Genomic DNA, 57,671 nt, shown 5'->3' with positions numbered 1-57,671 from the left:
AGACGGGTTGCCGACTGGCAAGCCAATTTTGAAAAGCGTTAGGGGGTGGAATTGATGAAATTCTGGCTGTGATTGAGCTGCTTGCTTCAGAAGAGAAGCTATATTTGTTACTGAAAGATGCACTGACCGTCGCGGCAAACATAACGAAGTAGGCGGTGCCGCCAGCCATGACTGAGGTGCCAAAACTGGCTTCTCTGCTGGTTGAGGACGATAGGGATACTTTTAGGTCGATGGTGGCTTCAGTGAAGTGATAAAACACGGGGGCAAATCCAAGGCTAATTAGCGATTGTTTTTCACCATCCCCCACATCGACTCCATGCCCTTCCGCATCACCGAGTTGCATCGCCATATTTATAGAGTTGATATCGAGCTCACGTTGCGCTGAGGCAATAGCGGTACCCAACTGATTAAGAAGTCCTGGCAGTGGAGATTGTTCTAAACTTGCCATCACTTTGCTATGTGACATTTTAGTGCTCCAGGTTAGCCGTCGGTGTCTGTATCGCCATTGTCGGTCGGTGTGTCGTTATCCGTAGGCGTATCACTATCAGCTGGGTTAACCGGAATAGGGTCAACTAATGGCGCGGGGTTAGGATCGGATGAGATGCGCCCACCGCCGTTGGCCGCGTGTGTTTTTATGGCATCTAAAAATGCTTGCGGTGGTGGAACTGAGCGCATAGTGGTTTTTATACGGGAGACGGCCTCCATATCAAATTCATATTTGTGATGTAGGTCGAATGAGATGCTGCCAGCAAATGCGACAGGGAAGCTTGAATTTTCTGGTGTTCCGGCTTCTAGTTCACCGCCAATATCTATGCCTGATTCAACACGTACGGAAATGGTTACTTTGAATTCCATCTCTGTTTCGGTGAAATGATAAAATTGCGGGATAAAGCCTAGTTCAAGTAGGCTCCTATCTCGTGGTACGCCTTGCGCATCGTTGAAGGTTACTTGTGTCTCACTAAGTAGGGTAGCTGCGCGCACGGAGGTCGCATCGAGTTCATATTGTGCGGAGGCGATTGCTTTCGCTGTGTTTTCGATAAGCTTAGGGATCGGCACATCCATGAGTGCCTGTCCCGGTGTCATTCCGGCGACTTCGTTATCAAAATTCATCATACTCTCCCTTTGTTGATTAGCTTGGGCTAATCGGTTGACCTATGCACAGATCTATTGCGTTTATTACTGCACTTATGCAGTAAGAGAATTCCTTTCTACAGCAATGTATAAATTTGTATTGGCGCTCAGTTTTAAGCTAAGCCAAAGGCTTTAGCGCCTTCTCGAACAAGTCGGTCTGATAGATGAAATAACCCTAAGCCTTGTTGTTCTTGAGTTAAGCGGCCTGATGAGGCGCTGCTATACCTATTTATACGGTTTAATATGGGTTGCAATGTTGCTTGTTGTTGGGCGGTGCAGAGTGAAATGAGGTGTTTGTTCTGAGCGCTAAGTTGATCGCGCATATCAAGTTTGACTAACAAGCAGAGTTTCCTCATTTCCAGTGTAATCTGATCTTTTTTGGCTTCTGTAGATAAACTATCTTCAGCTTCAGCATATTGTTGAAGGCAGTGTTCGCAAATATCGAGTGCTGTATTGAGCTGGCCACATAATTCTAAGCATTCCATGCTTAATTCGGCTAAATAGCGTTGTAATATCAGTTGAATATTTTGCCGCATCGCTGCTTGGCTTAGCACGTGGATAGCTTGAACTGCGGGTTCATATTGTCGCCGTTTTAGAAGGGAAGCGATCTCCTCTAAGGCGCCGCCAAAACTGATTTGTTCAGCATCCATGACTTTATTGACCTTTAGATTCGGTTGTTGGAATTAAGCGTGCCATTAGTCCCGCTTTCTTTGCTTCGTGTGTAATCCACTGTGCTTGATGGATATTAGCGGCTAAAGGGATTGTGCTTGTGCCCTCTTTAGGTACTGGTAGCAGTATTGTTCTTCCCATAATGCTGTTAAGCAAATTGCTTAGAGCTTGTTGGGTGTTTGAGGTGAGATTTTTGAATTCGATATTATATTTCTCTCCCGCCACTGATATTGCGCTACCTTGGCAGCCCAGTTCGTACATTGCCGCGAGATGGGTTTGGGCGTTCTCAAGCGGAATAGAACGTTCTAATACAATAGGTAGGGAGTCGATTAGTTTTCTATGAATCTTTTCTGGAATTGAGAACTGTTCAGTTAACCAATTTGAAAAAGAGTCGAAATCTAGTTCTGAAGACACGCTATCAAGGGTGAGATTAAACCTAAAATAATCATGGTTCTGGATAATTACAGGGAGATGAAGTGATGTAGCTTTTTGCCAGATATCTTGTGCTGAGCTGTAGCTTAAGTTGTTAGCTGACCACTGTTTACAGGTGACTTCATTAGAATTGGGTTTAAGGCCTAGGCTGATATATTGGCTTCGGATTGACTCATTATAACTAGGCATAAAGGCCATTACAGTATAAAGCGCCGTTGCAGGTGCTGAGGCCACTAACTCTATACCCGGTTTACTAAAGCGTCGGATAAGGTCTGCGGCAACCGTTTTGGATAGACGTCCCAAAAGTATTGCCGGAACTTGGGTCAGGCTTTTGACAATTTCTTCGCCGGTTTGTCCTGTAAATGCTGCAATTTCAGCAGCAAACTCGGCGGCGTGATCAAACTTTTTGATGTGAGCCGCTAGTTCATACTGTGTTGTATCGGTATTTATAACGACATCATTGCCGACAATTTCGCAAGGTAGTTTGAAGTCGCTGAGCGCAGCTTTTAGTTGTGATGCTCGTTCTTGGCTGAGATTAGATTGGAGTATAGAGGGCGAGGTAAGTATTCGTTGAATACACTCTTGTTTAGAAAGACCGAAATGTTGATGAGCTGCACTAATGGTCAATGCATTAGCGTCACCTATGCTGTTAACTTGTAACTGATATCCCTGTGACTGCACGTTATTCTCCCTGAATGCCCTGCTGCATAAAACACACTGTGATGTGCTTTGTGGAGTAAACTATTGCACTAGAAATGATCAAAATCAAGAGATGTAAACGTATATTTTAAACGCTTGTTTGTCTGAGTATAAAATAGGGGATTAAGAGAAATAAGCTGAGTGCTTAATAAGTGGTTGATTCTATGAATGGTTGTCGATTTTTACGTTGCAGTGCAGCGTGATTGAAGTTCATTGAATTGAGCGATGACATGAGAAAACGTATACACGGGAGGAGGGCGGCACTTAGGCAAGTACCGCTGCTCAATTTATCTAGCCGCCATTAAACGCTGTTTTTGTAGTGCCCAGTCTTTATCTTTATCAGCAGCACGCTTGTCATGCTGTTTTTTACCTTTGGCTAAGGCTATTTCACATTTAATGTGATTACCTTTCCAATAGAGCGCAAGTGGGACGCAGGTAAGACCCTTGGCATTGATCGCGCTAATGATTTTAACTAGCTCTCGATGATTTAAGAGTAGTTTTCTTTGACGTGTAGGGTCCGCGACCACGTGGGTGCAGGCTGTCTTTAATGGTGTGAAATGGGCGCCAACAAGCCACGCTTCTCCCTTATGAATATTCACATAAGATTCAACGAGCTGTGCGCGACCTTCGCGTAAACTTTTTACTTCCCATCCAGTCAGCACTAAACCCGCCTCGAATTTATCCTCAATAAGGAACTCGTGACGTGCTTTTTTGTTTTGACAGATGGTGTTGCCTGATGGGGCTTTTTTCTTTTTAGCCATGGCGGGCGATTATATAGTGCAGATCAAAGCAAAGAAAGCAGTTCTAATAATATTTACCGTTGTGTTAAATGGCGTTGCTGTACTTTATTTAATGGATGGCAAGTGATTATTTTTCGTTGTGCTTTTGAGGTATAGATGAAAGAATTTCGCTATCTGTTGATCATAAGAAGAAATAGAGAGCTATCAGCTTATGCAAGACAAAACATCTATTCATGGTGCTTGGACATCTCGTTGGATCTTTATATTAGCGGCTACGGGATCAGCTGTAGGCTTAGGTAATATTTGGAAGTTTCCCTATATCACGGGTGAAAACGGGGGTGGGGCGTTTGTTTTAGTTTACCTCTGTTGCATTCTTCTGGTGGGGGTTCCCATCATGATGGCCGAAGTGCTTATCGGACGTCGGGGGCGTCAAAGTCCTATTAATGCGATGAAAAGTGTGGCGCTTGAAGCTGGACGTCCTCAGTACTGGTCGCTTGTCGGTTGGACGGGTGTACTTGCGGGTTTTATGATTTTTTCTTTCTACTCTGTTGTCGCGGGTTGGGTGTTGTTTTATATCGCGGGGATGGGGGTTGGGGACTTTATCGCTATAGGGAGTGCGGATGCAGGCTCTGTATTTAATGACCTGTTAGGCGATCCTCAGACGTTGATTATCTGGCACTCGATTTTTGTCATGATGGTGATGTTAGTTATTGTCGGCGGCGTTAAAAAGGGGTTGGAAAATGCGGTTAAATTTCTTATGCCCGCATTGTTTTTCTTATTGCTTGTTATGTTGGGTTACTCTTCGCAAACGGAAGGATTTGCGGCGGGTTGGGACTTTTTGTTTCATTATGACCCATCTGAATTAAGTTGGGATTCTGTGCTGGTGGCGTTAGGGCACTCCTTTTTTACCTTATCTTTAGGTATGGGAGCGATCATGGCCTATGGGTCATATATGCCGAAGAAAACTTCTATTGGTGGTGCGGTTATCTGGATCGCGATCATGGATACTTTGGTTGCTTTGATCGCGGGATTGGTTATTTTTCCTATCGTTTTTTCTAATGGTATGGATCCAGGGGCTGGGCCCGGTTTGATGTTTGTGACTCTGCCTGTTGCGTTTGGTCAGATGCCCGGCGGTCAGATTTTTGGTTTTGTGTTCTTCTTGCTGGTGGGTATCGCTGCTTGGACCTCTGCGATCTCTCTAATGGAGCCTGCGGCGGCTTGGTTAGTTGAAAAGTTTAATTGGCATCGCATTCCCGCATGTATTGTTTTGGGTTTGATTGTTTGGGGCATGGGGATTGCTGCTTTAGGTTCATTCAACTTTATCTCTGATGTGAAATTGCTTGGATTTAATGTATTCGATTTCCTCGATTTCATGACAGCCAATATAATGTTGCCACTGGGTGGCTTGTTTATTGCTATTTTTGCCGGCTGGATTATCACGCGGAATATAGTGGCCAATGAGTTGGCAATCTCTTCCCCTCTGCTGTTTAATGCGTGGTATATTGCGTTGCGTTTTATTGCGCCTATAGGCGTGTCAGTGATTTTTGTTCTCAATTTAATTGAGAAACTTAAGTAGGGACATTTTGTTGGTATGGCTCAGGTAGATCGCAGTGCATTGGTGTTGCACACTGCAGAACAGATGTTTGATCTTATTAATGATGTAGAGCGTTATCCTGAGTTTTTGCCTTGGTGCTCTAAAACTGAAGTTGTCAGTCGCTCGGATGAGGAGTTGATCGCAACTCTGTATTTGTCTAAAGCAGGGCTCAAATACAGCTTTACGACACGTAATGAATTAAAACGCCCTAACCAAATGACGCTTGAATTAGTAGAAGGCCCTTTTTCCTCTTTAGTTGGTATTTGGGATTTTAAAATTCTCAGTGATGAGGCATGCAAAGTAAGCCTTAATCTTCAGTTTGAATTTTCTGGTAAAATTGCATCCCTTGCGATGAGCAAAGTATTTAATCAAGTAGCGACGACTTTAGTTGATGCTTTCGTAAGCCGCGCTGATGAAATTTACGATTAAGAGCACGATATGATTGTAGAAGTTGCGTTTGCATTACCCACAGAACAGAAAATCATTTCATTAAATGTGCCGGATGAATGTACAGCTTATGAAGCCGTGATTAAATCTGGTATCGTCGAGATTTTTCCGGAAATTGATCCAGAAACGGCGCCTATGGGTATTTTTTCCAAAGCGATTAAAGATCCTAAGGAAACTGTTTTGCGTGAAGGTCAGAGAGTAGAGATCTATCGACCTTTGATCGCAGATCCTAAAGAGGTTAGGGCAAAACGCGCAGCTAAAATGAAAGCAAAAAAAGAAGCTGAAGCTGCTGCGCGCTAGCGGGTTTAATTTTCGCTTTTACCACCGCCTGGGCGGAAGTCACCATTCAGGCCGGAGAGCTTGCCATCTTTAAAGTAGAGGGATATACGCTCGCGAATATAGCCTTCATCGTTTTCTGATCCGCTTTTCTTGCTATATAGATAATCCCAGCGGCCTTCATGGAAGGTATCGGTCATTAGTGGGCTGCCCATAATGAAACGGACTTGGTTTTCAGTCATTCCTGGGCGTAATTGGTCAACCATCTCTTGGTTAACAACATTGCCTTGTGGAATATCAATTTTATAAACCCCAGGAAAACCGGAACAGCCAGACAGTGCTATAGTGAGCACTGCGATAATAAGTAGTTTTTGCATCTGTTTTTGCTTCCACAATTGTGCGTAAATGCGGATAATAAAGATTCGTACGCATTTGAACAAGTTATTAAGCTTGTTATGCTTACTTGTTAACACCAAATAGCCTAGAGAATTATTATGTCACTTGAAAATCAGGAACTTCGAAAAGCGGGCCTTAAAGTTACCCTGCCTCGTGTAAAAATTTATCAAATACTGGAACAAGCCGGTGAAGGTGATCATTTCAGTGCTGAAGATATTTATAAGTTGCTGATGGAAAAGGGTGAGGATGTAGGCTTAGCAACAGTTTATAGAGTATTAACTCAGTTTGAAGCTGCAGGTTTAGTGACACGTCATCACTTTGAAGGTGGGCACTCTGTTTTTGAATTGGCGCGTGATGAAGCACATGATCATATTGTTTGTGTTAAAAGCGGTATGGTAAGAGAGTTCAATGATCCGCGTTTGAATGTTCTATTAAACGAAATTGCTGAGTCTATGGGGTTTGTTGTTACGGATAGAACACTTTACCTATACGGTATCCATAAAGATTCTATAGGTAAAAAGTAAGCGTTAATTCTCAGCTACGGTGAATCCTAAAAGACCAGCTATTAAGCTGGTCTTTTAGTGTTTGTTATAACCATTTTATTTTTAAGGTTAATGCTGTAGATCTAACATCTCCTTAGCATGCTCAATGGAACGTTCGGTAATGGATATGCCGCCAAGCATGCGAGCGACCTCTTCTATCCGTCTTTCTTCTGTTAATTGATCTATCTGGGTATGGGTCTGCTGCTTGTCGCTACGTTTGCTGACAAATAGGTGTTGATGCCCTTGTGATGCAACTTGTGGTTGGTGGGTGACACAAAGAATCTGTGCGCTTTGGCCTAATGTTCTTAATAGTTTACCGACAACCTCAGCTATAGCTCCACCTATACCTACATCAACCTCATCAAAAATAAGTGTGGGGGTCGTAGATGTTTGTGCTGTGATCACTTGAATAGCAAGACTGATACGGGACAGTTCACCGCCGGACGCTATTTTGTTGAGAGGTTTTGCTGGCTGCCCTTGGTTGGTCACGATTAAAAACTCAATATCCTCTAATCCATTAGCGGTTGGTTTTTCTAAAGTGGATGGTTGTACAGTTAATGACGCTGCCGGCATGCCTAAGCTATGTAGCTGCTGATCGACAAGTTTACTTAATTGTTTAGCGCCTTTGTTTCGTTTTTCGCTGAGTTTTTTTGCGAGTTCGATGATCTTTGAATATGCACTCTCAACGGACGCTTCTAGCTGTTCAAGTTCTTCATCGGTACGACTAAGAGAGTTGAACTCCTGTTGAAGTTCTTTGTGCAGTGTTGTGATCTCGTCTGGTTTGATACGGTGTTTGCGTGCAATTTCAAAAATGGTTGATAAGCGTTCTTCAACCTCTTGCTGGCGTGTTGGGTTTATCTCCACTCTGTCTAGGTAGTGACGAATTTCGGCACTTGCTTCTTCCACTTGGATTAAGGCTGAATCCAGCATTTCGGCGGCTTGGCGAACCGAGGGGGATTCGGACTCAATATTAGTGAGAAGCTGACGACAGTGGTTTAGTGATTGCACGCAGTTACTATTTTCGTTGTCACTGGCGAGTCCTATAAACTCATGGCCAGTGCTCAGTATCTCGCCAGCGTTGGACAAGGTTTTTTGTTCTTGTTCAAGTTGCTTTAATTCGTTTTCTTGTAGAGCGAGTTGATCAAGCTCTTCAATTTGATAGCTCAACAATTGAATGCGGGACGTTTGCTCAGCGCTCTGTTCTGATAAGCGGGTCAGCTCTGTATTCAGTTTTGACCAGTGTTGGAATGCATGGCGTGTCTGCTCGGCCAGCTTATTGAGTCCCGCAAAGTCATCCAGTAGTGTGCGGTGATAATCTCTTTTTAATAAGCGTTGATGTTCATGTTGGCCATGAATAGCGATTAGGTGTTCGCCTAAGGCTTTGACCATGTTGGCTGGTGATGGGCGACCATTGATATAGCAGCGAGAGCGGCCATCTTTAGTGATCACGCGCCTTAAAATGCACTCTCCGCAGTTATCTAGATCATTATCTTGTAGCCACTGTTCTACGCTAGGTATCTCAGCAATATTGAAACTTGCTGTAATATCCGCTTTTTCAGCGCCTAGCCTTACAGTGCCTGCTTCGGCACGGTTACCCAAAGTGAGGCCTAATGCGTCCAGCATAATGGACTTGCCTGCCCCTGTTTCACCGCTTACGACAGTCATGCCTTGATTGAGTTCTAGATCAAGGCTTTCAACAATTGCAAAGTCACGAATAGTCAGTTGATTCAGCATAATAAATTACATGTGTTTTTATACAGTACTTTTATATAAGCTTTTTTGTGTGCTGATGCAATATTTATCTGAATTTACCTGAAAAAAAGTGCCTTCAAGTGTTGAAAGGTGTCTCTTTGGCCCCATATATGCTGCAAATGAAATTAACACCTAGACTTTCCGTGACGTTAACGCGGAGCTGGCTGGAGAGTAGCAATGGCACATGAAGAACAGACACCACAAGATAAGCAGCAAACAGAATCTGTAAATGATGAGCAACTTGATGCTGCAGAAGCAGCAGCGGAAAAGCTTGTTGATGAAAATGAAGTAAGCGAAGAGCAAGATGCTGAGAAATTAGCACAGGAGTTGGCTGCTGCAGTAGCAGAAGTTGAATCCCTGAAAGATCAGATGCTTCGAATTCAAGCGGAAGCTCAGAATGTTCGTCGTCGCGCTGAGCAGGATGTCGAAAAGGCACATAAGTTTGGTGTAGAAAAGTTTGCCAATGAAATGCTTCCAATTGTTGATAGCTTAGAACGCGCAATTGAGGCTTTTGGCGATGATGAAGCGCTTCAGCCTGTGCGTGAAGGCGTTGAGATGACGATGAAGATGTTTTTGTCTGGGCTTGAGAAGTTCAAGATGGAACAGGTTAGCCCTTTAGGTGAAACGTTTGATCCTGCATTACACCAAGCGATGTCTATGGTTGATGCGCCTGATGCGGAGCCTAATAGCGTTATAGCTGTCATGCAGAAAGGCTACACATTACATGGCCGTTTGGTGCGTCCGGCGATGGTTGTGGTTGCAAAAGGATAAGTTTTTTTTCGCTTGTAACCCTTGAAACCTCATAAAACGTACTTATATAGATTGCATAGCATGAGAGATAGTTGAGAGCACGACAGTGTAGCTATCTTTTACAAGTTTTAAATACTGTCCGTCGTAATCGGGCAGCGCGAATTGGAGCAGATACAAATGGGTAAAATCATCGGTATTGACTTAGGAACCACAAACTCTTGTGTTTCTGTTTTAGATGGTGACACAACTAAAGTTATTGAAAACGCTGAAGGCGATCGTACTACGCCTTCTGTTATCGCTTATACAGATGACGGCGAGATTCTAGTAGGCCAGCCGGCTAAACGTCAGGCGGTTACTAACCCAAACAACACATTGTTTGCGATCAAGCGTTTAATCGGTCGTCGCTTTAAAGATGAAGTTGTACAGAAAGACATCAAGATGGTGCCGTACAAAATTATCGAAGCAGACAACGGCGATGCTTGGGTTGAAGTAAAAGGTGAAAAATTAGCTGCACCTCAGATCTCTGCTGAGATTCTGAAAAAGATGAAGAAAACAGCTGAAGATTACCTAGGTGAAGAAGTCACTGAAGCTGTAGTTACAGTACCTGCATACTTTAACGACGCTCAGCGTCAAGCAACAAAAGATGCAGGCCGTATTGCGGGCCTAGACGTTAAACGTATTATTAACGAGCCTACAGCCGCTGCACTGGCTTACGGCATGGATAAGTCTAAAGGCGATAAAACAATCGCGGTTTATGACTTAGGTGGTGGTACGTTTGATATCTCTATCATCGAAATTGCTGAAGTTGATGGCGAGCACCAGTTTGAAGTGCTATCTACTAATGGTGATACATTCCTTGGTGGTGAAGACTTTGACTCACGCTTGATTGAATTCTTAGCTGCGGAGTTTAAGAAAGATACAGGTATTGATCTGCACAACGATCCTCTTGCGCTACAGCGTCTTAAAGAGGGTGCTGAAAAAGCTAAAGTTGAGCTGTCATCTGCACAGAGCACTGATGTTAACCTGCCTTACATCACAGCCGATGCGTCAGGTCCTAAACATCTTAATGTTAAAATTAGCCGTTCAAAACTTGAATCTTTGGTTGAGGAACTTGTTGAACGTTCACTTGAGCCTTGCCGTCTAGCACTTAAAGATTCTGGCTTGAGCATGTCTGAAATCGACGAAGTTATCCTTGTTGGTGGTCAGACACGTATGCCAATGGTTCAGGCAAAAGTATCTGAGTTCTTCGGTAAAGAGCCACGTAAAGATGTTAACCCTGATGAAGCGGTAGCAATGGGTGCTGCGATTCAAGGTGCGGTACTTGCCGGCGATGTTAAAGACGTTCTACTTCTTGACGTAACGCCGCTAACGCTAGGTATCGAAACTATGGGTGGCGTTGCTACTCCAGTTATTGAGAAGAATACGACTATCCCTACGAAAAAGTCTCAGATCTTCTCAACTGCCGATGACAACCAGAACGCTGTGACAATTCACGTTGTTCAGGGTGAGCGTAAGCAAGCATCACAGAACAAATCACTAGGTCGTTTTGACTTGGCTGAGATTCCACCGGCACCACGCGGTGTTCCACAGATCGAAGTAACTTTCGATTTGGATGCAAACGGTATCTTGAATGTATCAGCTCAAGATAAAGCGACAGGTAAACAGCAATCTATCGTGATTAAATCATCTTCCGGTTTAAGTGATGATGAAATTGATCAGATGGTTAATGATGCTGAAGCACATGCTGAAGAAGATAAGAAGTTTGAAGAGCTAACTCAGGCTCGTAACCAAGGCGATGCCATGGTTCACTCCGCTAAGAAAACAATGGAAGAAGCGGGTGATAAAGCGACTGAGGAAGAGAAAGCGGCTGTTGAAGCAGCGACTGCTGAATTGGAAGAAGCTTTGAAAGCGGATGATAAAGACGCGATTGAAGCTAAAACAACAGCATTAACTGAAGCGATCTCTGTTGTTGCACAGAAAATGTATGCTGAAGCTGCACAGCAAGCTGAAGCTGCTCAAGGTGCAGCAGGAGAGGAACAGACCGGCGGTAACGATGATGCAGTAGATGCAGAATTTGAAGAAGTTAAAGACGACAAAAAATAAGTCGTATTAAACTGATTTAAATGATCTATCTAGCATTGGCTTTCCGGTTTTTATAGCCGGAAAGCAGTATTACTCGGCACCGCGGGCTTTATGCCCGCGTTGTCATATCCGGCATTAAGCCCTGACAAGTGTTGTGACCATGTCGAAACGAGATTATTACGAAGTATTAGGTGTTTCCCGAGATTCATCTGATCGGGATATCAAAAAAGCTTTTCGCCGCATGGCGATGAAGTATCATCCGGACCGTAATCCGGATGATAAAGAGTCTGAAGATAAGTTCAAAGAGGTGAACGAGGCCTACGAAGTACTTTCGGATGCCCAGAAAAAAGCAGCTTATGATCAATATGGTCATGCAGGTGTAGATCCCAACATGCGTGGTGGTCAAGGTGGCGGTTTCGAGGGTAACTTCTCAGATATCTTTGGGGATGTCTTTGGGGATATCTTTGGCGGCGGTGGTGGCCGTGGCGGTCGTAGCTCCGTGCAGCGTGGCGCTGATCTGCGTTACAACATGGAGATGACGCTAGAAGAGGCGGTTCGTGGTGTTGAAAAAAGCATCCAGATTCCTACGCTTGTAGCCTGTGAAACTTGTGATGGTACCGGTGCTAAGCCTGGGACCTCTGCTAAGGTCTGTGGTACCTGCGGCGGTCAAGGCCAAGTACGTATGCAGCAAGGCTTCTTCTCTGTACAGCAAACCTGTCCTACCTGTCACGGTGAAGGTAAAGTTATCTCTGATCCCTGTACTGATTGTCATGGACATGGACGCAAAGAGAAAACTAAAACCTTGTCCGTTAAAATTCCTGCTGGTGTTGATACGGGTGATCGTATTAGGCTGGCTGGTGAAGGTGAAGCGGGTACTCATGGCGGTCCAGCGGGTGATCTTTATGTGCAAGTGCATGTTAAAGAGCATCCAATCTTTGAACGTGACGGCAAACATCTCTACTGTGAAGTGCCAATCAGTTTTGTGGATGCTGCTTTAGGGGGTGAACTTGAAGTTCCAACCCTTGATGGTCGCGTGAAACTGAAAGTTCCTACTGAAACACAAACAGGTAAAATGTTCCGTTTACGTGGAAAAGGTATTGCCCCTGTTCGTGGTGGTTCTGTTGGCGATCTGCTGGTTAAAGTGGTTGTGGAAACACCCGTTAAACTAAGTAGCCGTCAAAAAGAGTTGTTACGTGAGTTCCAAGATGAAATGGAACAAGGTACGCGTAAACACAGTCCTAAAAAGCATGGCTTCTTTGATTCCGTGAAGAAATTCTTTGAAGACATGACCTAAAAAGTTGTCCTAAATATCTACGTTGGCAGAATCACCTTCTGCCAACGAAGATATTTACAAGATCATCGGAGATGGCATGAGCCTGAATCCAGAATGCCGAGATTGGCTTTGGCAAGAAATTACCGCAGAAGCTGAACAGGAAGTGATTGATGAGCCTGTTTTAGCGGGTTACTACCACGCCAATATATTGGGCCATCAAAGCTTATGCTCTGCACTTGCCTACCTATTAAGCCGAAAACTCTATGACGATGCCGTGCCTGCGGTAACTTTCCGTTTAGTTATAGAGGAGGTCTTTCGTGATGCGCCGGAAATTATCGCGGCTGTTTGTGCTGATATAGCGGCGGTACGTACACGTGACCCTGCTATCGATAAATATTCTACTGTTCTGCTTTACCTTAAAGGTTTTCACGCTATCGAAGCCTACCGTGTCGCCCATTATATGTGGAATCATGGACGTAAAAGCATGGCGATGTATATTCAAAGTCGTGTCAGTAGCGTGCTTCAGGTGGATATACACCCTGGTGCGATCATCGGCCAAGGGGTTATGTTTGACCATGCAACCGGTATAGTTGTGGGTGAAACCAGTGTGATCGAAAATGACGTATCTATTCTGCAGTCGGTTACTTTAGGCGGAACGGGTAAGGCGACAGGCGATAGACATCCGAAGATTCGAGAAGGTGTTATGATCGCGGCGGGTGCAAAAATCTTCGGCAATATTGAAATTGGTGCTGGGGCTAAAGTTGGTGGAGGAAGTGTAGTGCTGGATGATGTTGCGGCACATACAACAGTTGTGGGTGTACCTGCCCGTGCTGTAGGTCATCCATCTTGTGATAAGCCTGCATTGGATATGGATCAAAATATTCTGCATGACAAAGACTAATGGAAAAAACGCATGATTAAAGTGGCAGTGACTGGTGCAGCGGGTCGAATGGGTAAAGCTAATATTGAAGCTATCCAAATGACTGAAAATGTAGAATTAGGGGCCGCTATTGTTGAGCCTACAAGTACCTTGATTGGTGCTGACGCAGGTGAAATGGCCGGCGTTGGTAAGTTAGGTGTTGCTATTAAAGGATCTTTGGCTGAGGTTGTGGATGATTTTGATGTGCTTATCGATTTTACCGCTCCAGAAGTAACATTACAGAATGTGGCTTTTTGTGCTGAAAATGGTAAACAGATTGTTATCGGAACAACCGGCCTAAACGATGAGCAAAAAGCGGTATTGCAGGAGCGTTCGAGTGACGCTGCTATCGTTTTTGCGCCTAATATGAGTGTAGGTGTTAATTTATGCTTCAAGTTGTTGGAAGTTGCCGCTCAAGCATTAGGTAATGATGATTACGATATTGAAGTGATTGAAGCTCACCATCGTCATAAAGTTGATTCACCTTCAGGTACTGCGTTACGCATGGGTGAAGTCGTTGCTGATACTTTAGGTCGAGATCTAAAAGAGTGTGCAGTCTATGGCCGTGAAGGGATTACTGGCGCGCGACCACGTGGTGAGATAGGCTTTGAAACAATTCGCGCAGGCGATGTGGTGGGCGATCATACCGTAATGTTTGCTACTGAAGGTGAGCGTATAGAGATCACTCATAAAGCCAGTAACCGTCTAACCTTTGCGAAAGGTGCGGTACGCGCATGTAAATGGCTAGAAGGTAAAAAATCTGGCTTGTTTGATATGCAGGATATTTTAGGCCTGAAATAACCCAGGTTGATGATTGATAACGAAAACCGCTTTTTAAAGCGGTTTTTTTATGCCTGCTTGTTCAGGTTTTGTGAAATAGCTGGCGCTGCCTAAAGGTGTGCAAGATTTGCCTAATGAACCCTTCGATAATCCTCCCTTCCTATGAGCTTAGGGGCCGTAGGTGCTTAAGTCGCTATTACTGCTTGATTGTGGTCTGTAATGGGGTTTTATATGAATCTTGCTAAGATTTTAGTAAGCAGATTAACACTCTTCTACGAGGGTAAAATAAATGTGGAAATTAGCCAAATAACTTGGACGATCAATGCCGCAGATCAATTTGTTTGTTATCCATATAAAGCAGACTGGAGCCATGACTCTATCTCTGATCGGTTAGGTGATAGATTGCCTGAATTAGGCTTTGAACTTGAGTGGTTGTTGCTTACTTTATGGGTGGCAGATCCTTATAGGTGTGATATAAACAGGTAAAAGTACGTGTATAAATTGAGTTTTTTTGTACCTGAAGATCATTTAGAAAGTGTTAAATCGGCCATTTTTACTACAGGTGCGGGCCGTATTGGTAATTACGATCAATGTTGCTGGCAAGTGCTTGGTCGTGGGCAGTTTAGAGCCTTAGAAGGTAGCACCCCTTTTATAGGTAAGTACAACGAGTTAGAAACCGTTTCAGAATGGAAAGTTGAATTGGTTTGTGATGATGAGTTTATTAAGCAAGCAGTCATGGCTTTAAAGCAGGCGCATCCATATGAAGAGCCAGCCTATGAAGTTTGGAAATTAGAAACGTTTTAACTCATATTCGCACAATTATGATAGGGAGAAAGTTGTGACGCAGCTGCTGGTTAGGTATTCACGAATTCTTGAGATAGTGGGCGATATAGTCAAAGTTCATGTGCCACTGTCTGAGGAAGGTATTTCACCTATATGTTTTGGTGATCTGGCGTTAATCGAAAATGATGAGAATCGTGGTCAGCATGCCAGCTTGGCACAAGTAATTTTACTCGACAAAGATGCCGTCTCCCTTCAGGTGTTTAGTGGTACTAAAGGTCTCTCTACTCATTCTGTTATTCGCTTTTTAGGGCGATCAATGGAAGTTACATTCTCTCCTAATATTCTGGGTCGCGCCTTTTCTGGCACAGGGAGAACTATTGATACAGGCCCTGCATTAACAGAAGAACCTAAAATTGAAATCGATGGTCCGACAGTGAACCCCGCACGTCGTGTCTTAGCCTCTCATATGATTCGCACTGATGTGCCGATGATTGATGTTTTTAATTGCCTAGTTGAAAGCCAAAAAATCCCTATATTTTCAGTAGCGGGAGAGCCCTACAATCAGCTATTGGCTCAGATCGGTACGCATGCTGATGCTGATGTGGTTGTGTTTGGTGGGATAGGGTTAATCTTCGATGATTACTACTTTTTCCGTCAAGCCTTTGAAGAGGCGGGTGTTCATGCACGTACAGTTATGTTTGTACATCAAGGTTCAGATCCAACTGTTGAAGCGTTGCTTGTTCCCGATATGGCTTTGGCTGTAGCGGAACGATTTGCTGTAGAAGAGGGTAAACGTGTTCTTGTTTTACTAACTGATATGACAGCTTATGCGGATGCGTTGAAAGAGGTAGGCATCTCTATGGAACATGTGCCTTCTAACCGAGGCTATATAGGTGATCTTTACTCTCAGTTAGCCCGCCGTTATGAAAAGGCTTGTGATTATAAAGGCGCAGGTTCAGTGACCATCCTCTCAGTGACAACTATGCCTGGCGATGATGTTACACATCCTGTACCGGATAATACGGGTTATATTACAGAGGGGCAGTTTTACCTACACAATGGTGTGATTGATCCTTTTGGCTCTTTATCTCGCTTGAAACAGCATGTAATCGGTAAAGTTACGCGCGAAGACCATAGCCAAATTATGAACACTATGGTGCGTTTTTATGCAGAAGCGCAAGATGCCGTTCAGAAACAGGCTATGTCATTTGAACTGAGTGAATATGATGAGCGCCTTCTGAAATTTGGTGAACTCTTCCGTCAACGATTTATGGGTATAGACGTTACTTTGCCTTTAGAAGATGCGTTGGATCTGAGCTGGGAAACCTTAGCTGAATGCTTTCATGACCATGAGTTGTTAATGAAACAAGTGCTGATTGATAAGTATTTCCCGAAAAAAGCCGATGTTCAAAGTAGTGAAACTCTTTAACAGTAAGGTAGATAAATAGTGGCAAAGTTAGCGCTTAATAAAACCACGCTCAATAAAGAGGGGCGGCGCTTAAAGGCTTTTAAGCAGTTTGTACCTGCGTTGGATCTTAAGCGTAAACAGCTATTGTCGGCCCGCCAAGAAGCGGTTGCTGCCTTGGCAAATAATCAACAACAGTTGGCGTTATTGCAGCAGCAAGTGGTTGAACAGTTACCTATGTCTGCGGATTCAAAAATTGATTTAAACTCACTGATACAGGTTAAACAGCTGTCTATTAATTATGTGAATCTAGTCGGATTAGAGTTACCAAAACTGGCAGTGTTTGAAGTTGAAATAGCAAAATATTCTGTATTGTTGCTACCCCATTGGGTCGATGATTTCTTAAATTTACAGACCAAAGCCTTACGAACTGAGATCGAAGTTAAGATCTATCAACAACGGTTAGAGTTGCTGGAGCTAGGTTTACAAAAAACCACACAGCGGTTAAATCTGTTTGATAAGGTTCTGATTCCTGAAGCACAAAAAAATATACGCAAAATTAGAATAGCGCTTTCAGATGCCGAGCGTGCTGGTGTTGTGAGAGCAAAGATTGCCAAAAATAAACGCAGGAGGATGCAGTTGTGAGTATCCTAGCGTTAAAAAAAGCTACCTTAGTTGGGCTCACTGAAGATAAGGCGCAGGTTTTAGATCAGCTCCAATCTTTAGGTGTAATGCATATTATACCTTTACAGGAATTATCCTCTTCGGCCCCCTCTCGGCATACTGAAACAAACTTATTGAAGGTGAGCCCAGAGCAGCTATATGAAAGTTTACATTATCTTTTAAATTGTAAACAAAAGCGGAAACAGGTTGTTAGTGAACGTCATTTTGACCTGCTATCTGTAGTTCAAGGTGTCGAGAAAAACCGCCGCTTACGTCTCGATCTTGTAGAACGATATGACTTCTTACAAAAAAGAATTAAAGATTTAACGCCTTGGGGAAGCTTTGAGTTACCGGAAGAGAATGAACTTTATGGGCAGCGCTTTTGGTTCTATTTAGTACCCAATTTTCGTATGAAAGAGCTTCAGGATGTTGAGCTTCCTTGGCAGGTGGTTCATCGAGATAATCGCCACAGTTATATCGCCGTTATCTCTGAAAAAGAGCCAGGTATCAATGTATTGCCTGTTGTTCGAACCCACACGGGTGCCGTGCCGCTGGTTCATCTCAAGCGAGAATTAGAGGATATTGAGATTGAACTTGAAACCGTTGAAGCTGAGCGTGAAGGTTATACGCGGTGGATATATTTGTTGCAGCGCTCCATTGCTGGGACTGATGATGCTGCACAGTTAGCGGAAGTCTCTAATCAAACATTAGATAGAGATGAAATTTTCGCAATTCAAGGCTGGCTTGCTGATGAGCATTTAGCGCAACTCCAGTTATTAGCGCAAGAGCAGTGTTTAGCGCTTCAAGTTGAGTCACCTAAAGAGGATGAGCTTCCTCCTACCTTGCTTGATAACCCTAGGGTGATAGCGGGTGGTGAAGAGGTGGTCAACTTCTTCCAGATGCCTGGCTACCGTAGCTGGGATCCTTCTCGTGTTGTTTTCTTCTCATTCGTTTCATTTTTTGCATTGATAATGTCGGATGCAGGTTACTCCTTACTGCTGGCCGCGATTTTGCTTTTCTATTGGCAACGTATGGGCACGACTGAAAGTGGTATGCGCCTGCGCGCTATGGGCTGTGCTTTAGCTATTGCTGGATTTATATGGGGTGTGGTTGTTGGCAGTTATTTTGGTGCTCAAGCCCCATTTGAATGGCTCCAAGGGCTTAAAATGTTAGACCTTAACGACTTTGATAGCATGATGTTGCTCTCGATTACCGTCGGTGCTATCCATCTGATATTAGGCAATTTGATGATGGCTTGGGTACGTAGGAAGTCGCTACAAGCTTGGGCCGCAATAGGCTGGGCAATCAGTATAGCAGTGGCTTTAGCCGGTTGGATTCAGGGCTTTACTGTTCTGCACTGGTTGTTTTTTGCCGTAGGATTAATGCTTGTTCTATGTTTCTCTTCTGCACGTAGTGGCTGGAGTGGGATGAGGCTTGTTGATGGTTTGTTAGCTTTAACAGGTATCACCAAGCTATTTGGTGATGTTTTAAGTTATTTGCGCTTATTTGCATTAGGTTTAGCTAGTGCTTCTCTTGCTATGACTTTTAATAAATTGGCTGTTGATGTTGCGGCTGCTTTGCCTGCCATTGGTCTTCTTTTTAAAGTGCTCATCCTTTTGGTAGGGCATCTTTTGAACTTTTTACTGACTGTAATCAGTGGAGTTATCCACGGTTTACGCCTTAATTTGATTGAATTTTATAACTGGAGTTTGGCTGATGAGGGTTATGCCTTTCAGCCGTTCGCTAAACAGGAGGTTTCACCTTGGATAACCTAATCATTGCTTTGGGTTGGGCTGGTTTGTATGGGCCTATGGCGTTAGGGGCTATTGGTAGCATGATTGGTTGTGCTCTTGCTGGGCAGGCCGCATGTGGTGCTTTATTAGAGACAGAAACAGGCCATGGCCGGTATATAGGTATTGCTGCAATGCCTTCATCACAGTCAATTTATGGGATTGTGGTGATGTTTGCTTTGAACCGTGAGATTACTGTTGATAATGCGCCCGGTTTAGCGGCAATAGGTTTGCTTTGTGGCTTAGCATTATTGTTCAGTGCTGCTTGGCAGGGGCGTTGCTGTGCTTCTGCAATTAATGTTGCAAAAATTCGTCCTGAAATCTTTGGTATGTCGTTAGCGCCTGCTGCAATTGTAGAAGGGTTTGCTGTTTTTGCGTTTATTTTTGCATTAGTTATCAGTGCCGGTGTGCCAGCCTAGGTGGTCAATATGAATAACGAGCATAAAACGCAAGCCTCTTCGGGTGTAGAGGAGCTGATTGAAAAGCTACGTCAGCAAGGGGTACAAAAAGGTCAACATGAAGCCGAACGTTTAGTTGAAGAGGCTGAACATCGTGCGGACTGGCTGCTTGCACAAGCGAAGCAGGAAGCTGATCTTATTTTAAGTAAAGCCAAGAAAGAGGCCGCACAGCTTAAGCAAGCCGGTGAAGATGCATTACGTATTGCTGTGCGAGATATGCATCTTGAGGTGAGAGAAACTTTATCACACTCTTTTACTGATCAAGTTGAGCGGTTAGTCGATACTCAAATGGATAACCCTGCCTTTATGCGTAGCCTAATTTTAGAGCTGGTGGCTAAGGTTAGTACTGATCAAGGTATTACACAGGCGAAAACGATTGATGTTTTACTGCCTGAAGACTTTATCGGTTTAGATGAGCTACGTAGAAATCCTAAAGAGTATCGCGAAGGTAAACTTAGTCAGTTTGTCCAGTCCTTAGCGGCTGAGCAGATGCGGGCAGGGGTTAATTTTGAACTGCATGAAGGTAAGGGCATAAGGGTCTGCTTGAGTGGTCAAGAAGTAGAGATTGATTTAAGTAGTGAGGCGGTTGCTAAGCTTCTATTGAAACATCTACAGCCTCGATTTAGGGCGATCATTGAGGGAGTGATTCGATAGTGTCGGATTACTATACGCTGATGACGGCGCTACCATGGCTGCCGGAACTAGAGCAGTGTACTCAGCTGCCTATTTCGCGGATTGCTTTAGATCGTCGGTTGACCATGTTGTCAGACGAAGACAGTGCGCAGTTGGCTAAAATTGAAGCGCTATTTCATCCGATTATTGATCATTACCTTAGGTTGACGGATAAAGATCTGATTGCTCAGTGGAAGGCCGATATGAGCAAGGTCGAGTCCCCGGTTATGTTGGAGTTGATTAACTACCAGATGGAGCTAAAAACTTTGCTGGCTGCTTTGAGATGTCGGGCCGCAGGTTTGGATGACCCTTCACAGTTTCATGGTGTCGGACGTTGGGTTCAATTGATCAAGAAGCATTGGTTTGAGCCGGGTTTTGGGTTGGATCGTGTATGCCCTCAGCTATTGCAGTTGCAGCGTTTAATGAGTAAAGAAAAGCCAATGCTGTTAGAGCAATATTATAATCAGCAACTATGGATGAGTTTACGTCAGACAGAGCATAGCCATCATTTTAGCTTTGAGGCGCTCGCCTGCTTTGTTTTGCGCTGGGCAATTGCCGAACGTTGTTTACGATATGACGGTGATAAAGCCGTAGGCGCGTTTAATAATTCGCGAAGTGTGTTGTTAGAACTTTCTGGTTTGAATCAGCAGTTATTACAGGGGAATAATTAGTGAATCAGCATATTACAGCGCAGGTTGTGGCGGTAAGGGACGACATTGTTACAATTAAATTGCTTAGAGGTGACGATGGTGATTATTTCCCTATTTTAAAGAATGAAATGGTTCATATTTGCCCTACACGACTTGGTAAGGGAGGGCGGCAAGAAGCGTTGCAGGCTGAGGTTCTCCGTGTACGTCATGGTGAGGCGGATGTGCAAGTTTTTGAGAATACCCGCGGGGTTGCTGTAGGTGATGATGTCACCCAAAGTGGGCATATGCTGTCAGTTACTTTAGGGCCCGGGCTGCTTGGGCAAGTTTATGATGGTTTGCAAAATCCTCTTGAGAAGATAGCCTCGAAGCATGGTTTCTTCCTACCGCGAGGTTTGGAAGTTGATGGGATAGATCGACAACAGCATTGGGCTTTTCAGCCTTGCGTGAAGATTGGCGATAAAGTGGAAGCGGGTGATGTTATTGGTCATGTGCAAGAGGGGCGCTTCAAACATCACATCATGGCGCCTTTTGATCTACAAGATTGTGCTGAAGTGAGCTGGATCCAAGAGGGAACATTTACAGTCGATACGCCTGTTGCCCGTCTTCGCGTAACTGATGATGCAGAGGAGATGGAAGTCTCCATGCAGCAAAAATGGCCTGTTCGTGTACCGGTAAGCCAGCCATTGTTAAGAAGTGGTAAAAGTGTACGCCAATATCCTGATAAGCCGCTGTTAACATCAATACGATTAATCGATACTTTTTTCCCTATCGCCCGTGGCGGTACAGCATGTATTCCTGGCCCATTTGGTGCGGGTAAAACCGTACTACAAAGCCTTATTTCTCGTTTTTCTGATGTAGATATAGTGGTTATTGTTGCCTGTGGTGAGCGTGCGGGTGAGGTTGTTGAGACGATTACCGAGTTTCCAAATATGTCCGATCCTAAAGGTGGCTCACTTATGGATCGTACCGTTATTATTTGTAATACATCGTCAATGCCCGTAGCTGCACGAGAAGCATCAATTTATACAGGTATAACCATCAGCGAATACTATCGTCAGATGGGATATAACGTGCTTGTGATCGCCGACTCCACCTCTCGCTGGGCACAAGCTATGCGTGAAACCTCTGGTCGTTTAGAGGAGATTCCAGGTGAAGAGGCGTTCCCTGCGTATCTGGATTCTGCTATACGCGCACTTTATGAAAGAGCAGGTGTTATTCAGAATAATGCAGGTGATTTAGGAAGTCTGACTTTGATCGGTACGGTCTCTCCTGCGGGCGGTAACTTTGAGGAACCGGTTACTCAATCGACCTTAAGAACAGTTAAAGCATTTCTTGGCTTAAGTGCTGAACGTGCTTATAAACGTGCATATCCTGCGGTTGATCCTTTAATTTCGTGGTCTCGTTATTTAGATCAGATCTCTGTTTGGTATAAAGAGAATTTAGGTGAGGGCTGGGTTGATCAAGTCAAAGAGATGCAGCTTTTATTGAGGGAAGGAGAATCTGTTCAACAGATGATGCAAGTGACAGGGGAAGAAGGGGTAACGCTAGATGACTATGTTTTGTACCACAAGTCGATCTGCTTAGATCAAGTTTACCTTCAACAAGATGCATTTGATGATGTAGATATATCCGTGCCTTTGTTGAGACAAAAGGATACTTTTCAATTGCTACGTGCTTGTTTGTTCGCACCAGTAGTGTTTAAGGATAAAACGGAGGTCAGGGATCATTTTGTGAAACTGACAAGCTTGTTTAAGAACTTAAACTATAGCCGCTCTGGAAGCCCAGATTTTCGTCGGTATTATGAGGAGATTGAACGCTTTACAAAGCCCTAGTGGTTTTTGTTGATCTGAGTCAATAAATAAACCGACCATTCATCCTTAGTTTGAATAGCTTCTGGTAGAATCGGCCATTCGGGCCTGCATAAAGCAGATCTAAAACGCGTAGATGATGTGCGTTTCATAGGGTTGTGATCGTAGATACGAAACTAACTGCCTATATCGGATCGGTGTCTCAATAATTTATGCCTCAAAGTCAAATACATGCTTTTCCCCGATTCCTATTGCTTGGAACTGTAGCTATAGCTGTAGCTCTATTGGTGATTGTCGCCTCTCATTTTCTGATTAAAAATCACGAAGATAACAGGCAGCGTTTAGCTGCCCTTGAAGAGGAATTTCTACAAAAAGGCCAAGACCGTTTAGTGCTAGAGATTGACAGTGCGCAAGACTATATACGTTATGTGACGGCTCAAACTGAAAATGTGCTCAAAGAGCAAGCACGGGCTGAAGTATTAAAAGCTCACGCTATTGCGACTACGATTTATACGCGAGAAAGTAGTCGCAGACCTGAGGCTGAAGTTAAAACACTCATTAAAGAATCATTAAGGGGTATTCATTTCTTTAATGGCCGTGGCTATATATTTATCGATGATATGAATGGCATCTGTGTTTTGCTCCCACCTACACCTTCTGTGGAAGGAAGCTCCTTATATGATAATAAAGATGATACAGGGCATTTTATTATGCGTGGCCTGTTGGCCTCTGTTGATAATGAGGATGGGGAAGGTTTCTCCCGTTATCGCTGGTACCCACCGAATAAAGATACTATGAGTGAAAAGCTCGCCTTTGTTAAAAAGTTTGAGCCTTACCAATGGGTTATGGGCGCTGGAGATTACCTTTCACATATTGAAAATGACTTAAAGCAACAGGCCATAAAGCGTTTACAAGCGATTCAGTTTGGTAAGTATGGCTATATTTTGGTGGTCGATAATACCGGCACGGTTTTATCCACTTCTGGTATTAGCCCGCAGGCGACAAGCTCTTTAAATCAAGAAGCAAAAGAGTTAGAACGTCAGATTATCACTAAAGCTGTTAATTTAGCGAGACAGGGTGGAGGGTTTATTAATTACGATTGGTATTTGCCAACTGGCGAAGGTCCTTTCCCCAAAATATCGTTAGTACGAAAGATCACAGGGTTAAATTTAATTCTTATTGCAGGCTTTTACCCGAAAGAGGTTGAAGAGTTACTCCAGGAGCAGAAAGTATTGCTGGCTGAAACTCAGAAAGAGGACCGAGATCAACTGTATTTATTTCTTATATCGGTTGCCGTGATTGCGCTGACTCTGTCTTTTATCCTTTCTCAGTGGATGAAAAGAAAGTTCACGCAGTATCATCGTGATCTTGAGCAAAAGCAGAAAGAGCTTTACAACAATGCGGATCAATTAGAGTTAGCGTCACGGGTTTTTCATAATGCCAGTGAGGGCATTATGGTGACTAACGCCGACAATAGAATTATTGCAGTAAACGATGCATTCGCTGCGATCACAGGGTATAGCTCTGCTGATGTTATGAATAAAAATCCCAACTTTTTGCGCTCAGGACGGCATGATAAAGATTTTTATAGCAATATGTGGACTCAGCTTAAAGAGTATGGGCAGTGGAGTGGAGAGATTTGGAATCGTCGGAAAAATGGAGAAGTTTTCCCGCAATGGTTGGCAATTAGCACCTTTGTCGATGAGATGGATAATGTCCGTAACTATATAGCTTCGATCGCTGATTTGACGGAAAGAAAAGCTGTAGAGAAAAAGTTAGCGTACCTCTCTGATTATGACCCTTTGACAAACTTACCTAATCGGCGACTTGTTGGTCACAGAGTGGATCAAACGATCAGTGTTAGTAAGCAAAAAGGTGAGCAACACTTTGCGCTGCTTTATATAGATTTAGACCATTTTAAGAATATTAACGATAGTTTAGGGCATGGTTTTGGGGATGAAATCCTACAAAAAATAGCTAAACGTCTGAAGTCTTTACTCAGAGAAGGAGACACCGTAAGTCGTTTAAGTGGGGATGAATTTGTGATCCTTATGTCAGAGTTAGACCACTTAGAGTCAGCGGTTAGTCTATCGGAACGTATTTTACATGAAGTCTCTAGGCCATTAGAAAATGATAGTCATTTAACGGTCACGCCAAGCATAGGTATTTCTGTTTACCCTAATGATGGGTTAAGTTTCGATGAGCTATTAAGAAATGCTGATGCTGCTGTGCATTTTGCTAAAGCTCAAGGGCGCAATAACTATCAATTCTTTACTGCTGAGATGAATCATCAAGCATCTCAACGTTTGCATATTGAAACAGAGCTTCGTAAAGCGATAAAGAACAAAGAGTTTGAATTGTTTTACCAGCCTCAGTTGTGTTTGCAAGATAACCAGTTGGTTGGGTGTGAGGCTCTCATTCGTTGGCAGCACCCAATACAAGGATTGGTTTCACCGGATGCTTTTATTCCTCTATCAGAAGAGACTGGATTGATAATTCAGGTTGGCCGTTGGGTGCTAGAGCAAGCCTGTCTTCAAGCAGCCAAATGGTCAGAACAATATAATGCCAAGATCACGATGTCCGTAAATGTATCTGTACGGCAGTTTAGACCGGAACTGGTTGAGGAGGTCCGTAGTGCTTTACGTGAGTCAGGTCTGGCTGCAAATGCTCTTGTTATAGAAATTACAGAGAGCACATTGATGCAAAATGAAGAAGCGACTTTAGTGTTGCTTCAAGAGCTAAAGAATCTGGGTGTTCAACTGTCGTTAGATGATTTTGGTACGGGCTATTCAAGTATGGCCTACTTAAAGCGTTTTAATCTGGATCAGCTCAAAATCGATCGTGCATTTATTAGTGATCTTCCCCATGATAAAGATGATGCAGCTATCACATCGGCGATTATTGATGTGGCACATCATTTTGGTTTAGTTACCGTAGCAGAAGGTATTGAAACGATCGAACAGGTGAAGTTTCTGGCTGATGTCGGTTGTGTTGAGGGGCAAGGTTTCCTTTATGAAAAGCCGATTCCAGTTAAGGAGTTTGAACAGAAACACTTCTCTTAAAAAAATGTTTAGGGGCTATACCTTATATGGCAGAGCCGTCATTTTCAGACTGTGACTAATTGTCACATGTGGCATTGGGTCACATTTATAATTACTCCTCTTTAGTTAAAATCGCCGCAATTCAACTCTTGTGGCTATTTTTCTATGAGTAAATATCTACCCTCTTTACTTCTCTTTGTAACTACCTCGTCAGTCGCTAATATCTATTGGCAACCGGTAGAGCAAACTCACTCTTCAGGTCATGGCCGTCAAGCTAAGCAGTTTCAGCTGATGGGTGAGCAGCCTGAGTTTAGTTCTGTTATCGAATTTATTCATTCGGATTTAGTGTCCGCTCCCTTAGATAAAAAGAACAGTATCGTTACACTGAAACCGACTGGGAAAGATAGTTATCACGCGCTAGTGGCTCGCCAAAAGAGTGATAATTTTCAGAGCCTAGCGGTTCGATATATTTATAACAACGGCCGTCCAGTTAGTACATCTCCCTCTGATCTTCTCGCTGTTGAATTGGGTGGTTTGCAAATAATCCCCTCTCCCTTGCCAAGAGAGCATTGGCGCTATGAAAGCTTAAAGACGTATAACTTTAATGTGATTTTGGATGGAGCTCCTTTGGCTGATCACCCTTTGCTCGCTACCACCACCTTAGGCAGTAATAAAGTGGTACATACCGATGATGAAGGCCGTGTGCAGCTGTTTATACCGGAAGATTTTCCAGAAATAGTGCCGCTTAAACGTGCCACCCCCGCTGCTGAACTGCAATTGTTTAGTGCGGTGGAGAAAGATGGCGTTACTTATGAGGCAAGTTTAACTACCGCTTACCACGCTAGCGAAACAAGTTGGAAAAGTGTCAGTTTAGGTGCAGGTGTTGCCCTTGCTGGCATTGTTTTTGGTTTTGTTATTAATCGCCGTTTACCTGAGCATAGCAGGAGAAAAGTGAAGTGAATACGTTGAAAAACCTAACGGTACTGCGGCGTTTTGTGCAGTTATTTATGTTTATTTTCTTGGTTTATGGATCGACGGTTGTTGGTTTCTATGCGGCGGATAAGCTTTCCGGTGCTTTGCCATCATTAAGCTGCGCGTATGATTCTATGAACGCTGATTACTGTGCTCTTATTCCATTACAGCATCAATTTCATCATCGTTTGGGGCCTGCAGTTGATAGCGGTGATTATTTGAAATTGTTGCTACCGGTGGGTACAACGATCGTTACTTTTTTAATGATGTTTGTACTTCTTAATAAGGCCTTTTGTGGTTGGGTCTGCCCTTTGGGTTTTTTCCAAGAGGTGATGGGGCTTATTGGTCAAAAGCTGGGATTGCGCCAAGTGAAAAGTTTGTCCCACGGTGCTGTGGATAAAGTAAGGCCTATTAAGTGGCTTATGCTCGGTGGATTAGTGTTTGGCCTACCAGCATTGACCAGTTTAGGTTTTCTGAGTGATGAGTGGGGTGATCCCTTCTGCCAAATATGTCCTAGCCGTATTCTGACTACACTGTTTACAGGCAGTGATGAGCAGTTGTTTGTTGATACTTCGACTCCTAGCTATATGGTGCTGTCTATCTTAGGTGATTTTCTTTTTGGTTTGGTTATCGCTATGTCCATGACCTTGCGTCAGCCGTTTTGCCGTATCTGTCCTTTGTTGGCGATGCATGCAGTGTTTCGCAAGATAGGTTTTGTTCGTTTAGTTAAGAAGGGGTCTTCGCGCTGTGATAAGTGCGGCCTTTGCGCTGAAGCTTGCCCTATGGATATAAAAGAGCTCCAGACAGATCACAATGCAACAGATAAAGCTAAAGATGTCACCTTGCCTGACTGTACCTTATGCGGTCGTTGTGTCGAATTTTGTCCAGATAAAGATGTTCTGCAAATCCGTTACCTTAATATCCCGGTGTTTAGCGCTACTCCTCAGTATTTTAAGCGACGTAAAAAAGCCCAAACTCAATGGGAGAAAGTTAAGCTCATTGGTTTTGATCGCTCTTTGGCTAAGCCGGTGAAAGTGAAATGATGAGCGCAGACCTATTGCAGTTAGGGTTTGTTGCTGCGACTTTCTCCGCTTTTTTAATCGGCCTTAGCTTTGGTACAGGGCCATGTAATCTAAGCTGCTTACCTTATTTAGGCCCTGTTTTACTTGGGCCTGGCGCTCAGCGACCTTTTGTCGAGGTGGTACTGCCTTTCATGTCAGGTCGTCTTTTGGGTTATCTATGCATGGGAACAAGTGCTGCATTGCTTGGCGGTATTATAAAGAGCTACCTTGCACATCCCTTAGTGCCTATTTTTGCTGCAGTCGTTAGCTTGTGGTTAGCACTAAAAATGTGGCGACAGGCAGGTGAAAAAAAATGTTCAAGTGCCGGTGTTCATCAACCTACTGGGTCTAAAAGTGACAATCTTATCGCTTCTGATGCACAGCCGCTTGATGCACGTAACGCATGGCAGTTGAGTATGCTTGGTTTCTCGTTGGCGTTAAATCCTTGTATCCCTCTACTTGGCTTGCTTGCTGCTGCTGCGCAAAGTGCAGATCCTGTTTGGGGAGGCGCTATTTCTCTTAGCTTTGGTTTAGGCGCCATCGTGATTCCTAGTTTATTAGTCCGTTACGGGGTGGCGTTATTGGGTAAGGAGTTGAGAAATCAATTGGTTCAGTGGCAAGCAGGATTAACACGCACCGGCGCATTAATGTTGGTTCTAGTAGCGGTTAATACGGCATGGCGAGGTATTCCAGGATGATGTGGATAGATAAAGGCGGACCTATAGTATGGATTTTGGTTGCCTATTCCGTTATTGGGTTTTCTATTTTGGCAGGGCGTTATTTACAACTCCTATTTACACGACGGGTAAAGCTGGAACAGCCTATCTCACAGTGGAAGGAGAGCGCTGAAAAAAGAGTTGTTGTTACATTACAGCAGAAACAAAAACGGCATGCTCATGGGCCTGAGCTTCGAGCGGCCGCTACCCATCTGATTTATAAAGAGATCAAGGTGTTTGAAACGGGCCTTAAAACTGTGTCTATTCTAGCGAACACCGCACCTTTGTTGGGTTTGCTAGGTACTATTGCTGGCATGATAAAAGCGTTTCAAGTCATTGAAAATGCAGGTGGTAAGGTGGATGCGACCGCACTAGCAGGAGGCATATGGGAGGCGATGCTTACAACGGGTGTTGGGTTGGCTGTCGCCATTCCGCTATTAATCTTTCTGCACTTTCTTGAGTCCGCTCTGGCACGCTATCACTGGCGATTGCAAAAAGCGGCTGCGCTAGTATTGGATCATCATGATCTGGAGTCGTCGAGCGTTCCTGAGGTGGCTAAGGATGAGGGGGCTGTTAGTGCGATATAAGTCTCCTGTTCAACAGCATGGGATCCTAAATTTAACCCCATTAATAGATATAGTTTTTCTTTTACTGGTGTTTTTTATGCTGACCGCGCACTTTGTTGATGAAAAGCAGATTGCGTTACAACTACCTAGCGCGGAAAGTGCGATGGATACCCATGTTGAGGACATTGTTACCGTGAGTATTGATGCGGCGGGAATCTATTTTATTGATGGAGAAGCCTTACATGCTCATATGTTGCGCGAGCGTTTGAAGGTGGAACAGGGTAAAAACCCTGAGATAATCTTGCAGTTAAAGGCCGATCAAGAGGTGAGTTATAGCAAGCTTGTTCATGTATTAGATAGTGCACGCTTGGTGGGAATATCTAGCATAGATATAGTTACAGAGTCTCTTTAATGTCTGTCCCGATTAAACCTTATCACCGCCTTCTTTTTGTCGTAGGCGTTCTTTTTTCACTTGGTATTCATGGGGTTGTTGGCTATAAACTGCAGGATACCAAAGTGGAGCAAACGCAGGAGTTAATGCCAAGTTATGCTGCTGTTCGCATCAATGTTTCCAAACCTATACCCGCCCCCGTACCTAACACCTCTGCGTTAGAAAAATCGGTAGTTCCTGTTGCCGAATTGCCACCTAAAATTGAAAAGCCAAAGCCAAAGCCAAAGCCAAAGCCAAAGCCAAAGCCAAAGCCAAAGCCAAAGCCAGCCGAACCGTTAAAGTCTAAGGATAATCAGGCTGCTCAGCCTCAGCCTCAGCCTCAGCCTCAGCCTCAGCCTCAGCCTCAGCTTGAGTCCATAGTGCCAAATGATCTACCTATTATAAGTAAGGCTGAGCAGCGGGATCGTTTGCTTGCTGAGTTGGTTCGGCGCATAGACAAAAATAAACAGTACCCCAGTCGTGCACTTAAACGAGGGATTCAAGGGCGGGTGAGCTTCCGTTTAACCTTGAATAACGAGGGCTACCTGCAGAGTTTTGAGTGGATTGATGGAAACCGTTTGTTTTATAAAAGCACTTTAGCTTCGATCAAGCGATCTTTACCTATATCTATTCCTTCTGAGTTGTTAAATGGCGCTGCCTCGTTTAATTATGAGTTGGCGTTGCAGTATAAGATTCTCCGATAGCCTTGGCTGCGCTTTGTTTGTATCTTCCTTTTGAGATACTTGCTCCTTTCAGATTTATCCATCTAACAGATAGACGTTTTTATAGTTGAGCAGCTTCAGCTATTTCGGACTGTTTGTGCCTTATTTTAGTGATTACTTCTTTATTTAATCCCTCTTTTTATAAATTTACAGTTTATTTTTGATTTTTCATAAGTTAATTATGATTATTCGTATAATTACTTTTAATCATTATTCTTCTGTTTTTATTGAAATCTTTTCAAGTCAAAACAAACCTATAAAGTCCTTATATTTCAATGTCTTATGTTCTTTTGAAGAAGAGAGTATTGCTCTTCTTATTTTTTCTTTTTTTCTCTTATATTTCAATAGGTTACATGTCGATAATTATCTTAATTTATTTGTGATTTATCAATATAAAATATATAATTATCATTATAAATTAATGCTTATTCAAAAGGAGTAAATGAAAATGCAAGAAAAGGAAGTGAGGCTTTTATTTAAGGCGGGTGTGTTTGATTCATGCCAAGCAATGCCTATCTCTATGGCACGGGGATGGACGCTTAAATTTGTTACTAAACAGGAGGAAGTTTTTACACTTGAGCTTCAACGTTCTAAAAAAGAGCGAGAATTTAAAAGCTTAGATGGGGCGGCAGCCGTCGCTAAGCGAATTGGGTTTGAATGGCTGAAAGTTCAAATCGGTGATTTGGAATGGCAGGAAAAAGTTAAATAGATCGGTGTGTTTTTTGTAATAAAATTAAGGATCGGTGCTATTCACATCACTCTTATTAAGTGAGGTCGGAATATTGTTGCTCGCTTGGCTCTGATTTGAGTTAGACCGAGATTGTTTCTGAAAAGGGCTATAAAAAAAGCCATCTGTTACGATGACTTTTTGGTGGGGGTTTAAAGGTACGATTTAGAATTGATAACGATAACTCAGCATGGCTGATCGAGGCGCTCCAGGTGAAAAGGTTTTTTCACCACTAGTATCTTTTAGTGCTTCCACAGCGTAACGCTTATCAAATAGGTTTTGGATGTTTAGGCTGATATCGTGAGGACTTTTTGTGTAGCCAATATTAACGCTGGTGACAAAATCATAGCCGCCATATTTTTCGCTATTTGCGTTATCTAGATAATATTCGCCCCAGCTGTCGGCTTGTAAGCGTGCTTTTATGCCAGATGGGTGGGTATAGTTTGCATTGATGCTGTAGTAGTGTTTTGGCACAAAGGGTAGCTGATTACCTGAGCGGTCAAAGTTATCAGGAACGCCCATACTATAAACAATTTCAGAAAAGTCGTTATAGGTGTAGTCGCTATAGGCGTAATTGAATCCGAGTGATAACTCCCCGGGGAGTTGTTTCTCTAATACATTTAATGCACCGCTAAACTCTATGCCCTTTTTATCTGTGCTACCTGCATTTTGGTAGATGCTTTCGCCGTTCGTGCGGACGTTAATAATCTCATCTTCTACTTCGCTGATATAGGCATTTAAGTCAAACTGCCATCTGGAGGCGCGACCTTTTAAGCCCACTTCAAAACTGCGGCTCGTTGAGTTTTTAAGATCGGAATTGCTTTCGAGCTCGCTTGCAAACGGCACTTGCTCGCCTTGCGCCAAGTTACCGAACAGGGTGAGGTTGTTGTTGAGTTTATAACTAACACCAACGCGTGGTGAGAACAGATCAAAGCTATGTTGCATTTCACTGTTGCCGCCACTACCAGGAATTGTTAGATAACCGCCCATGCCATAGTTATATGAGGTATCGCTATTCCATGTTTCTTGTTCGACTTTGATATGATCAAACCTGAAACCTGCATCAATTAGTAATCTGTCGTTGGGGCGTAGGTTTTCCTGCAAAAAGAATCCGTAAACGGTATTTATTTCATTTTGTTCTTCTAGTAATTCACCCTTTCTATCAGATAGAGTGCTGACTAAGGTGGGGCCTGCTGTAACTATATCGGCGTAAGCATATTTTTGTGCGCCTATATTACGGTCTTGGCGATATGTAATACCGCCGACTAAATTGTCTTTACCTAGCAGATTATGAGCATAAGCAAGTTCTAAATCGGTCCCCCAGATATCAACTCCCGGCGTATCATTAATAATGCCCGTGACGGGATGGAAATGACTCCAGTGGTTATAGTAAACGCGTGGTTTCAATGTGATGGCGCCCAAATCTACATTTAGGCGGCTGTTGAAAAAGAAGATTTCAGAGTTGCGGGCAGAGTTTTTAAAGGCGTCGCTGTTATCTGTTTGTTTACCGGTGCGTTTGTACTCTTCAAACTGGCTTTCGTTCATGCTGCCGGGCAGATTGAGCTGCGCTTTTGTATAGCTGAATTCAGTCTCTAATTCGCTGTTGTCTGATGGGAGGAAGCCGCCCTTTATACTGAACTGGTTGGATTCAAAATCATTATGCTCGCGCCAATCATTATCTGCTTTTCGGTGGGATGCAGTAATGGCGAGTGCGTTACCCTCCTCGGACATAAATGATTTACGTAGATGAAGATTGCTCTGTCCGAATTCACCAGTACCCAGTTTGATTTGATCGCGTCTATCATCAAAAACCGATTTTGAAATAATATGGATCGCACCACCGGTAGAGCCCGGTGCATAAATATTGCCTGGGCCTTTGCTGACCTCGATCTGTTCAATATCTTGGGTGTCGATAAAATCCATACGCGTGAAGCTATCAGGATCGGTAATAGGTACACCATCCCTAAGCACCATGATCTCTCGTATACCGTACTGTGCTTTTAATCCTGCGCCACGAACTATCATGCGTGAGCTGTAACCGCCGCTAGTGGATTCAATTAATACACCGGGTGTGCCTTTAAGTGCATTGGCAATGTTGGTCATATTCTCTTGTTCGAGTCGAGCTTGATCAACAATCGCAATGCTTTCAGGTACTTCAGCTGAGCTTCTTTCTGCTCGGGTAGCTGTGACCGTAATCGTATCTGGAATTATTTCGGTCGTTACTTTTGAGGCTGAGTCTTCATCGGCAAAAACCGAGAGAGGAGCAATCATTGCCGAAATGAGAATAGCTATTTTTTTGGTGGGGAAGGGGGGCTGACATAGTGACATGTGATTTCCGTCCTAAATATATATTGGCGCGGAAAATAAGTGATTTTTAGTACGCTAACAATGTGGCACAGTGTCGCGCGGCATCCTGCCGCAGGTCGTTCCGCGGTTTTTTTTATATTAATTAGTAGCATTAATGAATGGTTGTGATGTTATTAATTATAGTTTTGACTTGAAGAGCTGGTGTGACGTTATTGTGATTGGTATCTTTACGGCGCACATGAAGTGCATTTTTATAGATAGTTATTTAAGGAATAGTTAGGTGAGAAAGATACTTATAGCAACGGCTTTGATGGCCGGTATGGCATCACAAACTGCAATGGCTGATTCAGCATTCTATGTAGGTGGTAGTGTTGGTCAAACTGAGATTGATTACGCTGCATTTCCAGGTTTAACAGTAACGGATGATTCTGATACGAGCTGGAAACTTTTTGCTGGTTATAATTTTAATAAAAACGTTGCGCTTGAGTTCGCGTACCAAGATTTAGGCGACAGTACAGTTGATCTTTCGGGTGTTCCGGTATCGGTTGATGGCGATGCTGTTTCTTTAGCGGTGCTCGGCAAGTTGCCATTGGGTGAAAAGGCTGAAGTGTTCGCCAAGTTGGGCGTCGCACGTCTTGATGCAAATGTTGATGCGGCAGGTATAGGAAGTGTATCTGATAGTGAGTCAGATGTGCTTTATGGACTTGGGTTTAATTATAATGTGACTGACACTGTAGATGTGCGTTTAGAGTGGGAGCGTATGGATTTTGAAGACCAAATTGATACGGTATCACTTGGTGTTAGTTATAACTTTTAAACGAGTATAGCTACAGTGCTTTTAACGCCCTCAATTTACGCTTTATTCCCCTTCAAGATCATCTCATGCAATGGGTATGTTCCCGTGCGTCGGTCTTCAAAGTAGAAGTTGAGGGCGTTTTTAATAGTGGAAAAGGCAAGGTCATCCCAAGGAATCTCCTTTTCGCTAAACAGTTCAACCTCAAGGGATTCATTGCTCGGTGCATATTCTGGCTTGTCTAAATGGGCGAGATAGATAAGTTGCACCTGATTAACGTGAACAATAGAGGTTAAGGTATAGAGATGGCTGATTTCGACATGAGCATTGGCTTCTTCATAAGTTTCTCGTAATGCTCCTTCCATAGTGGATTCATTGTTTTCCATAAATCCTGCGGGCAGTGTCCAGTAGCCTTTTCTGGGTTCAATTGCGCGTTTGCAGAGTAAGACCTTATCTTGATAAACCGGTAAACAGCCGGTGATAACTTTGGGATTCTGGTAATAAATTGTCTCGCAGTTATCACAAATATGACGCGGTAAATTGTCTTCGTCGGGGATGCCTAAGCGAAGAGGGTTTGCGCAATTGGAACAAAATTTCATCCTACATCCTTAAGCGTGCTGCTAGTGGTTTGCGAGTCTATAGATTATAAATATCGCAAAGAGATAGAGAGTCTATAAAATCTTACTTAATTTGTCGCTGTGCTTAAGGGTATGATTAAAGCAGAGTGAATAATAATGATATTTATATGATAACGACTATACGAAAACGTTTAACTGGATTAACTCCCGCTCGGTTTTCATCAAACCGACCGCAAGCCAGTGTGCTTATTGCATTAACGGATGATGATGATCCAGAAGTTATTCTAACTAAACGAGCCGCCACACTCTCAACCCATAGTGGGGAGATAGCATTTCCTGGCGGTAAATATGATGAGACCGATACAGATCTATTATTTACCGCGTTGCGTGAAGCTCATGAAGAGGTGGGTTTGCAGCCTTCATTGGTTGATGTTATCGGTCCTTTAGGGCAAGTGCTTTCTAAGCACGGTTTGCAGGTTACGCCTTGGGTGGGCGTTGTGCCTAAAACGGTTGAGCTGGTACCGAACTTAGGTGAACTTGATGAGATATTTAGTGTCCCGCTAAGTTTTTTCTTAGCGGATCAGCGTTACTCAACAGATGAGATACGCTTTAAGGGGAAATCACTTTATGTTCCCGCATGGGAGTATCAAGGGCATATTATTTGGGGCTTAACGGCTTATATGTTGGTTGAGCTTTTAAATGAAGGGTGCGGTGCTGATATTCCAATGAAACCGAGGCCTGAATATGCAGTTAGACATTTTTTGCGTGAGTAGGAGAAGCTGTAATGTTGTATTCCCTTGAGGGGCAAAGTGTCAGATTAATAGGTAAAGAGCATTTTGTGGCAGAAAATGCGACGGTTATCGGTAATGTTGAGCTGCATGATTGCAGTAGTGTCTGGTTTAATGTGGTGATCCGTGGTGATAACGACCCCATTATCATCGGCTCAGGTTCAAATATTCAGGATGGTGCAGTTTTACATACTGATCCAGGGTTTACCTTACGTATAGGTTCAAATGTGACGGTGGGGCATCAGGCGATGTTGCATGGTTGTGAGGTGGGAGAGGGTTCTTTAATCGGTATTAATGCTGTTGTTTTGAATGGTGCAAAAATAGGCAAAGGCTGTTTGATTGGTGCGAATGCCTTAGTCACTGAGGGTATGCAAATTCCGGATTATTCGTTAGTGGTGGGATCACCTGCTAAAATAAAGCGCCCCTTATCTGTAGAACAGGTGGCTGAATTGACAAAGAATGCTGAGCATTATGTTGATAATATGCGCCGTTACAATCGTGGTTTAGAGCGACAAGAGTAAGTAATGACAGAACAGAGAAACAAACCTATCCCAAACCCTTGTGTCGGTGTATGTGCGCTCGATGAAAATGACCTTTGTATTGCCTGTCAGCGTAGTGGTATCGAGATTGCTGAGTGGGGTGTTTACACTAACGAAGAGAAGGTCGATGTTTGGAAAAAGATCAAACAGCGAGAATCGGGCGATTTTTCAGAATAATTTTAGGGTCTGTTGGTTATGAATGTGATGATCGATATTTGTATTGTGCCTTTAGGGGTGGGCGTATCAGTCTCAAAATATGTAGCGGCCTGTCAGCGTGTTCTAAATGATGCCCATTTGAAACATGAGATGCATGCCTATGGTACCAATGTGGAAGGGGATTGGGATGAGGTGATGGCGGCGGTCAAACGTTGTCATGAGGTGGTGCATGAGATGGGCGCACCACGGATAACAACCTCAATGCGTTTAGGCACTCGAACAGATCGTGAGCAGACGATGGATGATAAAGTTCAAAGCGTAAGGCAGAAGCTGGAGCGAGAAGAGGGTTGATTGAGCGCCAATTTTTAGCGGCGCTCAATCTTTATATTAAAGGGGTTAGTCTTCCTGCTCTTTTTTGAAGGCTATTATTCGAGCCGTCTTGATTACATTATCACTGATTTGCAGCGTTTCTATATGATAGTGCATTAACTGCAAGCAGACGTTAGCCTCAGGAATGGATTCCAAGGTTTCCGTAATCAAGCCGTTCATTGTTTTTGGGCCATCGGTAGGCAAATTCCAATCCAATGCTTTGTTAACATCGCGAATATAGGCACTGCCTTCAATGTAATAGCTGCCATCTTCTTGCGGAAATATATCTTGGTCAGCCTCTCTAGGGCTAGACGATAACTCTCCGACAATCTCTTCTAGTATATCTTCTAATGTGACGATGCCTTGTATATCGCCATATTCATCAACCACTAGGCCTATACGTCTATTTTGCGATTGAAAGTGGACGAGCTGGGTTTCTAGTGGCGTACTTTCAGGTACAAAGTAGGGTTCCCGTATCACTTGAAGAATGGCTGCTTTTGTTACCTTCCCTTCATGGAATACCTGCGCAAGGTTACGCATATGGAGAATACCCACCACTTTGTTTAGTTCACCTTGGTAAACAGGTAGGCGTGTATGCTCGGTATTGCTCAAACGGCCAATAATCGTATCAATATCATCATCTAGGTCGATTCCCATAACTTCGTTACGAGGGATCATGATGTCATTCACTGTTACTTCAGACAGCTCTAGTACGCCGAGCAGCATGCTTTGGTTATTTTGTGGAAGTAGAGCACCGGCCTCATTAACTAATGTTCTAAGCTCTTCAGTGCTCAGGTGGTGATTATTGTCACCGGTGACATTGACCCCAAATAAACGTAGGAAAGTGTTTGTAATGCCGTTTATCACCCATACTAGCGGGTAAGATATTTTAAGTAGAGGCGCAAGAAGATAAGACGCAGGGAAAGCGACTCTTTCCGGATAGAGCGCAGCCATTGTTTTTGGTGACACTTCCGCAAAGATAAGAATAATAACTGTTAGGCCAAAGGTGGCGATCATAATGCCGGTGTCGCCCCATAGGCGTACGCAAATAACGGTCGCGATAGCGGAGGCTAAGATATTAACAAAGTTATTACCTATCAGAATAACGCCAATCAGTCGGTCGGGGCGTTCTAGTAATTTGCTGGCTTTACGTGCTCCACGGTGCTTTTTCTTGACGAGATGTTTCAGTCTATATCGGTTAAGCGACATCATCCCGGTTTCTGAACTGGAGAAAAATGCAGAGCATAAAATTAAGAAACAGAGTATTCCAAGGAGAAATCCTATTGATGCGTCTTCCAAGACGGTATGCCTATCTTATGAATGGAGCGTCATTTTCAAATGTGGCCCCTGACCTGTCAAGGGCTATTACCCCTACATTTTGTCTATTTAGACGAATAGAGGTGGTTATCTGATAGAAGAGGGCTTAGATGAGTAATTCAATCACCATTTTGCTGCCAAAAAAACCAAGCGCGAGAGTGATAAAACTTGCAATAGTCCAGCGTACTGCTGTGTTACTGCGCCAGCCAAAGCTAATACGGCCAAATAATAAGGTTGCGTACAAAAACCAAGCACAGATAGAAAATGCAGTTTTGTGAACTAAGTGTTGTGCAAATAGATCTTCAAAAACAATAAAGCCCGTCACCATCGCAGCGGTTAATAAGACCAAACCAGTCCAAACCATCTCAAATAGCAAGCATTCCATTGTTTGTAGTGGTGGGAGGGATGAGACAAGTCCGCGAGTATGATGCTGTTTCAGTGCTGCTATTTGGAAGGAGAGCAATATAGCTTGTAGTGTTGCTACCGTAAAAATACTGTACGCCAAAATCGATAGCAAAATATGGACGATTACGCCGCCGCTATAGATTTTTCCATCAGATACCCCAGTAGCCAGTGTGGCCAATGAAGCGATGGCGGCCATAGGAAAAACACCAATAAAAAGATTATCTATATTTTGGCGCAAGCTACTAAGAAGAACGATACTAGCGACGAGCCAAGAGATAAGTGAGCTAACACTAAAGAAGCTTAAGTTAATCCCATCTGGCTGGTGGAGTACGATATAAAGCGCCAAAGTATGGGAACATAAGCCAAGCACGCCTAGTAGTTGGTTGAAATAACGGGGCTGTTGGCGACTGCCGCGCATAACTTGCCACTGTAGGATTCCAGCAGCGCTATAAAGCATTACGGCAACAAGTGTTGATATAGCTAGCATCTAAGTCTCTTCTGTCCAGCGTTCAAGTAGAACAGTGTTATGGCATGAGGCGCTAGTTTGTCACAGATAGGCGCCGGATTAAAGAAGAGCAATAGAGATACAAAGAGTAATTTAAAGGGGCTGCTCAGGATGGCTCTTGTACGGTATAATGTATCGATAATTAACTTAGTTTATCTTTTTCCCTTAATAATATGCTTATCTATGAAGCGCTTTCGCAGGGGGAAAGTCGAGGCAGGACATGTTTGAGAATTTAACAGAACGACTTACGCACACGTTACGCTCAGTGACCGGTCAGGCGAAACTGACGGAAGATAATATTAAAAGTACTCTGCGTGAAGTGCGTATGGCGCTGCTCGAAGCGGATGTCGCACTCCCTGTCGTTAAAGAGTTTGTTAATAGCGTTAAAGAGCGTGCTGTAGGGACTGAAGTTACTAAAAGCCTGACTCCAGGACAGGTATTTGTAAAGATCGTCAATGAAGAGATGGTCAAGGTCATGGGGGAGGCGAATGAAAAGCTGAACCTAGCGGTCGTACCTCCAGCAGTTGTTATGATGGCTGGTCTTCAAGGGGCGGGTAAAACCACCTCGGTGGCAAAGCTAGGTCGTCACCTACGTGAACGGGAAAAGAAAAAGGTCTTAGTTGTTTCTGCTGACGTATATCGTCCGGCGGCTATCAAACAGCTAGAAACCCTTGCGGCTGAAGTTCAGGTTGATTTCTTCCCATCGTCCGCTGATCAAGATCCAGTTGATATAGCTAACGCTGCAATCGCTCATGCTCGCATTCAACACCATGATGTTGTCTTGGTTGATACGGCGGGTCGTTTGCATGTTGACGAAGATATGATGGGTGAGATTAAGCGCTTACATGAAGCGGTTAATCCGGTAGAAACCTTATTTGTTGTCGATGCGATGACAGGTCAAGATGCGGCAAATACCGCCAAAGCTTTTAACGAAGTATTACCTTTAACCGGTGTTATCCTTACCAAAACCGATGGTGATGCTCGCGGTGGTGCTGCTTTATCTGTACGTCAGATCACCGGTAAACCTATTAAGTTCTTAGGTGTTGGCGAAAAAGTTGATGCCTTAGAGCCTTTCCATCCTGATCGTGTTGCTTCCCGTATCTTAGGTATGGGCGATGTGCTTTCCTTAATTGAGGAAGCAGAGCAGAAAATTGATAAAGCCAAAGCGGAAAAATTTGCCCAGAAAATTAAAAAGGGTAAAGGCTTTGATCTAGAAGATTTCCGTGAACAGATTACCCAGATGAAAAATATGGGTGGTATGGCGGGCATGCTTGATAAACTTCCTGGCATGGGTCAGCTGACTCAAGCGGCCAGTGCAGCAAACGCCGAGAAGGGTATGCATCAGATGGAAGCGATCATTAACTCAATGACCGCATTGGAACGTCGTAAGCCCGATATTATCTCAGGTTCCCGAAAAAAACGTATAGCTAAAGGCTCTGGAACCCAGATTCAGGATATTAATCGCCTGCTTAAACAGCATAAACAGATGTCGAAGATGATGAAAAAATTCAGCGGCAAAGGCGGTATGACCAAAATGATGCGCGGCATGAAAGGTATGTTACCGCCGGGCATGGGTGGTGGTCCTGGTGGTATGGGCGGCCCTGGTGGTTTCCCTGGGATGTAAGCCTTTTTAATTAATCGGCGAAAAGACTTTATTAGGGCGGGTAATTCTAGTAGAATTCCCGCCCTAATTTTTAATGGTTCAGTCTGCCTCAAAAACAGGCTGTTTTTCTAACTGTGGGCGATATTAAAACCCACTCAATAAAGGGATCTAACGCATGGTAACTATTCGTTTGTCTCGTGGTGGCGCTAAGAAGCGTCCGTTCTATCACATCTCAGTAGCAGACTCGCGTAATGCGCGTGACGGTCGCTTTATTGAGCGTGTGGGCTTTTTTAACCCAACAGCACGTGGTCAAGAGGAAGGTCTTCGTATCGATCTTGATCGTGTTGAATACTGGCAGAGTAAAGGCGCACAGCTATCTGAGCGCGTTGCTAAGCTAGTTAAAGAAGCTAAAGCAGCTAAGTAATTTTTAGGTTTTTGGTCAGGGTTAAAGATGAGCAGTGATCCAAGTAATGAACATATCATTGTCGGAACGATTTCTGCTGTCTATGGGATTAAGGGTTGGGTAAAAATTTACTCTAACACTGATCCAATAGAAAACATTTTTTCCTACAAACCGTGGTTGGTAAAAGTTAACGGTGTATTGAAGCCTCTCGAGGTGGAAACCGGTAAGCGCCATGGTAAAGGGCTAGTTGCAAAACTGGTTGGAGTAGACGATCGGGATGTAGCGCGTAAATATTGCGGGCTTGAAATCTCGGTTGATGCAAAGCAGCTTCCTAAATTGGACGCTGGTGAGTACTACTGGAGTCAGTTGCAAGACCTATTAGTTTATACCGAGTCCGATCAATTATTGGGCAAGGTAAGCCACCTGTTAGAAACTGGCTCAAATGATGTGCTAGTTGTGAAGGGAACGGCTGACAGTCTCGATCAAAGAGAGCGACTGTTGCCCTATCTTCCTGACCAGGTGATAAAAAATATTGACCTTGAAACAGGTACCATGCGGGTCGATTGGGACCCGGAATTCTGAACCATGTGGTTTGGTGTGGTAACTCTTTTTCCTGAAATGTTTGATGCAATTAGTTGCTACGGCGTTACAGGGCGAGGAGTAAAAAACGGTTTGATACAGATGCAGTGCTGGAATCCTCGGGATTTCACGCATGATAAGCATAAAACTGTAGATGACCGCCCTTATGGTGGCGGCCCAGGCATGTTGATGAAATTTCAACCGCTTAGGGATGCTATTCATGCGGCAAAAGACGCTGCGGGCGACGAGGTAAAAGTTATTTACCTATCCCCACAGGGACGACGTATGGATCATCAGGGTATGCAGGAGCTAGCTTCTCGCAAGAAGCTGATTCTGGTAGCAGGGCGCTATGAAGGTATTGATGAGCGCCTAATAGATGCAGAGATTGATGAAGAGTGGTCGCTAGGCGATTTTGTGCTTAGTGGTGGGGAATTGCCCGCGATGACTATGATTGATGCAGTTTCTCGTTTGGTTCCTGGTGTTTTAGGACATCAAGATTCAGCTACTGAGGATTCGTTTTGTGATGGATTGCTAGATTGCCCGCACTACACTAGGCCGGAACAGTATGATGATATGCAGGTACCTGAAGTGTTGCTGAGCGGCAACCATAAAGAGATCAGACGCTGGCGTCTGAAACAACAGCTGGGAAGGACTTGGCAGCGCCGACCTGACCTGCTCGAATCTCTTGAGTTAAACGCTGAGCAAAAGTCATTGTTAACCGATTTTATCCGGGAGACCCAAGGGTCCGAAGGTTGAATGTTTAGGAGCAAGCGATGAGCGGCAAAAACCTAATTATTCAGCAGCTTGAAGCTGAACAAATGAATAAAGAAGTACCAGAATTTGCACCAGGTGATACTGTTGTAGTTCAGGTTAGAGTTGTAGAAGGCGAGCGTACTCGTCTGCAGGCGTTTGAAGGTGTAGTTCTAGGTAAGCGTAACCGCGGTCTGAACTCTGCTTTCACTGTACGTAAAATTTCTCACGGTGTGGGTGTTGAGCGTACTTTCCAAACTTTCAGTGCTACCGTTGATAGCATCGAAGTTAAGCGTCGTGGTGCTGTACGTCAGGCTAAACTTTACTACTTGCGTGAGCGTAGTGGTAGATCTGCACGTATTAAAGAAAAATTGGGTTAATCACCTACTTTTTCTTTTATTAAAAAAGCGGCTTCGGTCGCTTTTTTTATGTCTAGTGTTTAACTGATCTTAATATCTGTTATAAAGATTGGACAGAGTTGAATATCCACGCCCATAATATTAGGGTTGAAAAGCGGCTAGTTTCGCAAGTTTTGGGTACAGGGAGTTAATCTTAGGTCAGCCTATGAAAAACAAAACCATCAAGCACATTGTTTCATTATGTTTAGTTATCCTAGTTCCCGTCTTACTATTTGCCGGAGCTTATGGATTTGTTTGGTGGAAAGTATCTGAGTTCGCAGATGACTTTGCTCGTGATATCTCTCCTTATGCTGATATGAAATACCAAGATATTTATATCGACCTGTTTCAATCTGAGGTTGGTCTGCGTGGCATGAGTTTTATTCCTGCTGGCATGAAAGGCGAAATAGGGATTGATGCTACGACTTTAAAAGCGCCCTCGTGGGGATTTATCCTTAGTTTGAATGAGCAGTTGTCCAAAGGTGAGCTGCCAGAATCATTTAATATTGAGATTACAGGGATAGATCTTAACCTCCAAAGTGGTTATATGCAGGATTGGGGGCGAATGGCCGCCGATGCGCAGCGCCAAGTAGGTCCAAGTTACGACACTTTAGCTTGTGGTGATCTGCATTTCTTTTCGATCGCGGATGTTCGCAAAATGGGCTATAGCCGCATTCGTAGCGATCTCTCTATCCAATATACTTTTGATAAAGTAGACAAGCAGCTCAATTTTGATCTGCAAAGTAAAACTGCGCAGATGGCTGATGCGAGCATCTCTATGAATATTGGTGTCACAAGCGACACGTTAAATATGCAGACAATCGTGTTTGCTCAACCGCAGTTAAAAAGAATTAAAACCCGTTTTTATGACCGCGGATATAACGTCCGTAAAAACAAATTTTGTGCGGCTTTAAATAAAGAACCAGTACAGGATTATCGTCAGCGCTATGCTGAGATGTTAAATAGACGGCTAAATTATGAAGGTTGGACAGTCCCTAAACCTTTGTTTGATGCTATTGATAGTTTAAATAACCCCGGCGGTTCTTTTTATCTGCGTGTTGATATTCCACAAGGGTTCGGTATGCAGTCAATGGCATTAATTCAGCAACCAACGGACCTCTTGGATGCTTTAAATCCATATATGGAATTTAATGGTAAGGCTGTCTCTTGGGAGGGTGTTGCTTGGAATGAGCCTGATCCTGAGGGGGAGCGCTTACTGCATGAGTTGAATGTAGGTGCTGATGAGGTGCTGGAAGAACAAGTATCAAGCGCGCTTCCTGAAGAAGATGCAGAACATTTTGATATGAGTATAGCTATGCCTTCTCCTGTTTATGAGCGCCGTAATCAGCATGCTCTAAAACGATTGAAGCAGCAGAAAAATGAAAAAACCTTTAAGCCCGTTGAGCTGTCGAATTTAGAGCCCCACTTAGGTGAGCCGGTGATTTTGTATACCTATTTTGGACGTAAAGTTGAAGGCCGTTTGATTGATGTGAATCCTGATGTGATTACCGTTGAACATCGTTTAGTGGATGGTCGCGGAACTGCGACTTATCCGATCTCTCGGGATAAAATTCAAAGTGCGCGCCTTTATTATTAATTCCTCTTGCTGTTCTATGTATCTATCTTGTGTTGGATGGAGTGATTGTGTCGTCTTCCATTAAAACTGCTGTTGTTCTAAGTGATAAAGATAGCCAGCTCATTGATACATATTTAGATGCTATTTGGATGGAAAAAGGCTTGAGTGCAAACACGCTTTCCTCCTATCGTCGAGATCTGAATCAGTTTGGTTTGTGGTTAAATCAGCGCGGAGGACACCTTATCTCCTGTGTTCGATCTGAGTTACAGCAGTATTTAGGGTGGAGAGTTAAAGAGCGCTTACGTGCGAGCTCGACGGCCCGAATGCTCTCATGCTTGAGAGGGTTTTATCGTTATCTGTTACGTGAAGAACTAATTAGTGAAGATCCGGTACTCTTAATAGATAGCCCGAAAAAGGGACGAAGTTTACCTAAAACATTGACGGAAGATGATGTTGAGCGCCTCTTAGAGGCGCCGGAACTAAACGATCCTATCCACTTTCGTGATCGTGCTATGTTAGAAGTCCTTTATGCTACAGGGTTACGTGTTACTGAATTAGTCAGTTTGCAGTTATTTGAAGTAAATTTGAATCAAGGTGTGATTCGCGTAATGGGTAAGGGCGGCAAAGAGCGTTTGGTCCCGTTAGGTGAAGAAGCGATTAGTTGGGTACAGCGTTATTTAGTGCAGGTTCGGCCTATTCTATTGGGTGAGAATGTGAGTGATGTGCTGTTTCCTAGCCGGCGAGGGCAGCAGATGACACGGCAAACCTTTTGGCATCGTATAAAACATTACGCCTTGGTTGCGGGTGTTGATAAGCCGTTATCACCCCATGTAATTAGACATGCATTTGCGACACATCTGCTGAATCATGGGGCTGATCTTAGAGTGGTGCAGATGCTATTGGGGCATAGTGATCTATCAACTACGCAAATTTATACCCATGTGGCCCAACAAAGATTACAGTCTTTGCATCAAACCCATCATCCGCGGGGTTAATTACTGGAACTTCGCCAGGAAAATAGAGTCCTAGATATAATACGCAATTAGGCAGTTGGAATAGTTAGAGGGAAATGATGAAAAAAATCTTAATATCGACCATGCTGTTAATGAGCAGTTTGAGTATTAATGCCCAAGCAGCAAGTCCTGAGGAGCTGATTACGCAGAACCTGCAAAAGGTTAATGCGCGTCTCCAAGTTGAGACCGTGGTCAAAGCTCCAGTGGATGGAATGTATGAGGTGTTATTGAACACTGGTGAAGTCCTCTATTCCGATGAGCAAGGCAAATATTTCTTATTAGGTAAGTTGTTTCAGTTTAGTGAGTCTGAAGGTTTTATTGATCTGACAGAACAGAAACAGAGCATTATCAGAAAAGAGACCCTTGCCAAAATCGATCCTGAACAAATGGTTGTCTACCCTGCTGAAGGCGAATTAAAAGCGACAATTAATGTGTTCACCGATGTGGATTGTCCTTACTGCCGTAAACTGCATGCCGAAGTGCCTAAATTGACTGCTATGGGTATCCAAGTTAATTATCTGGCTTTTCCTCGACAAGGTGCAGGCACTGCAACCTACAGAAACATGGTATCCATTTGGTGTGCTGAAAGTGCAGACGGCCGTCGGAAAGCGATGGATGCAGCTAAAGGTAACGGAGAGCTAACATCTAAAACTTGTGATAGCCCTGTGATGGAACAGTTTAATATGGGTCAAAGCATGGGGGTTACTGGTACTCCTGCCATTGTTCTATCTGATGGTAGTTTGCTGCCAGGTTATGTCCCTGCGGCGCAATTAGCGAAAGCGTTAAAACTGCAGTAAGTTCGTTTATATTCTTAATAATAAGGGAGCCTAGGCTCCCTTATTTATTTGTTGCTACAGAATGATTGCAGAGATAGAGCTATTGCATTGTTTTGGCTATAATACTCGGCTCATTTTTACGGAACTTATGTAAGTGGATCAATTTGCCATGTTTCAATGTTTATTGGCTAAGTTGGTTTATCTGTTTCCGTTAGATTTCTAAATCACAGTTATGACTCAATAGGTATATATACTGTGAGAAATAGTTGTTCAACAGCATGCGAGGTGCAAGTTTGAAACCGGTCAAAGTAGGTATCTGTGGATTAGGTACAGTCGGTGGTGGCACATACAATGTGCTGAAGCGAAATGCCGAAGAGATTGCTCGTCGGGCAGGACGTAAAATCATAGTGGAAGAAATTGGTGCTCGTCACACTAATCCGGACTGTGATACCAAAGGTATACAGCTTACAGATGATGTTTTTGCGGTGGCTAAAAACCCAGAAATTGATGTAGTTGTTGAGTTGATCGGTGGTTATGACGTAGCAAAAGAACTTGTGCTGACAGCTATAGAGCATGGTAAGCATGTTGTAACTGCGAACAAAGCCTTAATCGCTGTTCATGGTAATGAGATTTTCGAAGCTGCGCAGAAAAAGAATGTCATGGTTGCATTTGAAGCATCGGTTGCCGGTGGTATCCCGATCATCAAAGCGATCCGTGAAGGTTTGTCTGCGAATAAGATTAATTGGTTAGCCGGTATTATTAATGGTACAGGCAACTTCATCATGACCGAAATGCGCGATAAAGGGCGTGATTTTGACGATGTACTCGCTGAAGCTCAAGCGCTTGGTTATGCAGAAGCTGATCCAACCTTTGATGTTGAAGGTATTGATGCGGCTCATAAGTTAACGATTTTAGCCTCTATCGCGTTTGGTATCCCTTTGCAGTTCGACAAAGCCTTTACTGAAGGCATCAGCAAAATCACTCGCGATGATGTGCAGTATGCTGAAGAGCTTGGCTACCGTATCAAACATTTAGGTGTTAGCCGTCATACGGATAAAGGTGTGGAGCTGCGAGTGCATCCAACACTGATTCCTGAGTCTGCGCTTATCGCTAATGTAAACGGTGTGATGAACGCAATTTTGGTTGATGGCGATGCGGTTGGCCAAACTATGTATTACGGGCCGGGTGCTGGCTCTGAGCCAACTGCTTCCGCTGTTGTGGCCGATATAGTCGATGTCGTTCGTACTTTGACCGCTGATCGTGATAATCGCGTACCTCATTTGGCCTTCCAGCCATCAGAGTTATCAGATGCACCGATTCTGCCAATGGAGCAGACAGAAACTGCCTACTATCTACGCATGAATGCCCAAGAGAAACCGGGTGTGCTGGCAATGATTACCAGTATTCTGGGTGGCGAAGGCATCAATATTGAAGCCATTATTCAGAAAGCAACAAGCGAAGACCAAGTGCCGGTTATTATTTTGACCCAAACTGTGGTTGAGCAGAAGATGAATGATGCAATTGCAAAAATCGAAGCGCTAGATGAGATTAACGGTAGTGTTACTCGTATTCGCGTTGAAAATTTTGGCCGTTAAGGAGTAGTCCCGTGAAATATATCTCTACCCGGGGAAAAGCTCCGGCAATGAATTTTGAAGAGGTTCTTCTAGCTGGTTTAGCAAGTGATGGTGGCCTATATGTGCCAGAAACATTGCCTACTTTCAGCAAAGAGGAGATCGCCTCTTGGGTCGGTCTGCCATATAACGAATTGGCTTATAAAGTGATAAAGCCATTTGTGGATGACTGCGTAGCCGATGCAGATCTGAAGCAGATGATTGATGAGACCTATGCGGGTTTCAATCATATTGCTGTCGCACCGATGAAAGAGCTAGGCACTAATGAGTGGATCCTAGAACTTTTTCATGGCCCAACCTTGGCATTTAAAGACTTCGCACTTCAGTTGCTAGGTCGCTTGATGGATTACGCACTTGAAAAGCGTGGTGAACATTTAGTGATTATGGGGGCAACTTCAGGTGATACAGGTTCAGCGGCGATTGAAGGCTGCTGCCATAGTAAACATCTGGATATTTTTATTCTGCATCCGCATAACCGCGTATCAGAAGTGCAGCGTCGTCAGATGACAACCGTTATTAAAGACAATGTGTTTAACATTGCTTTAGAAGGTAACTTCGACGATTGTCAGCAGATGGTTAAAGATAGCTTTGCTAATCAAGACTTCCTTAAAGGGATGAAGCTAGGGGCAGTAAACTCGATCAACTGGGCGCGTATTATGTCCCAGATCGTTTATTACTTCTCAGCTTCGCTTGCTGTCGGTGGTCCAGAACGTGAAGTGAGCTTCTCTGTGCCTACAGGTAACTTTGGTGATATTTTTGCCGGTTATCTAGCTAAGCAGATGGGTTTGCCGATCAAGCAGTTGGTTGTGGCTACTAACCGTAACGATATTTTGCACCGTGTTATCTCCGGTAACGATATGTCCAAAGGTGAGCTGGTTCATACCTTATCACCGTCTATGGATATTATGGTGTCGTCAAACTTTGAACGTATGTTGTTTGATGTATACGGCAAAGATGGGGCGGCCATTGATGATCTAATGGCACGTTTCTCGAAAGAATCGGTTGAACTTGATTCTGACCGTTGGGATAAAGTGCGTGAGCTATTTGATAGCTGTGCAGTTGATGATGACGCGACCTGCGAAACAATCAAACAAGTCTACGCTGAGACAGAATACCTACTCGATCCGCATACAGCGATTGGTGTTAAAGCCGCGCGTGAATGCAACCGTGATAAGTCTGTACCGATGATCACTTTAGCGACTGCGCATCCGGTTAAGTTCCCTGAGCCTGTTGTTAAAGCGGGTTTGGAATCCCCTCAGTTGCCAGCCCATATGGTTGATCTTTTTGAGCGTGAAGAAAAGCTAGACGTGTTAGATAACGATCTAAATACAGTTCAGCAGTTTATCGCGAGTCATGTTCATTCAGAATAATTAATTGTTTGAATATGATACTCTCAAAACCCGACCTTGTTTGTGTCGGGTTTTTTGTATCTGGCGATTGATCTTTTTGTGTTAAAGCAAAGGAATAACTGCGATGACTGATCTGTTTTTTTACTTGTCGAAAATATTCTGGGTAGTGGTTCAGCCAGATCATTTTTTGCTACTCATGTTATTTGTTGGCTTACTACTTTGGCGCAGATTATTAGGGGTGTTAATGGTCTGGAGTTCAGTGTTAATTATGCTGGCTTTAAGTGTATTCCCGATCGCTAACTACCTTCTCGAGCCTTTAGAACAACGTTTTCCTAAGCCAGATCTTACTCAGCTTGAAGCGCCTATTGCCGGTATTATAGTGTTAGGTGGAGGTGAAGAAGCGGAGCTGTCCGCTGTACATAATATGCCTCAGTTCAACCGTGCTGCGGAAAGACTTATGGTGTTACCTGCTCTGATGTTGCGTTATCCACAGGCTAAAGTTATTTTTACCGGTGGCTCAGGTTCATTATTAAAGCCTGAATATCGCGGTGGTGATGTGGCTAAGCAGTGGCTGACCGAGCAAGGTTTAGGTGCACGGCTTATTGTCGAAAGGGATTCACGAAATACCTTCCAAAATGCAATATATAGCCGTGAAATTATTGATGAGCTTAAAAAAACAGATAAAGTAGATGATCTGGTTGGCGGTAAATGGCTGCTTGTGACCTCCGCATTTCATATGCCACGCTCCGTGGGTGTTTATCGTCAGGCGGGTGTTGATGTTATTCCTTACCCTGTTGATTTTAGACAGTTGAATAGTCAAATCCAGCTCAGTCTTAATGCCAATATGGCGGAGCTTAATCAGGTCGTTCGAGAATGGATCGGTTTAGGTGCCTATTATCTGACAGATAAAACTGCTGAGTTGTTTCCCCGTCCTTTAGATGTAAGCGCGTCAAAAACGTCGCAGCAAAATATAGATCAGTCAAAACCGGAACCTGAAAACTCCAACCTTTTACAACCTAAGCCTTTATTGGATGGAACAGCAGAAACTTAATGAAAGAACTGGTTATCACTCAACGTCAAGACACCGACTCTAACTTACCAATATTTAGGCAAACTAATCCCGTTCTTGCACGAATTTATGCCTCTCGTGGTATTCACGATTTAGAGGGGTTAGGGCGCAACTTAAAAGAGTTGCTGCCCGATAGCGGTTTAGCCGGTATGGATGCTGCCATCGAACGCTTAGTGGTTGCGCTTAAAAAGCGTGAAAAAATCATGATTATTGGCGACTTTGATTGTGATGGCGCAACCAGTACAGCGGTGGCGGTACTGGCTTTACGCATGATGGGTGCGGAAGAGGTCAGCTACCTTGTTCCAAATCGTTTTGAATATGGTTACGGCCTAAGTCCCGAGATTGTGATGGAGGCGTTAAAGCAAGCCCCTGATCTATTGATTACTGTTGATAATGGTATCTCCAGTATTGAAGGGGTTGCCGCCGCTAACATCGCTAATTTAGATGTAATCGTGACGGATCATCACCTTGCTGGCCAAGAGCTTCCAGCGGCATATGCCATAGTGAACCCTAATCAGCCCGATTGCCGTTTTAGCGCTAAATCGACCTGCGGCGTAGGTGTTATCTTCTACGTGATGATCGCACTAAGGCGTAAACTGCAAGCGCTTAAGTGGTTTGAGGAGCAGGGGTTAGCACTGCCTAACCTCGGCAGCCTTCTTGATCTTGTTGCCTTAGGCACTGTGGCCGATGTGGTTCCTTTAGAACAGAATAATCGTGTGCTGGTCTATCAAGGCTTACAACGCATTAAAGCGGGTCGCTGTCGACCCGGTATCAAAGCCTTAATTGAACTATCAGGTCGCCAACAGCATAAAATAGCGTCCTCTGACTTAGGCTATGCTTTAGCGCCACGTCTAAACGCTGCAGGGCGTTTAGAGGATATGTCGATCGGTATTGAATGCCTATTGACTGAATCTGAGCAGCAAGCAAAAGAACTAGCTGCGACGCTAAATGACCTTAACCAAGAGCGCAAAGGCATAGAGCAGGAGATGCAACAACAAGCCTTAGATCTGTTGGCGCACCTTCAGCTAGATGATGAAGCCTTACCTTACGGGTTATCGCTTTATGAGCCAGAATGGCACCAAGGTGTGATCGGTATTTTAGCCTCCAGAATCAAAGAGAAAACCCATCGGCCTGTTATCGCGTTTGCTCAAGGTGATGAGGGAGAACTTAAAGGCTCGGCCCGTTCAATTCCCGGTTTTCATATTCGAGATGGCTTAGATGCGATCGCAGCGAAACACCCCGCACTTCTGCGTAAATTTGGCGGTCATGCCATGGCAGCAGGATTAACGATCAGTGATAAAGATCTAGGCTTATTTCAGCAAGCCTTTGATAGCGAAGTGAGACGGCAGTTATCAGATGCGGATCTACAACAACAAGTGATTACCGATGGTGCATTAAGTGCCAATGATATGACCATTGAGTTAGCTGAAATGCTCCGTGATGCCGGCCCTTGGGGTCATCAATTTCCAGAGCCATTGTTTGAGGGTGAGTTTTCACTCCTACAGCAACGAATTGTCGGCCATCGCCATCTGAAAATGGTATTGATGGAACCCGCTTCAGGATTAGCGGTAGATGCGATACAGTTTAATGCCGATATGGACCAATGGCCGGATGAATCGAAAACCCATGTACGGGTTATCTATCGTTTAGATGTAAACGAATTCCGTGGCCGAAAAAGTGTACAGATGCTAGTCGATCACCTATTAATCACCGATCAGTAAAAAGAGTGGAATACTAATTATGAATGAATTTAACTTAGAAGAGCTAAACCTACTTTTAAGCGTATTTGAAAAAGCGGGTATCAGCACTGATCAAGGCGCAGAAGGTGAGATGCTACAACGCTTAAAAGCCGCACAAGAAACCCGCCAAGAGCTAGAAAGTATGGACTTTGACGACTGCTTAGGCGGCGCCTGTAAGCTATAAGCACAATACTATCCATTTGACCTGATCGCTCAGGTCAAATGGGAGCGTGTTATCGCGCCTGTACCTGATTATTATCGACGCCCATCGGCCTGTGTAGGCGCTCACCCCGTGAGCAAACAGTTAAGATTTTCTTTTTTCTATGGGGGCGATGCCCGCGATCCGTGATTGCGTATCGACTGTAGAAATGGGAAGACGTGCTACATTCTTATTCTGTTTTTATGTACAGTATTTAATCCGTTAGATCTTTATGTAAGGATAGTAAGACAACGATGTAATTTTCTCCAAGGATGAGAAATCCTCAAGCAAGGAAAGCAGATGAAATTCAATACGTCACACCCCCTTCTTAATATCCTTTCTCGGAGATATATGACAACTTGTCGTGTTTAATCGCGACAATTTGTCATATATTTAGCTGTTATGTGTAATCAACCATGAAGATATTGCTTTTTACTTTTGTCTGCGCAAGCCTTTATATCAGTATGGTTTGGGTAACGACTAAGAATCAAGAAAGTCAGAAAGCAGCTATCAGGACAGTTGTGCAAGGCAGTCTTATTGGCGTGTGTATTCTTTGGCCTTCAATTTTCATTAGTATGTTTTGGGCCATATTTGTTGCTGTACTGGTTTTGGTGGTAGCTGTTTATTTTGGTTCACAGCATGGAAATAAAGGTCACTTAATTAAACATGGAGTGTTCGGAAGCTTATGGATTACATTGCCACTTTACATATGGCTACTACCAAATACATAACAAGAAAAACCATTTCGACGCGCTCTGCGCGCAACTGTTTTAAGCGTTATACGGAACTGTCATGAGTAGATTATTAATTACCCTTGTTGTAAGCCTATTGGCATTCAATGCTACTTCAAGTGAAAAGGAAACATTTGATTCATATATGGTTGAATACTTGGAAGTAACAAATGCAGTATCTAACACAAAACTGATGTTAGATAACATGTTGTATATTCAAAAACAAAACCTGTTAAACGGCCCTGAACAGATAGACCCCAAAAAGGTCAATATTATTCTAGAGGTTATTAGTAATCATTATTATCAAACTTATATAACAGAAGAATACCTACTGAAAATTCATACTCCCGTGTACCGTAAGTATTTTTCAATGCAAGACATGAAAGAAATAAATGATTTTTACCGTACTCCTGTTGGTAAGAAGCTAATTCAAAAGCAAGGAGTTATCCAAAACGAAGTTATGGTAACAATGCAAACAGATTTACAAAATGGGACTGCTAAACTTCAATCTAAGATTAAAGAAAGGCTTGAAAGTGAGTAATGGCATCTCGTCCGTATAACAAGCAAATAAACAGGGACACGTAACAGTTGGCTACCGTTCGTTCCTCACTATTTTAGCCAACATTACTTAGCCCATTATTTGGGCGTTATGTGTAATCAGGACATCAAGCTATGTGCTTAACAATCAAGGAGGTTGCTGAGGTGGTATCAATAATAGGTGTATTCATTACGGCAGTTGCGCTTTGGTTTACTGTGCGAAGCTTTCAAAAGCAATTACAGCTCAATTTTTTTTCTGAATATACTCGCCGCTATCAAGAAATCACTCTGAATTTTCCGGAGTCGATTAACGAAGATGATTTTGATTATGGCTCCCTAGAACCAGAAATCAAAGATAAGACCATGAGGTATATGCGAGCTTACTTCGACCTATGTAGTGAAGAATATTTCCTAAAGAGAAAGGGAAATATCGATCAAGAGACCTGGTGTGAGTGGGAAACTGGCATGAAGTTCGCTTTTTCGAAGTCAGCATTTCAACAAGCATGGGAAATGCTTAAGCTCGACACCATATATTACGGTGAATTTTCTAAACTTGTTAATGAATCAATAGGCAAAACACATAACAATTCAAGCAAGCGGGACGCCGTAACCGGCGCCCCTTCTTGAGGCGTTATGGCGAGTAGCAAATGAAATCTCTATTTTCATTCAAAGGAACTGCATGCAGAAAAGAGTTTCTCTTGGCTGTTATTGTCTTAGCGGCTATAGCCTACTTGGTGAGCTATTTAAGAGAATCAATTTATCCTTTGCCTGAAACCGGTATAGTTCAATATGCACTAATTAAAAACTTGCTTGCCCTTATATATCTCACCTTGTTACAGCCAATCATTGTTAGACGGTTAAGGGATATAAAGTTATCAGCATGGTGGGTATTATTATTCTGGTTAACACTACCCATTAACGTTGTTAACTTATTGGCTCTTCAGCAGATTTTTGGAATTCAAATAGACTTAGCTAACGTGCCAACAGGGTGGGGGCTACTGGTGAATTCTCTTTACCTATTAGCTATATGTACCGTAATTTTGTCTATCATGCTGTTTGTTGTGCCAAGTCGCCATAACAAGAAAAGCCATCCGACGCATACTGCGCGGCTGCTTTAAGCGTTATGCAAAGCAAGTGAGCTAAATATTGAATTTTAGGAATACTGAATGAGCAGTTTTGTTGACAACCTTTCCCCAAAGGAATGGGAGGCTTTCTGTGAAATAATGTTGCGCCAACATTACGGTGCGAAAAATTTCTGGTCTGTCCCAGATGAAGACGGCGGAGACTTAGGGCTAGAGTTTTATACTATTGATGGGACACTCTTTCAGTGTTACTGCCCTGATAAAGGCGTTGATATGGCGTCTTATAAAAAGAAAATTCAGAAAAAAATTCGTGAAGACCTTAAGAAGCTAAAAACTAACGAGATCAAAATAGCTAAAATGATTGATGATGTTACTGTACATCAATGGGTTCTTCTCACACCTGAGTTTAAATCTAAGGATTTAATAGGTTACTGCAATACTAAAAAAAGGGAAGTAATCGCAGAAAATATTACGTATATCAACAATGATGAGTTTCTTGTAAAAGTAGAGACAGCTGATAGCTACCCTGACGGAAAATTATACGCGCAAGGAGTTTATAGCAAAGCTATTGATATTCCTCTGCTTAGCATTAGCGAAGTGGAAAAAGATGCCTGGAAGGATGGAAATACTGAATTTTCAGGGAATGTAGTTAGAAAGTCAGTGGCTTTAATGGGCGAAAGCTCAGAGGGGTTCCAAGATGAAATTTTTACAAAGTATATTCAGATGGAAAAGTTTCTTGATCAGCTCCGTGAAGAACATCCAGATCTATATGAAATGATTGAAGACACTGCTCGCGCCCAGCTTGAGAACATGAGAGAAGACGCATTTTTTTCAGCGAAAGATAAAGGGTTCGTTAAAAGTATCGTAGATGGTAATAAGTCTGCGTTTTCTAAGCATTCGAAGTTTATGTCGGAAAAAAATGTTCAGTCATTGTCTTTTGGATATTTGTCTAAATGGCTTGCCCAATGTTATATGGATTTTGAGTCATGAATAAAGAGCTAAATGTAAAGCCTATTGTTAGTGATAAGCCATATTCTGTAACAATTGAAATGAGGCCGTTGTGGAGAATTTGCCTCATTTTAATATGTGTATCTGTCGTTTCAGGAGATAAAAAATATTTGAGTTCGAAAAAAGTTAATATCCTAGTTTGGATGTTAATAAGAAAAAATAGATGGCAAGAGTACGAAGACTACCTCTTGAATCGGTCGGAAAATATCCCTTTAGTTTCGATTGATACAGCCACTTTTAAAGCCGTTGAGTTTTCAATCGCTAAAGGATTCCTATCTTTGGAAAATGACAAGATTTTTGTCACAGACACTGGCGAGGAGTTATTTTCACTTTTAGTCGAAAATAACATAATGGATGAGGAAGTTTGTTTCTTGAAGCAATTAGGAAAGAAGCTTAGCGATAATAAAGTTAAGGGTCTTACAGGTGGGATTAAGTAATGCTCGGTTTAAGAATTCGAAGAATTGAAATTTCTGCAGATACTAATGGTGGTCGTTTTTCAACATCCATCCCATTTGAAGATGGCTTGAATATTATTCGAGCTGAGAACTCTTCAGGTAAGTCAACTTGCATCAATTCAGTGGCTTATGGGTTGGGTCTTGAATCCATACTTGGCCCCAGTAGAAAGAGACCTTTTCCTAAATCTTTATATGAGGTGATCTACGACAATAAAACAGAAGAAACCCCATATTTTGTACGTCATTCTTCCGTTTCTATATCCATCGAAAATAGAAATGGTAAATCGGCTATATTGAGCCGCGATATATTAGGCGATGATAATAAAGTAACCGTTGTTACCGATAGTCAGTCTTCCGACTATTTTCTAGGATCCGCTGGTAATGTTGGGTCAGCTGTTAGTGAAAAAGGCTTTCATAACTGGCTAGCAAGTTTCATTGGTTGGTACCTCCCAAATGTAGTTACTTTTGAAGGGAAAGAAACGAAGCTGTATTTAGAATGCATTTTTCCTTTATTTTTTATCGAACAGAAGCGCGGATGGTCAGAGATTCAGGCAAATAGCCCTACACACTATGGTATTAAAAACGTAAAAAAGGCAGCCGCTGAGTTTTGCCTAGGAATAGATAGCTTCGAGTACGAAAAAAAGCTCGCAAAGTTAAAGCTCCAGCTTGAGGCTTATGAGTCCGACTGGGATGGAATTAAATCTTTTTCTGAAAGTGTTGCTGATTTTAACGAGGTCAAAGTAAGTAGGCTAGGTAGCATAGATAAAAAAGACTTACTCCCCCGAATAGAGTTCAGCTATCTCGAAAACGATGTTTTCGTGAGTGTATATGAGCAAGAGAAATCTTTAAAAAGATTGATCGATAAGCTGGCTATGGATGTAGCACAAAAGTCACCAGGCGATGAAGTGCTTAATTCCAAGCTTGCAGCGATACGCGTTCTTAGAAGGCAAACCGAGGAGTGCTCAATATCTATTGAGGTTACTATGCTTTCAATTTCAGATGCAGAGAGTAAGCTGGCCACTTTACGGCACGACTACGACCAATACCAACAACTTAAAAGACTGAGAAGCGTTGGAAGCGATATATCCAGTGACCTCGACACTGAAAAATGTCCTATTTGTGAAAGTGATTTGTATGACACATTGGGCAATACTTCAACCAAAAGACGTCCAATGTCGCTTGATGAAAATATAGCTTTTTTAAAAAACCAGCTAGATTTTTTCACCTCAATTAGAGATAAGAGTTTACGTCAACTTCAGGATCTTAAATCCGAATATAAGCTTGTCCTATCAAGGATGGAAGTTGAGCGGGAAAGCATAGAAACACTCCGCTCTGATCTTGAAGATATTAATGGAGAAGTAAAAACAATTCTTAGAGAGAAAATTCAGGCCGAATCACTCTTGAAAGATGTCCAAAAACTGAAGGAGACCCAAGACAAACTTAATGAAAGAGTTTACTCTGTACATTCCTCTTGGACTACTGCTTCTGGTTCATTAAAACAGATAAAAAAGGGCAAGAGCGTTTCTAACAGAGCTTTGGTAATACGAAAGTTGGAAGGCTTGATAAAGAACAACCTTGAAGAATTCGGATTTAAAACCTCTGCTATAAATTCTGTAACTGTCTCACAACAAACATTACGTCCTGAACAGGAAGGCTACGATATTGTCGCCGAGACTTCAGCTAGTGATTATATAAGAATTATTTGGTCTTATACTTTATCTCTTATGGAGCTAGCTGGTACCGAGGACAACGTAAGGCATGGTGGTTTTGTTGTTTTTGATGAGCCAAGGCAGCATGAGGCAAGTAAGGTTAGTTTTACAAACTTGATTACGAAGGCTGCTCAGTCTTCGAAATATGGTGGTCAAGTAATATTTGCCACTAGCCTCGATGAAGAAGAATTGAGGGTTTCTTGTAAAGACAAAGAAGTAAACCTAGTTTGCTTCGATGAGTATGTTCTCACTTTGGATCCTAAAACTGAGCAGAAAGAAGATGCATAACAAGTGACTATGGTTCCCAGTCAAGTATTTAGACCATTTTTTCATCCCAGTATGTTCCGTTTTTCACCATCGT

Annotated in this window: 61 protein-coding genes (1 of these 61 running past the window's edge); 50 read left to right on the top strand and 11 right to left on the bottom strand. The window is 43.2% G+C overall.

The window, feature by feature from the left end; all coding sequences use genetic code 11:
- The 5 genes from Q4486_RS06535 to smpB all read right to left on the bottom strand — a co-directional run.
- A protein-coding gene (locus tag Q4486_RS06535) for a hypothetical protein (protein WP_303518836.1) crosses the window boundary here: on the bottom strand, positions 1-466 show its 5' portion. It extends 29 nt beyond the left edge of the window; the window shows 466 of its 495 coding nt (coding positions 1-466); the start codon lies at positions 464-466; its stop codon lies beyond the left edge, outside the window.
- Between the two features lie 14 nt (positions 467-480).
- On the bottom strand, positions 481-1,110 hold the full coding sequence (locus Q4486_RS06530; protein WP_303416218.1) for a hypothetical protein: 630 nt from the start codon (positions 1,108-1,110) through the stop codon (positions 481-483).
- Between the two features lie 134 nt (positions 1,111-1,244).
- Positions 1,245-1,781: a hypothetical protein gene (locus tag Q4486_RS06525; protein ID WP_303416219.1), complete on the bottom strand. Its 537-nt coding sequence runs from the start codon at positions 1,779-1,781 to the stop codon at positions 1,245-1,247.
- 4 nt (positions 1,782-1,785) lie between these two features.
- Positions 1,786-2,913, bottom strand: a complete 1,128-nt coding sequence (locus tag Q4486_RS06520) for a hypothetical protein (RefSeq protein ID WP_303518835.1) — start codon at positions 2,911-2,913, stop codon at positions 1,786-1,788.
- 305 nt (positions 2,914-3,218) lie between these two features.
- Positions 3,219-3,692 carry an SsrA-binding protein SmpB gene (gene smpB, locus Q4486_RS06515; protein WP_067862561.1) on the bottom strand — a complete coding sequence of 158 codons (474 nt, stop codon included), beginning with the start codon at positions 3,690-3,692 and terminating at the stop codon, positions 3,219-3,221.
- A 190-nt stretch (positions 3,693-3,882) separates the two neighbouring features.
- Here smpB and Q4486_RS06510 point away from each other — a divergent pair, with 190 nt between their 5' ends.
- The 3 genes from Q4486_RS06510 to Q4486_RS06500 are packed head-to-tail and all read left to right on the top strand — an operon-like array spanning position 3,883 to position 6,012.
- The gene (locus Q4486_RS06510; protein WP_303518834.1) at positions 3,883-5,247 is read left to right on the top strand and encodes a sodium-dependent transporter; all 1,365 of its coding nucleotides are present in this window, start codon (positions 3,883-3,885) and stop codon (positions 5,245-5,247) included.
- A 15-nt stretch (positions 5,248-5,262) separates the two neighbouring features.
- Positions 5,263-5,694 (top strand): type II toxin-antitoxin system RatA family toxin, encoded by a 432-nt coding sequence (locus Q4486_RS06505; protein WP_303416222.1) that lies wholly within the window; start codon positions 5,263-5,265, stop codon positions 5,692-5,694.
- Positions 5,695-5,703: 9 nt separating this feature from the next.
- Positions 5,704-6,012 (top strand): RnfH family protein, encoded by a 309-nt coding sequence (locus Q4486_RS06500; RefSeq protein WP_303416223.1) that lies wholly within the window; start codon positions 5,704-5,706, stop codon positions 6,010-6,012.
- A gap of 5 nt (positions 6,013-6,017) precedes the next feature.
- Here the strand turns inward: Q4486_RS06500 and Q4486_RS06495 are convergent, their stop codons facing one another.
- Entirely contained in the window at positions 6,018-6,365 is a 348-nt protein-coding gene (locus tag Q4486_RS06495) for an outer membrane protein assembly factor BamE (protein WP_303416224.1), read from the bottom strand.
- Between the two features lie 117 nt (positions 6,366-6,482).
- Between Q4486_RS06495 and fur the strand changes: the two genes are divergently transcribed.
- The gene (gene fur, locus Q4486_RS06490) at positions 6,483-6,908 is read left to right on the top strand and encodes a ferric iron uptake transcriptional regulator (protein WP_303416225.1); all 426 of its coding nucleotides are present in this window, start codon (positions 6,483-6,485) and stop codon (positions 6,906-6,908) included.
- Between the two features lie 87 nt (positions 6,909-6,995).
- Here fur and recN read toward each other — a convergent pair whose 3' ends face one another.
- On the bottom strand, positions 6,996-8,660 hold the full coding sequence (gene recN / locus Q4486_RS06485; RefSeq protein WP_303518832.1) for a DNA repair protein RecN: 1,665 nt from the start codon (positions 8,658-8,660) through the stop codon (positions 6,996-6,998).
- A gap of 195 nt (positions 8,661-8,855) precedes the next feature.
- Between recN and grpE the strand changes: the two genes are divergently transcribed.
- From grpE to Q4486_RS06375, 22 genes are all read left to right on the top strand, one after another.
- Positions 8,856-9,449 (top strand): nucleotide exchange factor GrpE, encoded by a 594-nt coding sequence (grpE, locus tag Q4486_RS06480; RefSeq protein ID WP_303416227.1) that lies wholly within the window; start codon positions 8,856-8,858, stop codon positions 9,447-9,449.
- Between the two features lie 156 nt (positions 9,450-9,605).
- Positions 9,606-11,531 carry a molecular chaperone DnaK gene (gene dnaK, locus Q4486_RS06475; protein ID WP_303416228.1) on the top strand — a complete coding sequence of 642 codons (1,926 nt, stop codon included), beginning with the start codon at positions 9,606-9,608 and terminating at the stop codon, positions 11,529-11,531.
- Positions 11,532-11,670: 139 nt separating this feature from the next.
- Positions 11,671-12,804: a molecular chaperone DnaJ gene (gene dnaJ / locus Q4486_RS06470; RefSeq protein ID WP_303416229.1), complete on the top strand. Its 1,134-nt coding sequence runs from the start codon at positions 11,671-11,673 to the stop codon at positions 12,802-12,804.
- 76 nt (positions 12,805-12,880) lie between these two features.
- Positions 12,881-13,684, top strand: coding sequence for a serine O-acetyltransferase (cysE, locus tag Q4486_RS06465; protein WP_303416230.1), 804 nt, complete (start codon positions 12,881-12,883; stop codon positions 13,682-13,684).
- Positions 13,685-13,696: 12 nt separating this feature from the next.
- A complete protein-coding gene (gene dapB / locus Q4486_RS06460; protein WP_303518831.1) occupies positions 13,697-14,503 on the top strand; it encodes a 4-hydroxy-tetrahydrodipicolinate reductase in 807 nt (268 codons plus the stop codon).
- A 210-nt stretch (positions 14,504-14,713) separates the two neighbouring features.
- Positions 14,714-14,968 carry a hypothetical protein gene (locus tag Q4486_RS06455; protein ID WP_303518829.1) on the top strand — a complete coding sequence of 85 codons (255 nt, stop codon included), beginning with the start codon at positions 14,714-14,716 and terminating at the stop codon, positions 14,966-14,968.
- Between the two features lie 6 nt (positions 14,969-14,974).
- A complete protein-coding gene (locus tag Q4486_RS06450) occupies positions 14,975-15,286 on the top strand; it encodes a YqfO family protein (protein ID WP_303416233.1) in 312 nt (103 codons plus the stop codon).
- Between the two features lie 34 nt (positions 15,287-15,320).
- A complete protein-coding gene (locus tag Q4486_RS06445) occupies positions 15,321-16,694 on the top strand; it encodes a V-type ATP synthase subunit B (protein WP_303416234.1) in 1,374 nt (457 codons plus the stop codon).
- 18 nt (positions 16,695-16,712) lie between these two features.
- On the top strand, positions 16,713-17,315 hold the full coding sequence (locus Q4486_RS06440; RefSeq protein WP_303416235.1) for a V-type ATP synthase subunit D: 603 nt from the start codon (positions 16,713-16,715) through the stop codon (positions 17,313-17,315).
- Positions 17,312-19,108, top strand: a complete 1,797-nt coding sequence (locus Q4486_RS06435; RefSeq protein WP_303518827.1) for a V-type ATP synthase subunit I — start codon at positions 17,312-17,314, stop codon at positions 19,106-19,108. Before Q4486_RS06440 ends, Q4486_RS06435 begins: the two co-directional genes overlap by 4 nt.
- Positions 19,096-19,542, top strand: coding sequence for an ATP synthase subunit C (locus Q4486_RS06430; protein WP_067862529.1), 447 nt, complete (start codon positions 19,096-19,098; stop codon positions 19,540-19,542). Before Q4486_RS06435 ends, Q4486_RS06430 begins: the two co-directional genes overlap by 13 nt.
- A gap of 9 nt (positions 19,543-19,551) precedes the next feature.
- Entirely contained in the window at positions 19,552-20,235 is a 684-nt protein-coding gene (locus tag Q4486_RS06425; protein WP_303416237.1) for an ATPase, read from the top strand.
- Positions 20,235-20,924, top strand: coding sequence for a DUF2764 family protein (locus tag Q4486_RS06420; protein ID WP_303416238.1), 690 nt, complete (start codon positions 20,235-20,237; stop codon positions 20,922-20,924). The genes Q4486_RS06425 and Q4486_RS06420 overlap by 1 nt, the downstream gene beginning before the upstream one ends.
- Positions 20,924-22,735, top strand: coding sequence for a V-type ATP synthase subunit A (locus Q4486_RS06415; protein ID WP_303416239.1), 1,812 nt, complete (start codon positions 20,924-20,926; stop codon positions 22,733-22,735). The genes Q4486_RS06420 and Q4486_RS06415 overlap by 1 nt, the downstream gene beginning before the upstream one ends.
- A gap of 188 nt (positions 22,736-22,923) precedes the next feature.
- On the top strand, positions 22,924-25,773 hold the full coding sequence (locus Q4486_RS06410; protein ID WP_303518825.1) for an EAL domain-containing protein: 2,850 nt from the start codon (positions 22,924-22,926) through the stop codon (positions 25,771-25,773).
- 144 nt (positions 25,774-25,917) lie between these two features.
- Entirely contained in the window at positions 25,918-26,712 is a 795-nt protein-coding gene (locus Q4486_RS06405) for a hypothetical protein (protein WP_303518824.1), read from the top strand.
- Positions 26,709-27,767, top strand: a complete 1,059-nt coding sequence (locus Q4486_RS06400; RefSeq protein WP_303518823.1) for a 4Fe-4S binding protein — start codon at positions 26,709-26,711, stop codon at positions 27,765-27,767. Before Q4486_RS06405 ends, Q4486_RS06400 begins: the two co-directional genes overlap by 4 nt.
- Positions 27,764-28,483 (top strand): sulfite exporter TauE/SafE family protein, encoded by a 720-nt coding sequence (locus Q4486_RS06395; protein WP_303518821.1) that lies wholly within the window; start codon positions 27,764-27,766, stop codon positions 28,481-28,483. The genes Q4486_RS06400 and Q4486_RS06395 overlap by 4 nt, the downstream gene beginning before the upstream one ends.
- Positions 28,480-29,088 carry a MotA/TolQ/ExbB proton channel family protein gene (locus tag Q4486_RS06390; protein ID WP_303518820.1) on the top strand — a complete coding sequence of 203 codons (609 nt, stop codon included), beginning with the start codon at positions 28,480-28,482 and terminating at the stop codon, positions 29,086-29,088. Before Q4486_RS06395 ends, Q4486_RS06390 begins: the two co-directional genes overlap by 4 nt.
- Positions 29,063-29,479, top strand: a complete 417-nt coding sequence (locus tag Q4486_RS06385) for a biopolymer transporter ExbD (protein WP_303416245.1) — start codon at positions 29,063-29,065, stop codon at positions 29,477-29,479. The genes Q4486_RS06390 and Q4486_RS06385 overlap by 26 nt, the downstream gene beginning before the upstream one ends.
- On the top strand, positions 29,479-30,201 hold the full coding sequence (locus tag Q4486_RS06380; protein WP_303518819.1) for an energy transducer TonB: 723 nt from the start codon (positions 29,479-29,481) through the stop codon (positions 30,199-30,201). Before Q4486_RS06385 ends, Q4486_RS06380 begins: the two co-directional genes overlap by 1 nt.
- Before the next feature lie 466 nt (positions 30,202-30,667).
- Entirely contained in the window at positions 30,668-30,928 is a 261-nt protein-coding gene (locus tag Q4486_RS06375) for a hypothetical protein (protein ID WP_067863284.1), read from the top strand.
- Between the two features lie 183 nt (positions 30,929-31,111).
- Here Q4486_RS06375 and Q4486_RS06370 read toward each other — a convergent pair whose 3' ends face one another.
- Positions 31,112-33,274, bottom strand: a complete 2,163-nt coding sequence (locus tag Q4486_RS06370) for a TonB-dependent receptor (RefSeq protein ID WP_303518817.1) — start codon at positions 33,272-33,274, stop codon at positions 31,112-31,114.
- A gap of 259 nt (positions 33,275-33,533) precedes the next feature.
- Between Q4486_RS06370 and Q4486_RS06365 the strand changes: the two genes are divergently transcribed.
- Complete coding sequence (locus tag Q4486_RS06365; protein WP_303518816.1) at positions 33,534-34,070, top strand: outer membrane beta-barrel protein; 537 nt, start codon at positions 33,534-33,536, stop codon at positions 34,068-34,070.
- 35 nt (positions 34,071-34,105) lie between these two features.
- On the opposite strand, the gene Q4486_RS06360 is transcribed toward Q4486_RS06365, so the two are convergent.
- Positions 34,106-34,645: an NUDIX hydrolase gene (locus Q4486_RS06360; RefSeq protein WP_303518815.1), complete on the bottom strand. Its 540-nt coding sequence runs from the start codon at positions 34,643-34,645 to the stop codon at positions 34,106-34,108.
- Positions 34,646-34,791: 146 nt separating this feature from the next.
- Between Q4486_RS06360 and Q4486_RS06355 the strand changes: the two genes are divergently transcribed.
- The 4 genes from Q4486_RS06355 to Q4486_RS06340 are packed head-to-tail and all read left to right on the top strand — an operon-like array spanning position 34,792 to position 36,458.
- Positions 34,792-35,397, top strand: a complete 606-nt coding sequence (locus tag Q4486_RS06355; RefSeq protein ID WP_303416249.1) for a CoA pyrophosphatase — start codon at positions 34,792-34,794, stop codon at positions 35,395-35,397.
- Between the two features lie 11 nt (positions 35,398-35,408).
- On the top strand, positions 35,409-35,933 hold the full coding sequence (locus Q4486_RS06350) for a gamma carbonic anhydrase family protein (RefSeq protein ID WP_303518813.1): 525 nt from the start codon (positions 35,409-35,411) through the stop codon (positions 35,931-35,933).
- Between the two features lie 3 nt (positions 35,934-35,936).
- Positions 35,937-36,128, top strand: a complete 192-nt coding sequence (locus Q4486_RS06345) for a DUF1289 domain-containing protein (RefSeq protein WP_303518811.1) — start codon at positions 35,937-35,939, stop codon at positions 36,126-36,128.
- 18 nt (positions 36,129-36,146) lie between these two features.
- Positions 36,147-36,458, top strand: a complete 312-nt coding sequence (locus Q4486_RS06340; protein ID WP_303416252.1) for an MTH1187 family thiamine-binding protein — start codon at positions 36,147-36,149, stop codon at positions 36,456-36,458.
- A 45-nt stretch (positions 36,459-36,503) separates the two neighbouring features.
- On the opposite strand, the gene Q4486_RS06335 is transcribed toward Q4486_RS06340, so the two are convergent.
- Together Q4486_RS06335 and Q4486_RS06330 are read right to left on the bottom strand one after the other, a co-directional pair.
- Entirely contained in the window at positions 36,504-37,775 is a 1,272-nt protein-coding gene (locus Q4486_RS06335) for an HlyC/CorC family transporter (protein WP_303416253.1), read from the bottom strand.
- A gap of 124 nt (positions 37,776-37,899) precedes the next feature.
- Positions 37,900-38,685 carry an inner membrane protein YpjD gene (locus Q4486_RS06330; RefSeq protein WP_303416254.1) on the bottom strand — a complete coding sequence of 262 codons (786 nt, stop codon included), beginning with the start codon at positions 38,683-38,685 and terminating at the stop codon, positions 37,900-37,902.
- A gap of 238 nt (positions 38,686-38,923) precedes the next feature.
- Between Q4486_RS06330 and ffh the strand changes: the two genes are divergently transcribed.
- The 19 genes from ffh (at position 38,924) to Q4486_RS06235 (ending at position 57,598) form a co-directional block, all read left to right on the top strand.
- Entirely contained in the window at positions 38,924-40,327 is a 1,404-nt protein-coding gene (ffh, locus tag Q4486_RS06325; RefSeq protein ID WP_303416255.1) for a signal recognition particle protein, read from the top strand.
- Between the two features lie 154 nt (positions 40,328-40,481).
- Entirely contained in the window at positions 40,482-40,730 is a 249-nt protein-coding gene (gene rpsP, locus Q4486_RS06320) for a 30S ribosomal protein S16 (RefSeq protein WP_067862491.1), read from the top strand.
- A 27-nt stretch (positions 40,731-40,757) separates the two neighbouring features.
- The gene (rimM, locus tag Q4486_RS06315; protein ID WP_303416256.1) at positions 40,758-41,291 is read left to right on the top strand and encodes a ribosome maturation factor RimM; all 534 of its coding nucleotides are present in this window, start codon (positions 40,758-40,760) and stop codon (positions 41,289-41,291) included.
- Positions 41,292-41,294: 3 nt separating this feature from the next.
- The gene (gene trmD / locus Q4486_RS06310) at positions 41,295-42,044 is read left to right on the top strand and encodes a tRNA (guanosine(37)-N1)-methyltransferase TrmD (RefSeq protein ID WP_303416257.1); all 750 of its coding nucleotides are present in this window, start codon (positions 41,295-41,297) and stop codon (positions 42,042-42,044) included.
- A 17-nt stretch (positions 42,045-42,061) separates the two neighbouring features.
- Entirely contained in the window at positions 42,062-42,418 is a 357-nt protein-coding gene (gene rplS, locus Q4486_RS06305; RefSeq protein ID WP_303416258.1) for a 50S ribosomal protein L19, read from the top strand.
- 184 nt (positions 42,419-42,602) lie between these two features.
- A complete protein-coding gene (locus Q4486_RS06300) occupies positions 42,603-44,033 on the top strand; it encodes a hypothetical protein (protein ID WP_303518810.1) in 1,431 nt (476 codons plus the stop codon).
- 59 nt (positions 44,034-44,092) lie between these two features.
- Positions 44,093-45,007, top strand: a complete 915-nt coding sequence (gene xerD, locus Q4486_RS06295; protein WP_303518914.1) for a site-specific tyrosine recombinase XerD — start codon at positions 44,093-44,095, stop codon at positions 45,005-45,007.
- A gap of 74 nt (positions 45,008-45,081) precedes the next feature.
- Positions 45,082-45,822: a DsbC family protein gene (locus tag Q4486_RS06290; protein ID WP_303518808.1), complete on the top strand. Its 741-nt coding sequence runs from the start codon at positions 45,082-45,084 to the stop codon at positions 45,820-45,822.
- 272 nt (positions 45,823-46,094) lie between these two features.
- Positions 46,095-47,396, top strand: a complete 1,302-nt coding sequence (locus Q4486_RS06285; protein ID WP_303416262.1) for a homoserine dehydrogenase — start codon at positions 46,095-46,097, stop codon at positions 47,394-47,396.
- Positions 47,397-47,407: 11 nt separating this feature from the next.
- Complete coding sequence (thrC, locus tag Q4486_RS06280; RefSeq protein ID WP_303416263.1) at positions 47,408-48,802, top strand: threonine synthase; 1,395 nt, start codon at positions 47,408-47,410, stop codon at positions 48,800-48,802.
- Positions 48,803-48,905: 103 nt separating this feature from the next.
- Positions 48,906-49,832 carry a YdcF family protein gene (locus Q4486_RS06275; protein ID WP_303518806.1) on the top strand — a complete coding sequence of 309 codons (927 nt, stop codon included), beginning with the start codon at positions 48,906-48,908 and terminating at the stop codon, positions 49,830-49,832.
- Positions 49,832-51,571, top strand: a complete 1,740-nt coding sequence (recJ, locus tag Q4486_RS06270; protein ID WP_303518805.1) for a single-stranded-DNA-specific exonuclease RecJ — start codon at positions 49,832-49,834, stop codon at positions 51,569-51,571. The genes Q4486_RS06275 and recJ overlap by 1 nt, the downstream gene beginning before the upstream one ends.
- 19 nt (positions 51,572-51,590) lie before the next feature.
- The gene (locus Q4486_RS06265; RefSeq protein ID WP_067862474.1) at positions 51,591-51,773 is read left to right on the top strand and encodes a hypothetical protein; all 183 of its coding nucleotides are present in this window, start codon (positions 51,591-51,593) and stop codon (positions 51,771-51,773) included.
- Positions 51,774-52,580: 807 nt separating this feature from the next.
- Positions 52,581-53,060: a DUF2059 domain-containing protein gene (locus Q4486_RS06260; protein WP_303518804.1), complete on the top strand. Its 480-nt coding sequence runs from the start codon at positions 52,581-52,583 to the stop codon at positions 53,058-53,060.
- A 131-nt stretch (positions 53,061-53,191) separates the two neighbouring features.
- Complete coding sequence (locus tag Q4486_RS06255; RefSeq protein WP_303518802.1) at positions 53,192-53,683, top strand: hypothetical protein; 492 nt, start codon at positions 53,192-53,194, stop codon at positions 53,681-53,683.
- Positions 53,684-53,703: 20 nt separating this feature from the next.
- Positions 53,704-54,174, top strand: a complete 471-nt coding sequence (locus Q4486_RS06250) for a DUF805 domain-containing protein (protein WP_303518801.1) — start codon at positions 53,704-53,706, stop codon at positions 54,172-54,174.
- Between the two features lie 48 nt (positions 54,175-54,222).
- Complete coding sequence (locus tag Q4486_RS06245; RefSeq protein WP_303518800.1) at positions 54,223-55,128, top strand: hypothetical protein; 906 nt, start codon at positions 54,223-54,225, stop codon at positions 55,126-55,128.
- Complete coding sequence (locus tag Q4486_RS06240; RefSeq protein ID WP_303518798.1) at positions 55,125-55,583, top strand: hypothetical protein; 459 nt, start codon at positions 55,125-55,127, stop codon at positions 55,581-55,583. The genes Q4486_RS06245 and Q4486_RS06240 overlap by 4 nt, the downstream gene beginning before the upstream one ends.
- A complete protein-coding gene (locus Q4486_RS06235) occupies positions 55,583-57,598 on the top strand; it encodes an AAA family ATPase (RefSeq protein WP_303518796.1) in 2,016 nt (671 codons plus the stop codon). The genes Q4486_RS06240 and Q4486_RS06235 overlap by 1 nt, the downstream gene beginning before the upstream one ends.
- Positions 57,599-57,671: the final 73 nt, after the last annotated feature.

This window comes from Neptuniibacter sp. 2_MG-2023 (assembly GCF_030547495.1).
GTDB lineage: Bacteria > Pseudomonadota > Gammaproteobacteria > Pseudomonadales > Balneatricaceae > Neptuniibacter.
This window is presented reverse-complemented; position numbering and strand designations above follow the sequence as displayed.

What these genes read in the sequence shown, in the direction of transcription:
- Q4486_RS06530 (WP_303416218.1), bottom strand. Translation starts at nt 1,110, where the DNA reads ATGAATTTTGATAACGAAGTCGCCGGAATGACACCGGGACAGGCACTC.
- Q4486_RS06525 (WP_303416219.1), bottom strand. Translation starts at nt 1,781, where the DNA reads ATGGATGCTGAACAAATCAGTTTTGGCGGCGCCTTAGAGGAGATCGCT.
- smpB (WP_067862561.1), bottom strand. Translation starts at nt 3,692, where the DNA reads ATGGCTAAAAAGAAAAAAGCCCCATCAGGCAACACCATCTGTCAAAAC.
- Q4486_RS06510 (WP_303518834.1), top strand. Translation starts at nt 3,883, where the DNA reads ATGCAAGACAAAACATCTATTCATGGTGCTTGGACATCTCGTTGGATC.
- Q4486_RS06505 (WP_303416222.1), top strand. Translation starts at nt 5,263, where the DNA reads ATGGCTCAGGTAGATCGCAGTGCATTGGTGTTGCACACTGCAGAACAG.
- Q4486_RS06500 (WP_303416223.1), top strand. Translation starts at nt 5,704, where the DNA reads ATGATTGTAGAAGTTGCGTTTGCATTACCCACAGAACAGAAAATCATT.
- Q4486_RS06495 (WP_303416224.1), bottom strand. Translation starts at nt 6,365, where the DNA reads ATGCAAAAACTACTTATTATCGCAGTGCTCACTATAGCACTGTCTGGC.
- fur (WP_303416225.1), top strand. Translation starts at nt 6,483, where the DNA reads ATGTCACTTGAAAATCAGGAACTTCGAAAAGCGGGCCTTAAAGTTACC.
- recN (WP_303518832.1), bottom strand. Translation starts at nt 8,660, where the DNA reads ATGCTGAATCAACTGACTATTCGTGACTTTGCAATTGTTGAAAGCCTT.
- grpE (WP_303416227.1), top strand. Translation starts at nt 8,856, where the DNA reads ATGGCACATGAAGAACAGACACCACAAGATAAGCAGCAAACAGAATCT.
- dnaK (WP_303416228.1), top strand. Translation starts at nt 9,606, where the DNA reads ATGGGTAAAATCATCGGTATTGACTTAGGAACCACAAACTCTTGTGTT.
- dnaJ (WP_303416229.1), top strand. Translation starts at nt 11,671, where the DNA reads ATGTCGAAACGAGATTATTACGAAGTATTAGGTGTTTCCCGAGATTCA.
- cysE (WP_303416230.1), top strand. Translation starts at nt 12,881, where the DNA reads ATGAGCCTGAATCCAGAATGCCGAGATTGGCTTTGGCAAGAAATTACC.
- dapB (WP_303518831.1), top strand. Translation starts at nt 13,697, where the DNA reads ATGATTAAAGTGGCAGTGACTGGTGCAGCGGGTCGAATGGGTAAAGCT.
- Q4486_RS06455 (WP_303518829.1), top strand. Translation starts at nt 14,714, where the DNA reads ATGAATCTTGCTAAGATTTTAGTAAGCAGATTAACACTCTTCTACGAG.
- Q4486_RS06425 (WP_303416237.1), top strand. Translation starts at nt 19,552, where the DNA reads ATGAATAACGAGCATAAAACGCAAGCCTCTTCGGGTGTAGAGGAGCTG.
- Q4486_RS06410 (WP_303518825.1), top strand. Translation starts at nt 22,924, where the DNA reads ATGCCTCAAAGTCAAATACATGCTTTTCCCCGATTCCTATTGCTTGGA.
- Q4486_RS06405 (WP_303518824.1), top strand. Translation starts at nt 25,918, where the DNA reads ATGAGTAAATATCTACCCTCTTTACTTCTCTTTGTAACTACCTCGTCA.
- Q4486_RS06395 (WP_303518821.1), top strand. Translation starts at nt 27,764, where the DNA reads ATGATGAGCGCAGACCTATTGCAGTTAGGGTTTGTTGCTGCGACTTTC.
- Q4486_RS06390 (WP_303518820.1), top strand. Translation starts at nt 28,480, where the DNA reads ATGATGTGGATAGATAAAGGCGGACCTATAGTATGGATTTTGGTTGCC.
- Q4486_RS06385 (WP_303416245.1), top strand. Translation starts at nt 29,063, where the DNA reads ATGAGGGGGCTGTTAGTGCGATATAAGTCTCCTGTTCAACAGCATGGG.
- Q4486_RS06380 (WP_303518819.1), top strand. Translation starts at nt 29,479, where the DNA reads ATGTCTGTCCCGATTAAACCTTATCACCGCCTTCTTTTTGTCGTAGGC.
- Q4486_RS06375 (WP_067863284.1), top strand. Translation starts at nt 30,668, where the DNA reads ATGCAAGAAAAGGAAGTGAGGCTTTTATTTAAGGCGGGTGTGTTTGAT.
- Q4486_RS06370 (WP_303518817.1), bottom strand. Translation starts at nt 33,274, where the DNA reads ATGTCACTATGTCAGCCCCCCTTCCCCACCAAAAAAATAGCTATTCTC.
- Q4486_RS06360 (WP_303518815.1), bottom strand. Translation starts at nt 34,645, where the DNA reads ATGAAATTTTGTTCCAATTGCGCAAACCCTCTTCGCTTAGGCATCCCC.
- Q4486_RS06355 (WP_303416249.1), top strand. Translation starts at nt 34,792, where the DNA reads ATGATAACGACTATACGAAAACGTTTAACTGGATTAACTCCCGCTCGG.
- Q4486_RS06350 (WP_303518813.1), top strand. Translation starts at nt 35,409, where the DNA reads ATGTTGTATTCCCTTGAGGGGCAAAGTGTCAGATTAATAGGTAAAGAG.
- Q4486_RS06345 (WP_303518811.1), top strand. Translation starts at nt 35,937, where the DNA reads ATGACAGAACAGAGAAACAAACCTATCCCAAACCCTTGTGTCGGTGTA.
- Q4486_RS06340 (WP_303416252.1), top strand. Translation starts at nt 36,147, where the DNA reads ATGAATGTGATGATCGATATTTGTATTGTGCCTTTAGGGGTGGGCGTA.
- Q4486_RS06330 (WP_303416254.1), bottom strand. Translation starts at nt 38,685, where the DNA reads ATGCTAGCTATATCAACACTTGTTGCCGTAATGCTTTATAGCGCTGCT.
- ffh (WP_303416255.1), top strand. Translation starts at nt 38,924, where the DNA reads ATGTTTGAGAATTTAACAGAACGACTTACGCACACGTTACGCTCAGTG.
- rpsP (WP_067862491.1), top strand. Translation starts at nt 40,482, where the DNA reads ATGGTAACTATTCGTTTGTCTCGTGGTGGCGCTAAGAAGCGTCCGTTC.
- rimM (WP_303416256.1), top strand. Translation starts at nt 40,758, where the DNA reads ATGAGCAGTGATCCAAGTAATGAACATATCATTGTCGGAACGATTTCT.
- trmD (WP_303416257.1), top strand. Translation starts at nt 41,295, where the DNA reads ATGTGGTTTGGTGTGGTAACTCTTTTTCCTGAAATGTTTGATGCAATT.
- rplS (WP_303416258.1), top strand. Translation starts at nt 42,062, where the DNA reads ATGAGCGGCAAAAACCTAATTATTCAGCAGCTTGAAGCTGAACAAATG.
- Q4486_RS06300 (WP_303518810.1), top strand. Translation starts at nt 42,603, where the DNA reads ATGAAAAACAAAACCATCAAGCACATTGTTTCATTATGTTTAGTTATC.
- Q4486_RS06290 (WP_303518808.1), top strand. Translation starts at nt 45,082, where the DNA reads ATGATGAAAAAAATCTTAATATCGACCATGCTGTTAATGAGCAGTTTG.
- Q4486_RS06275 (WP_303518806.1), top strand. Translation starts at nt 48,906, where the DNA reads ATGACTGATCTGTTTTTTTACTTGTCGAAAATATTCTGGGTAGTGGTT.
- recJ (WP_303518805.1), top strand. Translation starts at nt 49,832, where the DNA reads ATGAAAGAACTGGTTATCACTCAACGTCAAGACACCGACTCTAACTTA.
- Q4486_RS06265 (WP_067862474.1), top strand. Translation starts at nt 51,591, where the DNA reads ATGAATGAATTTAACTTAGAAGAGCTAAACCTACTTTTAAGCGTATTT.
- Q4486_RS06260 (WP_303518804.1), top strand. Translation starts at nt 52,581, where the DNA reads ATGAGTAGATTATTAATTACCCTTGTTGTAAGCCTATTGGCATTCAAT.
- Q4486_RS06255 (WP_303518802.1), top strand. Translation starts at nt 53,192, where the DNA reads ATGTGCTTAACAATCAAGGAGGTTGCTGAGGTGGTATCAATAATAGGT.
- Q4486_RS06250 (WP_303518801.1), top strand. Translation starts at nt 53,704, where the DNA reads ATGAAATCTCTATTTTCATTCAAAGGAACTGCATGCAGAAAAGAGTTT.
- Q4486_RS06245 (WP_303518800.1), top strand. Translation starts at nt 54,223, where the DNA reads ATGAGCAGTTTTGTTGACAACCTTTCCCCAAAGGAATGGGAGGCTTTC.
- Q4486_RS06240 (WP_303518798.1), top strand. Translation starts at nt 55,125, where the DNA reads ATGAATAAAGAGCTAAATGTAAAGCCTATTGTTAGTGATAAGCCATAT.
- Q4486_RS06235 (WP_303518796.1), top strand. Translation starts at nt 55,583, where the DNA reads ATGCTCGGTTTAAGAATTCGAAGAATTGAAATTTCTGCAGATACTAAT.